Genomic DNA, 55,318 nt, shown 5'->3' with positions numbered 1-55,318 from the left:
ATCAGGTAGCGGGCGAGCTTGTCGAGCGTCCAGAAGGTCGGCCGCAACGGGTCGTCGAACTCGCGGACGAACGTCGGGTCCACGAACGCGGGGAACAGGTCCGTGCCGTCCCCGTGCGGGTCAAAGTCGTAGTCGTCGGCGGTGCAGTTGCCGGTCACCAGGGACAGGCCGGCCTCGCGGTGGTCGGGGTTGAACCGGGCCCGCAGCGGGACCTCGCGGTTGTAGACCTTCGAAGTCTCGTCGGCCTCGAAGGCGTCGCGGAGGACGATCGAGTGGATCGGCTCGTCCCAGAGCCGCACCGCGACGCCGACGGCGTCGAAGCCGACCGCCTGGCCGGCGGGCGTCACCTCGAGCTGGGGCGAGCGGGCGAAGCCGTCGAACAGGATCCAGGGCCGCTCGTCCTCCTCGACGAAGGCCAGGGCCACGACGCGCTCGCCGGGCCTGACGACGTACCGCGCGGCCCGCTCGGGGGCCTCGCCGCCGGCCGCGGCCGACTGGGCGAGCGTCAGGATGGTCTGGAACTGGATCGGCCAGCCGGCCGAGGCGTACCGGTCGTCGGTCAGGTAGCGGAACCGCGCGGCGGGGGGCTCGGCCCCCTCGCGGAACTGGATCGAGTCGCAGGCCACGTTGGGCAGGTAGTCGTAGCCGGCCGCGTCGGGGTCGTACCGGGCGACGGCGACCTGGCAGGCGCGGCCGTCCTTGCGGCCGACGCGGGGCGTCCACTCGGCGGATGCTGCCATATCGAATCCGCCTTATTTGATGTACCCGACGAGTTTCAGCTTCGCGATCAGCCCGTTGAGATACTGCATGTCGTTCTCGAAGGCGAGCCGAAGGTTCTCGACCGCCGCTCGGAGGCTGTTGAGGTCCGACGCCTGGGCGTAGGGCGTCCCCCCCTGGCCGTCCGCGATGCCGGTGAACGCCGAGGTCATCGGGCTCGCGGTGTACCCGGATCGCGACATGGTCTCGGTGGCGTAGGAGGTCGTGAACGGCCCCTGCTGGACGACCGGGGCCGCGCCGTAGAACCCCAGCTTCTGGCCCGTCGCGGTGCCGATCATCGTCCCCGAGCCGGTCCCGACCGCGATGTCCGCCCCGTCGTCGAGCGTGCCGCCCGCGAGCGGGAGCCACGCCGCGGTGCCCATCCCGGCGACCCGGAACGGCGTCCTGGCGTCCGAGACCGACGTGATCGTCGTCGCCCCCGAGACGACCACGGCCAGTCGGATCATCGCCGTCGACGGCCAGGCCGCCCCCTGGGTCAGCACGCCCGACGAGTTGAGCCACAGATAGCGCGTCGACGAGGCGGGGATGGCGACCCCCGTTTCGCCGGCGTAGGTGCCGAACGTGCCGTCCTGCTTCTCATAAACGCCGGGGGCGACGTCGACGGACAGCGTCGTCGAAGGGACCTCGTGCGACGTGACGTGGAGCGACGTCAGCGAGGTCAGAGCCTCGACGGCCTCGATGCCCGCGTTGACGATCAGGTGCCAGTCCCGTTCGTCGAAATCGGGGACGAACAGCTTCAGCTTGGGGGTCGGCGTCGCCATGCGAGAGTCCTCCTCCTACTCGACGACCGCGAGCCACCGGAGGGTCGCGATTCCCGTGTCGGGGTCGTAGTCGTACCACATGCGGGACCGCCGCGAGGGCTCGATCGGCGGCGGCGGGGGGGGCGCGGCGATCGCCACGGAGGTCGTCAGGGGCGGGCCCTCGTTGCCGGCCGCGTCGTAGCTCCGGACCGCGAAGGCCCACGTCCCCGAGGACAGCGGGCGGCTCGACCAGGCGTAGGAGGCCGACGACCGGCCCCAACCGCCGCGCCCCCAGCGGCCCCGGCCCCAGCCGTCGGTCGGGACGCCGCTCGGGTACGCCACCAGGTCGCCGATCGGCGTCCCGTAGTCGATCCCCGCGCCGGGGGAGGGCTCGCCGTAGACGCGGAAGCCCGCCACGTCGTCGGCGCCCGAGGGGTCCAGGTAGGTCCCGCCGAACCAATTCAGCACCGCCCGGTCGTCCGGCGAGCCGGCCAGCGAGCCCGACAGGTCGTCGGACTTCTCCGAGGGGAGGACGGCGCCCACGTCGATGCGGACCTTGCTCGTCGGCGCCGGGACCTCGACGCGCGTATCCCGAGTCCACCGGGCCAGCCGGCGGTCGACGTAGACCTGGTGCCAGGTCCCGGCCGGCGCGGTCGACGTCCAGCGGATCACCAGGTTCCCGCCGGATTCGTAGGGGGGCAGGAGCGCGACGGGCGAGGGGTCGAAGGGCACCGGTCAGCCTCCCAGCCCGCGGAAGACCGCCTTGTAGGCGATCGCCCAGCCGCCGACGGCGGCCGGCCCGAGATAGGCCGGCTTCACGCCCTGCTCCCAACGCTGGTAGGCACCGTCGAACACCACGTCCAGGTAGGTCGTGCCGAAGTTGTCGACGAGCGTCCGCGCGATCCCGTCGCGGTAGCCGAGCAGGATCGTCTCCCGCGCGATCGCGGCGTTCGGGGTCAGGTCGAACAGGACGCCCGAGACCAGCACCACGAACCCGCGCTGGCCGCCGTGCAGGGCCTGGACGCCGTCGACCCCGAAGAACGCGTTGATCTGGGCCGCCGTCGGGTCGAACGCCGGCGTGAACGACGTCGCGTAGCCGAACACGGCCTGGCCGTCCAGGGTCCCCATCAGCCCCCCTCGCTTTCGAGATGCTTCCGCAGCCCCTCGGCCATGATCTCCCGCACCGCCTCGCGGGCGTACGGGCCGATCTCGTAGGGGTGGATCGGGTTCGCGCCGGCGGTGAGGAAGCCCATCTTCTCGCGGTCGGTCACCGCCTTGTCGGCCTCGGAGATGTAGCCGGACGCGCCCGACCGCTCGGGGGGCCGGCCCGTCCCGTACTGCATCTCGACCTCGTCGGAGCCGACGCGGACGTCCCCCAGCAGCGATTCGAGGCTGAACGTCTGCCCGGTCCGGAATCCGTAGGCGGGATCGCCGACGCCGTACTTCTCGGCCTTGCGCCGGGCGTAGCCGGGCTCGTTGGAGGGGAACCCGCCGCCCGTCGGCTCCTCCTGCAGCTCGGCCGCGCTGGACGCGATGTCCTCCGCCACGGCGTGGGCCGCGTCCTCCCCCATCGATTGCTCGATCCCAGGCCGGGTGAAGTCGAAGGAGTCGATCAAGGCCTTGATGCGCGCGGCGAGCGAGTCGACGTTCGAATCCCCGGCCATCGCGGGCCTCCTACGGGTTCGCGGGCTGGACGGGCCGGCCGCCGAGCGCCGGGGCCGGCCTCGGCTGGTTGAGCTTCTCCGCCGCCTGGCCGAGCTTGTCGGCGGCCTGACCGAGCTTCGTCGCGATCGCGTCGACCGCCGACCCGCCGGCGATCTGGCCGAAGTTGACGCCCCGGCCCGCCAACTCCTGGGCGACGCGGTACTGCTCGTCCTCGGGCATGCTCCAGTAGCCGGACGCGGGGCCGGCGGGGCCGGGCGTGGGCACCCACGTCTGGTTCACGCCGACCCCCTGGGCCCCGGCCTGCTCAACGAGCATCCGCCGGACCTCTTCGCCGACGCGGCCCCGCTCGTTCCAGATGATGTTGCGGGGGGCGAGGAACGAACTGGTCTCGATGTCCTCGAAGCTCGACAAGTTCTCGTTGCCGGGGGTCGCGAGGAGGCGGGCGTAGGCCGTCTGGCGGAGGTTCCGCATGACCTCGCCCCGCCCCGCCCCGACCGACATGCGGGCGGCGTCGGCCGCGGCTCGGGCCTGCCGGCCCTGCAGGCCGGGGTCGGTCGCGAGCTTCCGGTTCACCTCGTCCTGGACCCCCTTGCCCGCGTTGGGGTCGTTGATCGTCGGGGCGAAGGTCTTGTCCCAGGTCCCGCTCCGGATCAGGTTGCCCGTCGTCATCAGGGCGTTGGTCGTCTCCTCGTTCCCGTAGCCGCGCGACTGGAGGTAGGTGATCGGGTTGAACTCCTCGCCCTTGGTCGCGGCGGCGGCCTGCGCGCGGTCGACGTCCGCCGTGATGAGCCGGGCGATGTCCATGAAGGGCATCGCGGGCGTCGCGCCGATCCCCTTGAGATAGTTGGCCGTCCCGATGGCGTCGTCGCCCTCGGCCACCGTGACCTTGCGGTTGCGGCCGAGCGAGCCGACGGTCGCGCGGATCAGCTGCTGGAACCGAGTCCCGGCCTCCTCGCCCTCGGAGATCGACAGGGCCGAGATCGCCCCCATCGCCTCGCGCGGGCTGGCGATCCCGTTGCCGACGTAGCCGGAGGCCTTGGCGTACTGCCTGGCGAGCGAGGCGAACCCCGGCCCGCCCGGCTGGGCCAGCTTCTGCATGGCGGCGAACTCGTCGACCACCGCGTTCGGGTCGAGCGTCCCGCCCGGCCCGGCCGGCATCTGGTTCAGGAGCTGGCCGGCGAGGTAGCCGAACGCCCCGGCGTCGCCGCCGATCGCGGCCTGGATCCGCCCGACGCCGACGCCCACCCCGCGGACCCCGGCCTGGTCGATCTTGCCGCCCCGTACGGCGGCCTCGCCGACGCCCAGGATCCCCTCCTGCAGGCCGACCGCGTCCGCCCGCGTCTGGCCCGTCTGGGCCTGGAACCGCAGCGTGTCGACCGCCTCGGCCGACGTGTCGCCGATCCGGTCCTTGAGCGCGGCCAGCTCCAGCAGCGTCTGCCGGAACTCCTGCATCAGGTCAGTCGAGCGGAAGACGTTCTCCCTGATGCGGGTGAACCCCGCGTCGATCTCGCCGAGCACGGCCGCCGCCGAGGTCAGGCCGACCATCTGGCCGGCGAACGACGTGACCGCCGACGTGAGCTTGGAGAAGGCCGCGCCCCGCTCGCGCTGCAGGTCCATCTCGGTCTTGTGGGCCCGCACCACGGCGTCGAAGCGCTGGAGGTTCTCGCGGCGGACGATCGCGGTCTTGGCCCGCTCGGCGACCTCGGCGTCGCTCAGGGCCCGGTCGCTCCAGCTCTTGCGGCGGCGTTCGTCCTCGCGCTCCTCGGCCGCCCGCTTGCGGGCCTCCTCGCGCTCGACGCGGGCGGCCTCGAGCGCCTGCTTCTTCCGCTCGTCGGCCGCCTCCTTCGCGAGCCGCTTCTGCCGCTCGGCGGCCTCCTTAGCCAGCTCGGCGTCGGTCTTGGTCGCGCGGGCGGCCTCGGCGATCCGCTGGGCGTTCTCGCGCTTGATGAACGCGGTCTTCGCCTTCTCGGCGACTTCCGCGTCGGAGAGCGTCCTGGCCATCCGCTGCCGCTCGGCCTGGTGGAACGCCTCGGACTCCTTGTCCGCGGGCGTGCGGTCCATCTTCAGGCGGATGATCAGGTCTTCGGCCATCGCTCACACTCCCAGGGCCGCGATCGTCGACTCGTGCACCAGCGCGTCGACCCACTTGGCGGGGTGGACCGCTCGTCCCGTCGCCACGAGCATGCCCGCGATGTCGATGACGTCCTCGATCGGATATTCGCCGTGGACGCCGTTGGCCGCGAGGGTCAGCCGCAGCCAACGGCTCAGGCTTTTGGGGCGTCGCCCACGATGATCCGGTCGATCGCCGCCCACATCGCGTTCGTGCCGCCGCCCGTGTCGAAGTACAGCAGGTCCGCGAGCTGGTCGTCCGTCAGGTCGTAATTCCGCAGCAGCAGCTTGGCCGCGAGCGTCATCCGCGCCACGACGTAGCGGTAGATCCCCTCGGGGGTGTCGTCGGCGTTGTCGAGGACGACCCGCAGGTCGGCCTGGTAGTCGTCGCCGTAGGGCGGCGTCTCCTTCACGCCGAAAGACCCGTCGGCGAGGCGGGCCGGCACGATGCGGAGGACGGCCTTGGGGAACGTCCATTCCCGGCCGTCCCCCAGCGCCGCCTTGTACCCCTCGGTGAACTCGGGCCGCCGCAGGGCGGCCTCGTCGAAGGTCGGCGTGCTCATCCGCGGGCCTCGGGGACCAGCGTCCCGAACATCACGCCGTCGCCCTGGTCCGCCCACTCGTAGCGGGGCCGGCCCGCCAGGTCGTGGCCGTGCGGGAACAACAGCGTGTCGCCGCCGGACCGGCTGGCGAACACGAACCCGCCCTGGTTGCGGCAGTGGGCCCGTTCGCCGGCCGCCCGGTCGACGAGCAGCAGCGCCTCGGCGCGGGCGACCACGCCGACCTGCGCCGACCGGGGGATCTTCGCCTCGCTCGGCTTGGCGCCGCGAGACCTGGCGAATCCGTTGCCGAACTGGACCGCGTCCGGTCTCGACCCGGTGGTGGTGGTGCCTTCCGACATGGGATCAGGCCCTCGTGAAGGACAGGGGGTTGGTGACGCCGTCGGGCGACACGCCCTTGAGCGACCCGGTCGCGGATCCGAACTGCGCGTGGGCGCCGCTCGTCTCGACCGAGATCAGGATGGAGTCCATCTCGTACACGATGTCGCCGCCGGTCTCGCCGAGGGCGTCCTTGTGGGTCGCCGTGAAGACGCCGGCCGCGTTGACGGGCAGGCCCATCAGCAGCCCTGCGTTCCCGCTCGTGACGGTCGCGGTCGGGCTGTTGTCGACGTTGACGACCACCTGTTCGTAGACGGCGGCGTCGCCCTTGAAGCCGATGTTCGTCGCGTTCATGCCGAACGCGATGTTGGTCACCCGGTCGATGGCCGTCGTCCCGAAGGCGACGTCCACCCAGTTGACCTGCAGGCCGGTCGCGGGCATTCGTTGGCTCCTTTCGATCGGATCAGGGGTCGACGTTGAGGCCTTCGTCGACGAGGTAGCGGTAGGTGAAGGTCGCCTCGATCCGCCGGCCGGGGGCCTTGGGCGGGCGCCAGGCCGTCCGGCCGAACTTCGAGAAGGCGGGCATCGCCAGCCCGCCGAGGTTGGAGCCGGTCAGGGCGTTGGCCGCGACGGCGTACAGCCGCTCGGCCTGGTCGTCGCAGTCGATCCCGTCCCGCTCGCGGGCCTCGAAGGCCAGCGTCAGCCGGCACTCGACGTAGTCGAACGGGCCGTCGCCGCCGGACCACGGGTCGAACGGCGTGGAGTCCAGGGGCTCGACGATCGCGACCCGCTTGTCCTCCGCGGACCGGCCGTCCTCGCGGGCGAAGGCCCCCGAGTAGACGGCGTCGTAGATGCCGGTGGCTTCGAGCGTCGCGACGATCCAGTTGCGGGCGTCACGCTCGCGCTGCAGGTTGCTCATGGCAGGTCGACCGCCGAGGCGGCTCCGCTGAGGCCGTCGATCGCGTCCGGCGGGGTCGCGTCGGACTTCGCCAGGACGTAGGCCGGGTTCGGCTCCTCGGCCGTCGCGTTGTAAGCCCGCACCGCCACGGCGTAGGTCGTCCCGTCGGACAGACCCGCCAGGTCCGCGCGGTAGGTCCCGGCGAGCCGCCCCCCCGTGGCCGGGACGGTCGCGGACGGCGCCCCGTAGTCGGGGGTCGGCGAGCCGACGTAGACCCGGAACCCGGCCGGCCGCGTCGGGCCGGCGGAGCCGGGGTGGGCCCACTCGACGCGGATCAGGCCGCCCGTCAGCGGGTAGGCCCTGAGGTTGAAGACCGGCCGGGGCCGGGCGGTCACGTCGACCCCCGCCCCGTCCAGCGCGATCTCCACGACGGCGTCGATGTTCTCCTCCTCCAGCCCGCTGATCGCCGAGGTGACGCGGACCCCGAAACGGTGGACGCCCGGCGCCTCGAGCGGCGGCGTGTCCCAACTCGTGGTCGTCGTCGTCCCCAGCGGCGTCGCGTAGTCGATCGGGCCGCCGTCGCCGTCGTTGCCGTAGATGGTGTAGGTGAGCGTCGCCAGGACGATCTGGACGCGCCAAGCCTCGGCCAGCCCCGCCAGGTCGAACGCCCCGACCGCCGCCACGCCGGCGACGACGTGGGTCCGGACCGTCCAGCCCGCCGCGTCGCCCGAGCCGATCGCGGCCCCGAGCGCCGCGTGGTCGCCCAGCTCCGCCGCCTCGCGTCCCCGCGCGGCCGCCGACGCCGTCCATGAGTCGCCGGCCCCCGACGCCTCCCAGGCCCCCGCCACCGCCGCGAGCCGGGAGCCGGTCGACCCGCCGTGCGAGTCCACCGAGCCGGCCGCGGCCGCGACCGCCCCGCGCTCCGAGGCCCCGCCGGAATCCGCCGAGAAAGCCTGCGTAAACGAGGTCGAGACGACCGAGGACCATCGCTCCGACCAGCCGGCCGACTCGCGCCCCGAGAGCCCCGCGGCGATCCGCTCCGGCCCCGGCCGGGTCGCGGAGCCGGGCGCCCCGAAGGAGACGGAGTCGATCCACGAGCCGGACGTCTGCGGGGTCGGGTGGAACCGGAAGGCCATCGCCAGCCGGCCGGGGCCGGGGATCGTCGCGTCGACCGCCGAGGCGACCTGCGCGCCGTCCACCTTCAGCGTCAGGACCGGCCCGACCGCCGAGAATTCGAGCGAGGCCGAGGGGAGCACCAGCGAGGGCTTCGCGGCCGTCGCCAGCGTCGTCTCGACCCCAGCGACCCGCTTCAGGATCGCCCAGAACGAGCCCGATTCGTTCAGCGAGCCCGCGAAGTAGCCGGTGTCCGCCGAGTCCGAGACCCGCAGGCCGATCCCCGCGAAGGCGTCGGCCTCCGAGGTCGCGCCGTCGTCGCCGGTCGTCCAGGCCGCGCGGCAGTCGGCCGCGGCCGGCGTCGCGAGGTAGAGGATCGGGTCGGGGACGCCCGTGCGGGGGACCGTCGCCGTTTCGAGCGAGACGGCCCCGCCGCCGGTCGAGTAGAGCGGGTGCCGGGTCCAGGCGCCGCCGCCGTCGGGCGTGTGGTCCTCCAGCGGCTGGTAATCGGAGCCGCCGTCGAAGTCGTCGTACAGGTCCAGGCCGCCCGAGTCGGGCCGGGCGCCGTCCGCGAACGCCCATACCGCCGCCGAGGCCGTCGCGGCGGCGATGCGGGCCCGCTCGCCGAGCCCTGCGGCGTCGGCCGAGACGACGAGCGAGGCCGAGGCCGTGACGACCGCCGACCACCGCTCCGCCCAGCCGTACGCGTCGACGAACGACGCCGAGGCCGAAACCCGCTCGGGGCCCAGCCGCCTCGCCGCGCCGTCGCCCGCGAACGATACGTCGTCGATCCACGAGCCCGCGCCGTCCGGCACCGAATAAGGCCGGAACAGGACCGCGAACCGGCCCGGCCCGACGATCGATCCGTCCGTCGCGGCCAGCGTCAGGACGCCGTCCACCTTCAGCGCGAGGTTCGGGCCGGCCGCCGAGAACTCCAGCGTCGTCGCGGTCAGGACCAGCGGGGGTTTCGGGGTCCAGGCCAGGATCGACTCGATCCCGCCGAGCCGCTTGACGATCGCCCAATCCGACGAGCCGATCGTCTCGTCGTTGTAGCCGACCGCGAAGTAGCCGTCGTCCGCCGAGTCGGAGACCCGCAGCCCGCAGCCGCACTGGGCGTCGGCGATGTAGACCACGTCGTCGTCGCCGGTCAGCCATGCGACCGCTCCGTCCTCGACCGTCTCCGAGGCCAGGTAGATCGCGGGCGAGGGGATCGTGTTGCCGCGGTGCAGGCGGTTGTATCCGTCCATCTGCAGCCGGCCCGACGCGTAGCTCGGGTGCTTGGCCCAGCTCCCCGTCCCGTTCGTCGGGGCGTGCGATTCCAGGTGGACGCCGAAGCCGTCCGTGAAGGCGTCGAACAGGCCGTTGAACCCGCCCGAGCTCGGCTGCCATCCGTCGCCGATCCCGAAGGCGTCCATCGACGCGACGGCGATCGTGGTCAAGGTCGAGAGCGCCGTCCGCTCGACCAAGCCCCAGCCGTCCCGGCCGTAGACGAGCACGCTCGTCGGGGTCGAGCTTCGAATCACGGGCAGCCCGAGCGAGCCCCGGTAGGCCCGGCCGAAGCTCGTCGACGGCGAGGCCGCGGCGTTCGCGACCGGCCGGCCTCGGAACCAATGGTCGAAGGCGAAGGCCGTCCCGAGCGGGGGCGCCGGGATCGTCGCGATCGACCAGCCCCAGCAGGCCCCGCCCGCGTCCGACGAGCCCGCCGAGGCCGACGCGATCAGCGAGGACGACGCGGCGACCGGGTCGTCCGCCAGGCCGAGCGTCGCGGACAGCTTCCGCCCGAAGCCCGCGCCCCAGCCGTCGGAAGCCGATAGCTCGACCAGCACCGGGACGCCCACGATCGGCACCCCGAGCGAGCCCCGGTACGCGCGGCCGAAGTCGGTCGACCGCGACGCCGTCGGCGTCGCCGCCGACCGGCCCCGGAACCAATGGTCGAAGGCGATCGTGGGCATGGGTCAGGCGATCCCGATCGTGTCGAAGTAGGCCTTGCCGTTCCCCGCCGCCGATCGCGAGACCAGCCTCAGGATCACCACGCCCTTGGCCGTCGGGGTGAAGCCGGAGAACGTCAGCGTCTCGTAGGCGTTCGGCGTCGAGCCCGCGCCCCCCGTCGTCGTCGCCGTGACCGTCTGGGCCGCCACGCCGATCTCGGGGTTGGCGAGGAGCATCGCCTGCGGCTTCGCCCCGTTCCCGTGGTTGCCGTCCCACCGGACCTTGACGCTGAGCACGGTCGCCGCCGCGTCGACGAGAACGGGCCGCTCCTGCGACGCAGGCCCGACCAGCTCCAGGCAGGCCGTCGAGCCCGAGTCCTGGTAGGTCGCGTTGCGGACGCCCGAGTCGTGCCGCTCCAGGGCTCCCGCGCAAGCGCTCAGCGAGCCCGAGCCTTCCGGCCTCGCGCGACCCGTTACGTCCTCCGAGGGGAAGCCCGAGGCGACGAAGCCCAGGGCCGGAGAGCCCGCCAGCGGCTCCAGGAACGTCCGGGGGAACCCGCCGGTCAGGCGGTGATCGCCCAGGTCCAGGGACGGACGGAGGCCCGTCTGCGAATTCGCCCCGACGTTCACGCCCGAGCGAGGCGTCCGGCAGTTGAAGAAATTCCGGTCTTCGGAGAGCTGACTGGTATCGGCCGCGCTCATCCCCAGATCGCACCGGAACAGCAGGCAGCCCTTGATCACGTTCGGGGCGGCGAGCGTGATCGAGATGCCGGCGTAAATCTGGATCGCGGTGTTGTAGGCGTTGAACGTGCAATTGTCGATCGTGAGCCCGGTCGCCAGCTTGCCCAGGCCGGTGTTGCTCGTCCGCGTCATCGTGACCGCCCGCCCGGTGGACGCGCCCGAATGGAAGATGCAGCTGCGGATCACCGCGTTGAGGTTGTATTCCGTCGCCACCTCGGCGACCTGGTAGGAGACCGTCGGCTGGTTCGTCGAAGGCCCGCCGAAGATGATGCACCGCTCGATCGTCGCGTTGAGCGCGCCCGTCACGCCGATGAAGAAAATCGTCGCCGTGCTCTGGAGGCCCGGCAGGAGGATGTTGTCCTGGATCGTCCAGTTCGTCCCGCCCGTCAGACGGATGCACGCGCCCGCCGAGCCGCTGGCCGATCCGCCCTCGAACTTGAAGCCCCGCACGGTGACGTAGCTTTTCGACGTGGCGTCCAGGCAGGGGCTCCCGATGCCCGTCGAGTCGTCCGACCAGGCGATCCATGAGACCAGGCCGGCGTCCGGCGGAGAGTGCCCGCCACCCAGGAAGCCGGCCCCGTCCGCATCGCCGATGATTTCCAACGGGGCCGAAGACGTCGGGCTGAGCCCGAGCGTCACCGACTCCCGGTACGTCCCACGCTCGACGAAGACGCGGGTCAGGCCCGAGCCGGGCAGGGTGATCGCGGGGGACGAGCCGACGGCCTTGCCGATCGTCTTCCACGGGTTCGCGGCGCTGCCGTCGCCCGTCGAGTCGTTCCCGCGACCGTCGCTCACATGAAATTCCGCCAAGGCCCCCCCCTCGCCTGGTTCGGGATCCGATCGCGATCAACCCCGCGCGGGATCAGGTGCGGTCGCCCAGCCCGAGCGCGACCTTGAACGTCCACGAGGCGGCCGAGGTCTTGGTCCCCAGCCCCGCCACCTTGCGGTTGATCAGCGTCCCGCCGCTCGCGGCGTTGGCGACGCCCCACTCGTTCCAGGCGAAGTTGCCCGCCCCGGTGCCGAACGTGGCCTGCGCCACGAGGACCCGGCTCTTGCTGGCCACGCCGCCAGACGTGTACGCCCCGTTGCCGGCCGACCCTTCGAGGGTGAACGCCGTCCCCGAGACCGAGACGACCCGCCACAGCCCGTTCGCCGCCGTGTTGCCGAGCACGCCCTGGATCAGGACGAAGTCGCCCTCCGCGTAGCTGTTGGTGCAGGTCACGACGATCGGCGTCGCGTTGGTCGCCGCCGTCACCGCCTGCCCGGTCGTCCCCGTCGAATGGGCCGGGAAGCCCGCGTCCACGACCTGCCGGACCTTGTTGGTCGACGCGATCAGGTCGGTCTGGCCGTCGGCCTCGGCGGTAATCTGCGTATAGCTGATCCCCGAGGCGGTCGCCCCGCCGTAGACCGGCGAGATCGTCCACGAGGTGCCGGACCCCGCCGTCACCTTGTAGACGCCGGCCGTCGAGTCGCCCGCGAACTGGAGGAACTTGCCGATCAGCCCCGACTGCGAGGTGCTGGCCGTGACGGTCGCCGAGCCGTTGGTGACGCTCGCCGTGCCGGTGAGGGCCGTCGGCCCGCCGTCGCCGACCGCGATGTGCGTCTGCGTCGAGTTGAGGTACGTCAGCGCCTGGCCGCTCGTGGTCGTGCCGTTGCCGAGGGCGTACTGCCAGAGGTTGGACGCGCCGCCGATCAGCAGCATGTTCCCGCGCACCGTCTTCCGCTCGATCGGCCGGCGCTCGCGGAAGAACCGCCGCTCCCCCTCGGCCTTGCCGTAGCGGGCGCGGTAGCCGTCCACGTCGTCGTCGTACACGTCGAGCCCCATCAGGCAGTTCCACCGCAGCCCGTCGATGCGCGACGAGTCGGGGACCGCGAGGGCCGGGGCGTGGGGGGTCGCGAGCCCGGCGCCCGCGAAGATCGGGGCCGGCTGAAAGTCGAAGGGCATGGGCGGACCTCGCGGGAAAGATGGGGTGGGTGGGGCCGGCCGTCAGCCGCGGACGATCCGCATGCCGAAAACGCCGGAGGTGGGGGCGTCGGAGCCGGTCGGGCCCCAGCGGACCTGCAGCCGCGCGGCGGCCGCGTCGAGCGAGGCCTTCAGCTCGCGGACCTTGAACGCGAAGTCGCCGTCCCCGGTCCGCGTCGAGAGCGTGTACTGCCGCAAGAGGACGGTGAGCATCGCCGCCTCCTGCAGCTCCCGCAGGTCGTAGACGGCCGTCGGCCCGCGCAGCGAGGAGGTCGGGTCGATGCCGAACCGGCGGTTCAGCTCGTCGCTGGCCTGCTCGATCTGGGGGGCCAGCGTCGTGACGGCGAAGCGGACGCCGGTCATCCCGGCGGCCGGGGCCGGCGGCTGGCCGAGGCCGGACGCCATGCCGATCCGCCTCAGGCCGACGACCGGGCCCGCGACGGAGTCGACGACGAAGTAGCCGCCCGAGCCCCTGATGGCGCCCCCTTCGAGGTGGATCAGCGAGCCGGGCGCGACGCCCTGGGCCTCGAAGTCGACCGTCGCCGAGCCGAGCGTCCAGGGGAGCCCCGCCGCGAACGCCCCGTCCGAGCCCGCCGCCGCAAGGCTGTCGGCCGGCGTCAGGATCCGCAGGTCGGTCGGGCAGCGGATCGCCAGGTCCTCGTCCGTGCAGTAGACGGTCGCCAGCGGATAGACGGGCTCGCTCAACGGTCGTCCTCCCTCTCGGGCCTGCGTCGCGACTCGTCCCAACGCCGCCGGATCAGCTCCAGCGCGAACGTCGCGGAGAGGGCCCGCCCCAGCGCCAGGATCCCCGACGCGACGGCCGGCAGCGGCTTGCGATCCCTCACGGCCTCGATCACCGCCGCGACGGCGGGCAGGTCGCCGGGCGTCACCGGATCGGGGGCCGGCGCCGCCGCGGGGGCGCCCGGCCTGGGCCCGATCACGATCCGCTCGGCCAGCCTGGCGGAAGCCGACGAGACCGCGAGCCCTCGCGGGACCCCCGCCTCCTCGATCGCCCTGACCAGCGAACGCCGATGGGCCGCCGCGATCCGCGAGGCCGGGGCGTCGACCGAGGCCATCGCCTGCTCGATCGCCGAGCCTCGGATCCCGGCCTTCACGAGGACCTCGCGGTTGAACCGGGCCCGCGCCACGACCTCGCGGAAGCGGCGGACCCGGCTGTTCGTCACCACGTCGGTCCAGGCCACCAAGCCCCGGTCGATCAGCGTCCAGTTCGACGCCCCCACCAGGGCCTTGAGCTGGACGGGCGGAAGCTCGCGGGCGATCTGGAGGAAGTCCGTGAACGGCTCGGCGGCCGTTCCGGGGGCGATCGCGACCTGCCAGCACCGGCAATTCCGGTGGATGGGGATCGGCCAGATGGGGCCGACGGCCGAATCGTACTGCGCACAGGCGCCGCAGGTCTTCAGCCAGTTGCAGCGGAACTGGAACCGAACCCGGCCCGTGTCGTTGAACCAGACCTCGCCGGGCCGGCCGAACAGGATCGTGGATCGCTTCATGTTCCCAGGATCGCCGCGACCTCGGGGGCCACCACGTCGAGCGCCATCACGTCGACCGCCGCCAGCGTGTGCGACCGCTGGTCCCCGTCGCCAATCGCCCCGATCACGGACTGCGTCAACGCGTGCCGCTTCGTCGACTCCCAGGCGTCGAGCGGGTCGAGCCGGGCCGATTCGTCGGCCGCCGTCGCCGCCGCCAGGTTGATTGCCCGGCCGAGGTCGGCGATCGCCCGCCGGACCGGATGATCGATCCAGTCGTGCAGCTCGTAGCCCTGCAGGAACTGCGATCGGGCCGTCGCGACCCCCTCGCGGGTCGGCTGGGGGTCGGACGACCTCCACAGGGACGAGTCGAGCCGGTCCCGCCAGATCGCGGTCGAGTCGCGGTAGGACGCCTCCCAGGCGTCGCGGATCAGGCCGGCGTTGCTGGTGGACCGAGGCCCGGCCAGCAGGGTCAGCAGCTCTTCCAGCCGAGCGACGGCCGCGAGGTAGGACCGCGAGCGCCGCACGAGGATCGCCGTGGCCCGGCCGTCCCGAGCCGCCTTCGCCGAGTCGGTCACCGCCTTCTGGGCGTGGGCCCGCGCGTCGTCGATCTTGGCCCCGACGACCTCGGAGGCGCGGCGGATCCAGGGGGCGATCCGACCCCGCATCCGGCGGTCGATCGCGGCCAGGTCGTCGGGCGGCTGGATGGGCATGGCCTACTTCTTCGCCTTGGGCTTCGGCTCGGGCTTGGGTTCGGGCTCGACGTCCGAGGCGAGCGGCGCCTCGTCCGCACGGGCGTTCTCGGCGGCGGCCAGGGCGGCCTTCGCCTCCGCCAGCTCCTGGGTGGTCGCCCGCAGGGCCGACTCCAGCTCGTCCTTCACCCGCTCGGCGTCGGCCTGGGCTCGGGCGTGCGAGAGTCCGTCGAGAGGCGACGCGTCCAGGCCGAGGGCGGCGACCCGTTCGCGGAGGGCGGCGGTCATGCCCTCGATGCCCGCGGACTCGGCCTCGATGATCTGGACGGCGCGCGTCGTCAGGTCGGCGATCGACTTCGTCATGTCCTCGGGGTCGGCCGCGAGCTGGTCGAGCGAGCTGACGGCCCGGCCGACCTGCTTCGCGGCCCACGACTTCTTCACCTGGCCCGCGAACTCGGCGGGCAGGCCCCGGCGCTCGAACGCGGCGTCGAGGTAGGGCGGCAGCCCTGGAAAGTTCTCGGGCATGTCCGGTCTCCGCTTCGCGGTTGGGGGAAAGGGGAAGGCGGGGCGGGCCGAAGCCCTGCCCCGCCGAAGAGGATCATTCCTCGGCGTAGCCGGTGATCCCGGTGACGATCGCGTGGTGCGACTCGTTCTCGAGCCCCACGGCCGCCTCGACGATGACGTCGCCCTCCCTCGCGTAGCCGCGGAGCCCGCGGGGCTGGTCGATCATGGGCTGCTTGATGCCCAGATAGGCCTCCATGATGTTGATCGCGATCGCCGTCCCCTTCCGCAGCATCGGCGCGGGGACGAAGATCAGCTGCGGCATCCAGCTGACCTTGAAGGCGTTGATCTCGACGTTCAGCTCGGTCGTCCCCACGTTGTACGGCAGGGTCGGGAACTTCCACGTCGCGAAGGCGGTCAGCCAGTCGGTGGACACGAAGCAGTGGGTGGCGTAGCCGTTCCCGTCGACCACCTTCTGGAAGATGTCGCGGACGAACGAGGACGGCTTGTAGGCCGCCGCGTCCGAGGGCCCATCGGCCCGGTTGGTGACGATCTGCTCGTTGATGCCGCCCATCATCGGCTTCGGCGTGTTGGCGGCCAGCGCCACCCGCTTGCCGTAGACGATGCCGCTCTCCAGGTCCCGCATCGTGCGGCGGAGGGCGTTGGCCCGGTCGCGGTCCAGCGCGTTGCCGTCGGCCGAGACGAAGTTGCGATTGGTGATCGCCGACCCGCCGACCGAGTAGGCGTGCTGGATGTTCTGGACCCACTGCTTGTACTTCTGCTGCCCGAGCTGGAGCGCGGGGATGTCGACGGCGGCGCCGTTCCGCGTGTTGGTGATCAGGTTGACCGCCGTGTTGTCGGCGATCGACGCCAGCGCCGTGGTGCCGGCGTAGCCGCGGGTCACGGTCAGGGTGTTGGTCCCCGCGTTGACCGCCGTCACCAGCAGGTACTCGGTCGAGACCTGGATGACGTCGTCGACGTCGAAGACCGAGGCGTCGTCGACCACGAACGCGGTGGTGGCGTTCGAGGCGATCGCCCCGTTGAGCTGATCCTTGCGGAGCAGCGGGAGGTCGCTGACGATCTCCCAGGACGGCCCGTCGATCGTCCGCGTGGGCAGGCGGGTCGAGAAAGGCATCAGGTTGATGTACTCGGCCCGCGCGACGGCGTACATGTCGACCGTCGTCGTGTCGAGATTGCCGAGGGCGGGGAAGGGTCCGCCGACGAGGCTGTTGGGCATTTGTCTCCCCTTATGGGATGGGTGCTGGAGATCGCCATCGAAGGCGGAACCGCTTCGGCCGACGCGAGGCGGATGGTGGGGCGGGGATGGGTCGGATCAGGTCAGTTGCGGCTGGCGTTCTCGCTGGGGGCCCAGAGTCCGTACCCGCCGCTCTGGGACGCACGCGCGGCCCGCTTGCGCTCGAAGTACTCCTTCGTGGCGTCCTGGACCTCGACGCCGCCGGGGACTTCCCCGCCGCCCGCCCCGGAACCGCCCCGGCCCTTGCGGGCGACGAGGTAGGAGTGCTCCTCGAGCAGCGCGGAGAGGACCTCCTTCGCGGGCTTGCCGTCCACGCCCTGGACGGTCAGCCGGCCGTCGTCGTCCTCGACCGACTGGATGGCCCCCTGCGCGAGCTTCAGGAAGGTCCCGGCCGCCTTCGCCTGCGTGGCCGCGTCGGGCCCCACGAACTGGACGCCCCGGATGGCCGCGTCGATGGCCGCGTCGCGCTCCTTCTCGGCCGCGATCTTCTTCGCGTTGTCGAGCTGCTTCGTGATGGCGTCGAGCTTCTGCTGGAGCTTGGCCGCCTCGTCGTTCTTGGCCTTCTCGGCGGCGGCGACCTTGCGGTCGGCCTCGGCCTTCTCCGCCTTGAGCCGGACCTTCTCCCGCTCGGTCTCGGACATGACCTGCTTCAGCTTGTCGTCGAAGCCGGAGACCTTGCTCTTGAGGGCCAGATAATCCTCGTACTCCTCGGCCGTGAAGAGCGAGGCGTCGTCCTTGTCGGCCTTGGCCTCCTCCGCGGCCGGCTTCGTCTCGCCGTCGGGCTTGGCCTCGGCGACGGGCTTCTTCTCGGACGGCGCTTCGGCGGGGGCATCGGCGGGCTTCTCGTTCGCGATCTCGTCAGCCATGGGTCACCCTCACTGGTACGGGGTCTTGAGCCCGCCCCGGCGGCGCGTCGAGGCCCGCCTCGGAGCGTTGCTCCATCTCGTTCTCGCGGTCCCCGACGAGCCGTTTGATCTCGGCGTCGAACGCGGCGTACTCCTCGTCCTCGCGCCCTGGGATGGCCGCTCGGATCAGCGTGGAGATCAGGGCGACCTCGGTCTTCGGCGCGGCCCCGACCTTCTCCAGGATGTCCTGGAGGTTGACGATCGACTTCGCCAGCTCCTCGGCCGTGAACAGGTCGAACGAGGTGGGGTAGGCGATCTTGACGTCGTCGTACGAATCGTCGGCCCCGTCGCTCAGGACGAGCCGGGCCATGCCGACCATCTCGTATTCGCACGACTGCAGGCGGCCGGAGACCTTCGCCAGGAAGTCGTTCGCCGTCGTCTGGTCCAGGCGCTTCGAGATGCCGGTCTGGGCGACGGTGGTCCCGTTGCTCCCCGCGGCCCCGGCCGGCTTCTGGAGGTAGGCGGACCGATCGGCCGCGTCCCGCAGGTCGGCCTTGTTGATGCGGAGCGAGTCGGCGCCTTCCTTGGGGAACTCGACGACGTCGAATCCCTCGTAGGTGGCCGTTCCGCCCTGGGCGTTCTTCTTCTTCGGCAGCAGCCAGTTGGGACCGACCGGCAGCGTCCCGTCGGCCTTGATGTAGTCCTCGGGGCACTGCAGAAGGGGATGGGCCTGGGTCGTGTCCGAGAGGATCAGCTCGCTGTCGCGGTTGTAGAACTCGCGCATCAGCGAGGCGGCCGTCTTGTAGACGCTGGTCCCGACGTTCCGGCATCGAGGCTTCCGCCCCATCATCAGCCGGACGATCGGCACGCGGCCGAAGTCGTGCGTCTCCGGCCCCTGGATCAATTCCCCCCTGGCGTCGTAGAGCGTCCAGTCCTCGGCGGTCCAGTGGCGGAACCTCGCGGCCCCGTCCTCGTACTCCCTGACCACGGCCTCGGCGTAGCGGCCCCTGGCGTCGAGCCGCCACCAGCGCAGGTTGGTCGGCAGGATGTAGGTGGCGACCACGCCCCGAGTCCCGGCCGCCTTCTCGTCGGCGTTGGAGGCGATCGGCTCGCCGTCCGGATCCTTCGGATGGTCGAAGAGCACGTCCAGGCAGCCGAGCACGGTGACGAGCGGAGCGATCACGTCCCGCATCCACTCGTCGATCGACGTGCCCATCCCGTCCACGTCGTCGAACCACGCCTGGACGTCTTCGGGGGCTTCGCGCCGGACCTCCCTGGCGTAGATCTTCGACAGGTGCGTGTCGACGGCCGATTCGACCCAATCGGGGACCGGCGTGCGGGCCCGCCGCATTTCGAAGTCGTCGGACCAGTAGTCGAGCTGGCCGGGGTAGCGTGCTCCGCCGGGCTGGACGATCGGGGAGGGATCGGGCAATTCCCGTTTGTGCCGGATCAGGTTGTAAAGCGGGAACCCGCCGATGCTGCCGTACGTCGCGTTGCGGTATCTCTCCCCGCCTTCCCACGAGTCGTAAAGCCACCGCCACTCGACCTGATGCTCCGCCCATTCGGGATGGACCCGGTCGATGATCCTCGCGGCGGGGTCCGTCGAATCGGCCATGTCTCGTCCTCTTTAGCGCAAGCGGCGGGCGTCGACCCGCGGCAGGAGCGGCTCGGGCTTCCGGCCTTCGGGGAACTTGTCGCACAGGCCCCCGCGCAGCGCGTCGATCAGGTCTTCGTAGGGGTGCTGGGGGTCGACGGGCTTGTCGACCCACTGCCTCTGGCGTTGGGCCCGCTTGTAGTTGGCGAACGCGTTGATCAGGGCCTGGCAGCGGGGGTGGATCAGCAGTTCGGGCGGATCGATGCTGATGAACGATTCGAGCAGCGAGAGCGAGTCCAAAATGGAGCGGGTCGGCCAGGGGTGGACCCCGAGGCCCGCCCGCTCGTATTCGCCGAACACCGTCGGCCCGATCGACGTGGCGGACCGGCCGGCGGGGTCGGTCGAGATCGAATCGACGCGACCGCCGCAGAAGCGGTCCGAGGCCTCGATCACGTCGAGCGCGACGCCGTAGGCCCCCCTGCCCTTGCTGTAGTAATCCGCGAAGACGACGATGCCCGGCGGCCGGACCTGGAACCACACCGCGGCCGACTCGTTGCCGCTGTCGAGGCCGACGTAGACCGGATGGTCGGGGTCGTACTCCGCGAGGCTCGGGTCCCCGTTGGCGACGTGCTTGTCGGGGTCGAAACCGTCGAACCAGGCCCCTTCGCCCGCCGCCCAGAGGCCGTAGCGGAGCCTCTTCTTCCGCGAGCCGGTCAACCTGTCGAGCGTTGCGACGTACGAGAGGCCCGCCGGAGTCCAGCCGATCCCGTCGTGCATCGCCGGGTTGGCTTCGAACGTCGTGTCCCACAGCTTCGTCAGGCCCGCATCGGCTCGCTTCCTGAGCCAGTGGCTCGGATCGCCGGGATTGGTGTCCCCGATCAGGTACCCGAGGCGAGTCGGCCTGCCGGGACGGCCGAGCCGGGTCTGCAGCGTCTCCCACGCCTCTTCGGTCGTCTCGATCGCCTCGTTGACGTAGATGACGTCCCAGGCGGACGACAGGGCCTTGGTCGGCTTGTCGAGGCCCGCGACCGCGATCTCCGAGCCGTTGGGGTAGATGTAGCTCTGCCGGGTCCGGCGACTCGCCCCCTGGGCCAGGCGTGACATCACGTCTCGGACCAGGACCTCCTGCTCGAAGGTGACGAGGACGGACTGCGCGAGGCTGGCGCGGACCTCTCGGCAGATCAGGATGCGGAGGCCGGGGTACTTCCTCGCGAGCTTGTGGAGCACTACGAGGATGGAATAGGTTTTGCCGGTCCCGGCCGGCCCGCACACCAAGAGGTCACGAGAGAGCGTCCCCCGGATCAACCCCAGCCCCAGCCGAGTGTCGACCCGCAAGCTCGTCTGCGAGTCCAGGGATCTCGAGTCCGGAATCGTCGCCCCCGTCATCGATGGCCTCGGGCGGCTTGTCACGCCACCTGTCCGGCCTGCGGTTCTTCAGCCAGAAGATCGCGGCGGCGGTGTCGGGCGGGTAGTGCTGGACGTAGTCGGCCTTCACGATCTTGCCGTTATGGTTGAACAGCTTCACAGCCTTGTGCGAGTAGCCCATCGCCCGCTTGAAGAGCCGATCGGCGACCGCCGCGTCCGAAGCGATCTTGCCGTCTTTTAGGGACTGCAAGAATTCGGGATGCTGCTTCTTCCAGTTGCTGATCGTCCTCTCGGAGACGTCGAAGAAGTCCGCGAGTTCCTTGTCGGTCGCGCCGAGGCGGGCGAGTTTCTCAGCCTGAGCGGCCATCTCGGGTCGGTACGCCGAAGGTTGGCCTCGGGGCTTCTTGGGGGCTTCCTTCGGCATGAGACCACCGTCGGGTTTCCGGCTGACTGGCAGTCCGGCAGGTGAGTGTAAGCCGCCCCGCCCCGACGGCTGCCCGAGCGGGGGCGGCGAGCGCGACGGCTTGGCGGCAAGAGTCCGCGGCCGTCATCGCAGTAGCAGGGGCAGGATTCGAACCTGCGGTTTCCAGGTTATGAGCCTGGCGAGATGGGCCACTTCTCTACCCTGCCATTTGTGGCGGATTTGCGGGTTCGTCAGTTCCCTCCGCCCGTGTAGTGGGTGCATCGCCCGTAGGCCAGGCACTGGAACCGGATGCCCTCGATCACGCGCCGCTGGGCCATGCGCCGGGACTGTCGCCTGATCCATCGCTCCCCGAGCGTGAATCCCCAGAAGAGCGAGCTGACGCCGATCGGGATGGCGAGCATTGTCCAGTCCATCGGCCTGCCTCTCGTGGGTGGGGTTCGGAGAGTGTCGCCGTTCGCGGCCGGGCGTTGCGAAGGACGGATGCCGCGGCGGCGCGGGTTACAGACCTCGGAGGATCGGCCAGACGATCGAACTGAACATCCACGGGCCAGCGAACCATCCCATGCCGAACAGCCCTAGGAAGCCCAGCACCATCAGCCAGGCGACGGCGCGGGCCGGGTAGCTCGCGGGAGCGATCAGAAGCCGGGGCACGACGTGGAGGTAGATCATGTTCGCCGCGAACAGCAGCAGCCCGAAGGCCAGCGGCAGCCCGAGCACCAGGGCGGCCAGAGTCAGCGTGATTTCGGCGGCGTCGTTCAAGACTCAGGCTCCGGAGTGAGGGGGGCGAGATCGCCCGAGACGGGGGTGTCGAAGTCGGTTCGCGGCTCGATGCCGATCTCGCTCTCGATGTTCCTGACGCGGGTCTTGACGGCATGGGCGGCGCTGGCCGCCGTGACCGCCGTCCCCTTGACGCGATCGAGTTCGGCTTTCGCCGTATCGAGGCTGCCCTGGAGGACTCCAACCTTGCGCGTCAGCTCCAGGATCTCCGCCTGCATCGACAGCCGCTCGCTCGCGCGGGTCTTGCTGATGCCCTGGTAGACGCTCACGATCGCGGCCCCGATCGCCATGAAGAGGCCGAAGTACCAGCCGCCCGCCACCGGGGTCTCGACGGCGCTGGCGAGCAGGGCGTGGCCCTGCTGGACGGTCGAGCCGATGAACGTGCACACGCCGGTGATGGCCGCGCCCATGACGGCGAGGATCTGGGCGAACGGCAGGTGGAACAGGCGGTGCGGCATGCGAAGGCCCTTCATGGGTTTCGCCCTCGGCGGAGGGGATGCGGCGGCGGTCAGATCAGGCCGATGAGCAGCTTGAACAGCGTCTTCACGATCGGACGCCAGACGGCCCCGGCCGCTTCGGGGTCGTGATCGCCGTACGCGGGCGTCCCGGTCAACCGGTCGGGCCGCGACAGCCCGTCGAGCGATTCGGCCAGCTGGCCCATCGTCAGCTCGGGGACGCTCGGGTCGTTCTTCAGCGCGAGCAGACCGTCGACGAACCGGCCGGCCTTCGGGTCCCCCTCGGCGTAGGCCCGGTCGACCTCGGCGGCGACGATCGGCCCGTCCAGGGCCTCGCCGCCCGCGCCGAAGATCGGATCCTGTTCGGCGTCGGGGAAGACCTGCTTCCCGCCGTAGCCGACGAGGATCCAGATCGGCAGGGCGTGGGCCCTCGACAGCCGACGGGTCGCGATCGCCAGGGCGACGGCCCGGCCCTCGGCGTAGGGCAGCTCGGTCGGGAACGTGTACGGCGGGGCGCAGGGCATGGTCGGTCCTCTCAGGCGACGAGCGTCGCCGGGATCGGCGGGTTGTACTGGGGGAGGCGCGCGTGCGGGGCCTGGATCGCGTAGATGGAGTTGGCCCCGGCCGAGAAGTGCTCCTCGACGACGGTGCCGTAGCCCTGGTCGCCGTAGTCCTTCCGCCACGAGTTCTTGAAGTCGAGGCCCCACCGCCCCTTGTAGGGGCCGGCCTTGATCTTGCGGACGCCGACGCCGTGGACCGCGTGGCCCCCGCGGGGGATCCCGAAGCCGCACACCCCGCCCGCGTCCAGCACGGTGAACCGCGTCCCGATCGTGATCCCGAAGCTGATCGCGAACCCTCGGCTGCAGGCGTCGAGCGCCTCGAGGAAGGTCCGGCAGAGGAAGCTCTTGGCGACGACGAAGTTCTTCGCGACGTCCCGCACGGCCTGGGGGATCTTCGCCATCTGGTAGGTGTATCGCGGGATCGAGCCCCTCGGCGGAAGCCCGTTCGTCGCGAGCGACTTGATCATCTCCTCGAGGTACGCGCCGCGGTCCCAGCCGCCGTTCACGCAGGCGTAGGCGAAGTCGGGGTCGAACGACGTGGGCGGCAGCCCGGCCATCGACCAGGCCTGTTCGTAGGCCGACGCCCCCGCGTAGCCGACGCAGGCCCCGAGGCCGTCCTGGTCGTCGACCTCGCCGCAGTGCTCGCGCCAGTCGACCTCGCGAAGCTCCCAGGTCTGCCCCGCGATGAAGTCGGACCACGTCGGGCTCGCCGACGTCATCCCCTCGGGGGGCGGCAGGCAGCCGAGGACTCGTAGCTCCTGGCCGTCGTCGATCGCGGGCAGCTCCACCCCGTCGACGACCTTCGAGTACAGCTTGTCGCTCGGGGTCATTTGAGCCTCTTGGCCGTGTCGATCAGGGTCTGGACCATGGTCCGCGCGCCCGTCTCCCCCTCGGCGACGATCGAGCCCGACCAGCCTTCGAGGGCGGCGCCGGGCTCGTCCAGGAAGACGAAGGCGGGGGGCTTGAGCTTGGCGGCCGTCAGGTGGGGCGAGTAGGCCGCGTAGCCCGGCGTCCCCACCTCGTAATTCCGGACCTTCAGCCCGGTCTCGGCCTGGATCCGCTTGGCCGCGTTGTAGACGTCCGCCAGCTGCGGCGATCGATCGGCCGTCTCCGGCCAGAACATCATCAGCCAGGCGGCCGGCCTCGCGGGCTTCGGCGGGGGCTGAGGAGCCGGGGGGTTCGGCTCGGGCGTCGGGGTCGGCTGGGGGACGGGGACCGGCGTCGGCGCGGGGGTCGGGACCGGTCCGGCGCCCAGCGTGATGACGACCTGCTTGGCGTCGTAGCTGATCGTCGCCGGGCCGGTGATCGCGAAGCCCTGGTACTGGCCGGCGGCCACGTTCACCGTGACCGTCTGGGCGGAAAGCGCCGGCGCTGCGGCCAGCAGGAGCATCGCCGCGAACGCGCGGAGCTTCATCGGTTCGGACCCCGAGGTGTGGGTGGTCAAGCGGGGCGGACGCCGCGGCCGTCGAGCTGGTTGGCCGCGTTCCTCATCAGCACGAGGTTCGCGTCGTGGGCGTCCGCGTAGTGCTCGGCGAGGGCCTGCCAGGCGTCGCGGTCCAGGTCGACCTCGTGCATGAGCGCGACGGTCGTGGCCACGAGCTTTTCGAACGCGTCGCACGAGGCGATCAGCCGGGAGACGCGGGCCTCCAGCTCTTCGACCCGCCGGACGGCCTCGTCGCGCGCCATGCGGGCGGCGGCCGTCTCGCAATCGGATTTGTCCCGCTCGGCCCTCAGGCCCTGGCAGGTCTTCCGGTGCATCGCGTCGAGGCTGTCGACGAGCTGGCGGTGGTAGGCCGCGTCGACGACGGGGCGGGTCAGGCGGATCCGGAGATTCAGCGGCAGCGGCATCATGCCCCCTGCGCCAGTGCGGCGCGACGCTTCCTGCGGGTCCCCGGCTCGACGTCGGCCGGCGGTTCGGGATCGGGCGGCAGCGGCCGGACGTCCCTCGGCAACGCCGGATGGCCGTCCTTGCCGCCCTGGTGGCAGACCATGCAGATGAAGACCGACCCCGCGGGGACGGGCCCATGGCCGGTCCCGTCGCACTCGGGGCATTCGGCGAAGAACGCGCCGGCCATGTCGACGAAAGAGCCCGCGCCGCCGCAGAGCTTGCAGTGGTGCGGGCACTTCGAGTGCGGCGTGAACGGCAGCCCGTTCATCGGGAACAGCGGCTCGACGTGCGTCCAGGGCTCGGGCTCGGGCTTGTCGAGCAGGGCCTGCGTCGGGTCGACCGACTCGTCGGCGTCACAGTAATCCGCCCACCTCGCTCTTCTCATACCGCTCCCGGATCCTCGGCGGGATCGAATTGAGCCTGCGGACGACGGTCGAGTGGCTGACGTTCATCACGATCCCGATGGCTCGCGTCGGGATCCGCTTGACGTGGAGCCGGAGCATCACCAGGTCGCGGACCCGCTCCAGCGATTCGCGCGAGGTATCCAAGCCGCCCTCACCTCTGACGCCCTCGCCGTACACCGTCCCTTTGGCGAACATGGGGTCCCTCGCAGGCCCGGCGGATTGGTGCGACGAACATTCCAAGTCGTCGCTACTTGTTGGTAGTCTGACATATCGATGAATCGGGCGCGGTGCATTTACGGGTTCGCCGCGAAATCACCCCTTCGCGCCCCGATCCCGCGTGTTAACCTTCCTCCAGACGGCCGGCGTTGCGGAGCGCCCGCCGCCATCGGGACCCGGTCGGCGCCGCGAAGGGGTCCAACCCAAAGCACGTTGGGACGTTGCTTGCGGCGGGGTCGGGCGGGAAACGACGAAACGGGCCGCCTCGGGTCATACCGGGGCGGCCCGTTCTCGTTTCGAAGGTCGGTCTGCCAAGCGCTCAACGCGTGGCCTTCGGCGGAGACTTCCCCCCGTCGCGTTCGCGCGTCGACGCCGCGATCCGGCTTTCAATCCGCGAGGGCGTCTCCGCGGCACCTTCGGCCGCGGCGGCCTCGTAGGCGGCCTTGTACAGTTGGAACCGCAGCTCCGCGCCCGGCGGTCTCGCCCGGCGCGCTTCCTCGTCTGGCGACATGGTCGCTCCTTTTCGAATGGATCGCGTTCCTGGTCAGTAGTCAGCCGATCTCGGCGGCGATGGCGGCGGCGCGGTCGGCGTCGCGCTCCGCGTAGATCTGGGTCACGTCGGCCGAGGCGTGGCCGAGCAGCACCTGCGCGGCCTCCAGCCCGAACCGGCGGCGGACGTCGGTCGCGTAGGCGTGCCGGAGCTGGTTGGGGTGCCAGGCGGTGACGCCGGCCTGGCCGCACGCGCGGGCCACGGCGTTGCGGTAGGAGTCCTTGTTGTAACGCTCGGCGTAGACGCGTCGCTTCGCCGGGTCCGACCTGTCGACCTGGGACGGCTGGACCTTGGAAGTCCTCGCGGCCCTACGCGAGGCCGCACGCTCCGCCATCCACCGGCGGGGGGAGAAGATGTAGCCCCCCGAGGCCTCGGCCAGGAACGGCCGGACGATCGCCTGCGCCTGAGGCCCGAGCGGGATGGATCGGCCGCGGCCGTGGTGCTCGGTCTTATGCCGCTCGGGGTGGTAGGTCCACGTCCGGCGGTCCAGATCCTCGATGTCGCATGCTCGCAGGATGCAGGCCTCCCCCGGCCTCATCCCGGTCAGGAGCTGCAGCCGGACCATCGCCGCGATGGGCCGCGGCAGGAACGGCAGCGTCCGGTCGACATCCTCGACCGCGACGGGCCGGACGGGCTCGGTCTCGCGGGCCTCGGTCCTCCCGCGCTTCAGGCCGTCGACGGACCGGCACGCGGTCCACGCCGAATCGGGCGCGAGCCCTTCCGAGACCGCCCAGCGGAACATCTGGGTGACGATCCGCGCCCGGCGGTTGCACCCGACTCGGGAGAGGCCGGACGCAACGAAGCGGGCCCGCACCGCCCGATAGTCGGCCGCCGTGAACTCGCGGGCCGTCTTCTCGCCGCACTCGGCTGCGAGGATCCTCGAGACCGAGAGCACGAGCCCGACCTGCGAGGTCGGCTCGCCGCCCTTGCGGTAATACGCCTCGGCGTGGGCGAGATAGGCCCGGCCGACCTCGGCGACGGTCGGGCCGGAGGGACGGGGCTCGGGAGGGCCCGAAGGGTCCGCCAACCAGGCAGCGATCGTCGCGCGGTAGCGGGCCCGCGAGTCGTCCGAGCCGTGGCGCCCGAGGTAGACGACCCGGCCCTTCGCGCCGGGGACGGGGAGGGTGACGTAGGCCTGGCCGGTCGGCTTGTGCAGGCAGTACGAGGGGACGCGCGAACGCGGCATCCTGGGGGCTCCTTCTGTATGACTACAGAATCGGGAGCCCCGATCGACCTAGCGAGTCATCTCGTCAAGACGCGAGCCCGAGCCGCAACCCGTTCGGATTCCCAGGTTTGCCACCGCGACGCCGGACACGGCGAGGGCTCCGGACGGATGGAGACCCTCCTACGTGTAAGGCAGGCACTCTAACCGCTGAGTTAATCGCCCTTCGGCTGGCATTCTAATCAAAGACCCGGCCGGCGCGAGCGCGGTTCGCGAAAAGGCGAGGGGGTCAGGGCGTGGGAGCGGGGGCGTCGCCCAGGGAACGGGGGCCGTCTGGGGGCGTGGGATCGGGCTGCGGGGGGGGCTCGCCGGGGATCGGCGCGGGCTCGGCGAGGCGGGGGAGGACGCGGCGGGCCTCGACGACGCGCCAGGAGGTGTCGATGCCTTCCAGGCGGAACCGGGCGAGCGAGAGCCGCATCGGGGTCGGCGGGTCGCCGGGGGAGCCCAACTCGTCGACGACCTCGGCGTCGACCTCGGCCCGCTCGTAGATGAACGGGCCGTCGGCCTTGAGCGTGAAGAACGGGCGCTTCAGCAAGGCGTCCCAGGTTTTGGGGGATTCGGCCACGTCCAGGGCCAGGTTGCGGGGCGCATCGGGCAGCGGGGGCCTGGCGTCCTCGATCAGCATCTTGTAGGTCGGCAGGATTTTCTTCGGAGCCAGGGCCCCCTCGGCGAGTTGCTGGAAGACCTGGCCCAGGCCCTCGGCGGCGTCGAAGATATCCTCGGGGTCGCCGCTGGCCATCTTGTCGTAGAGGCCCGACTTCTCGGCGTCGGACTTCGCCTCGTGGAGCGCGTCGAGGGTCTCCGCGGCCGGGCCCAGGGGGTTGCGGGGCGTGAACCGACCGATCGCCGGGTCGTAGCTGTACTCCCCCTCGATCCGCCGGTGGAGCGCCGCGATCGGCGCGAACGAGCCGCGCAGGGAGCGGTCCCCGGCCCTGTCACGAGAGGGGTCGAGGAAGCCGCGGATCGCCGGCGGCTCCTCGACGACCGCGAGCCGCTTCTGGACCTCCTCGTCGTGATCCACGAGCGCCTGGAGGTACGACTCGGCGACGCGCTCGACCGGGTCGTTCGTCCGCTTGCGGAACCTCGGCCAGGCGACCAGGGCCGCCGCGACGCCCGCCAGCAGGAGGAGCAGGAGGCCGAGGAGGAGGAGCTTGCGGCGGGACGACTTCCGCTCCCTCGCCTCGGGCGAGGGCCGGAAGACCGAGGTCGCCTCGTCGGCGTCGTCGTCCTCGCGGACGGCCGCCGGGGCGGGCCGGGGCTCGGGCTTCGCGGCCGGGGGCTTGTGGCGGGCCCCGCATTTGGGGCAGGCGATGGGCTCGCCCGGCGGCCCGTCGGGGGCGAGGAACGCCGTCTGGCACTTCGTGCAACGGACGCGGACGCTCATGGTCGGTCGCCTTCGCGGGAGGAAGTTCGGGGCGGATTCGGGGGGGCCTCGCCGGCCGTGGCGCACCGGCCGCAGACGTCGCGGCCGCCGGCGACGGCCCGGCCGCAGAGGCGGCAGAGGCCCGCGCGGCGGCGGAGTTCGGGGAGCGCGGCGCGGAGCGGGGCGGCTTCGGGCTCGTCGCCGAGGCTGTCCAAGGCGCGAGCGACCCAGCGAGCCAGCTCCCAGTCGACGTCCTGCTCCCGCACACGACGCTCCACCAGCGACTTGACCCAGCCGGCCAGGTCGCGGTCGAGCGAACGGAGGGCCTCGCCGCGGAGGTGCCTCGTCAGCTCGTCGCGGAGCTCCAGCGCGCGGTCGACGTCTTCCTCGGCCCTCGCCGCGTCCAGCTCGGCCCGGAGGGCCTCGTCGCGGCCCGTCTTCAGGCGGCGGGGCGGCGGCGCGTCGGCGGGAGCCGGCGGGCGACCCGGCTCGGGCTCCCGGCCCGCGGCGAGCCGGCCGAGCGCGGGGATGACGTGCATCTCCATCAGGTCGACCGTCCGCCAGGAGGCCTCGGCCAGGTCGGCCAGCAGGTCCAGGAGGCCGGCGAAGACCTTGAGGAGCGTCCCCAGGACCCACCCCGCCAGGCCGAAGCCGACGACCGTGGCGAGGGCGATCAACGCGGCGATCCGACGTTCGGTCCAGGTGAACTGGGCGTCCGACAGCAGGCCCTGCGCCTGGGCGAGGAAGTACGCCAGCCCCAGCGAAGCCACGCCGAACTGCACCACCGGCGCCAGCCTGGCCAGCGCCCGGCCTCCCAGGCGTATCGAGGTGTAGCGGGGGGTCGGTTTCATGAGAGCCTCGGGACCTCCCGCGAAGCCTGGGGACGCCATGGCCCAGTATAGCCGTCATGAGGCGGAAAGACGAAGGAGTCGCGCGGGGGGGCCTTCCGCTTGTCACGAGGCTTCCCCACGTAGTAACCTGTCGGCCTCGAAGCGGCCGTCACATCATTTCATGTCGGTCCGTCATGTCAGGTGAGGTTTCCTTCCGACGCACTGGAGCATGGCATGGCAGACATCGATCCCACCGAAATCACCGAGCAGATGCGGACGTTTCACGCGGAGGACGTGGCCGAGCAGGCGGCGTGGATGCTCCACAGCCGGATGTGGCGGACGATCTCGGCCCGCTTCTACAACCTGCACAGCATCGACTTGCGCAAGCACGTCAAGTCGATCGTCAAGGTGAAGGAGACGATCAACGCCGGCTTCGACTTCGTGGCGGTCGACGCCGCGAAATTCGCCGACGCGCTGCAGCACGGGGGGTTTCAACCGGACTCCCGCGAGCGGATCCTGGGCATCCTGCCGTCGGTGGGCAGCGTCGCGGCGCTGGCGACGCACGGGCAGGGCTTCCGGGAGAACTCCGAGCCGAGTCTGCATTGCGCGGTCGCGGACGATTACTGCAACGTCCACCTGGATAATATCGGCATCCGCCTGGGCAACTACAACGCCAACGCGCCGCAGCACATCGCGGACGAGCTGATCTGGCAGGACAAGATCCTTCCGGCGATGCTGAAGATCGGCATCTCGCCGCACTTCGTCGACCTCCTGCGACGCGTCCACCCCGTCGTGCCCAACCTCCGGCAGGTGACGGCGGTGACGAAGGAATGGCAGCCGCGCGTCGGGGTCGAACTCGACATCGCCCGAGTTCGCAGCAAGGACGCATCGAAGCAAGTGCGAGTCTACATCGACTTCTCGCACGCCTGCAGCAACTCGACGTGCAAGATCTTCAACAACGTGCAAGGCAGGACATACGATGACAAGAGCATGATCTTCACGATCGAGGTCACTGGTCTGTGAAGCTCATCACGACTCATGACGGACTCCGACGCCCCTGGGAGGAACTCGGCGCCGCTCCCCGAGATCCTCGACCTGCGACTACTCCCCGACGGTAGGCGTCGCCGGCGGCAGATCCGGCAAGTCCGTCGGCGCCTTGATCCGCAAGTCGATCGCACGGATAGTGCTTCCTTCGCTCGAGATCCGCTCGTCGACGAATGTCTCAACCTGATGGAAGTAGAATTGCGAACAATGAAGCCCTGGGAAATCGGCCATCGTCTCGCGCGGCCGCCCCCCCGTTCGTCACGCCGGCCTCCCCCCGGAGTAACCGAGATCGGACGCGGCGGCCGGCCCTTCGAGGCCCGCCCCGAGGGACGTGGGACGACGGGAGGGAGAACTCGGATGTTGATGTTTCGGACTCTCTGGAGCGTGCATCCCAGCAATTACGGCGACGACGCCCCCTGCCGGGACAAGAAGGGGAACTCGGCCTTCGAGAACCAGTGCGCCATCCGGATGGGCGTGGCCCTGGCCGACGCGGGCATGGACCTGTCGAGCTTCCGGGGGGCGCGGTGCTGGCACGGCCACCGGCACGTCCTGCGGGTGGAGGAACTGATCAAGTGGCTGAAGACGAGGACCGCCGACGTCGGCACGGCCCGCAGCTTCAAGCCCGGCGCCGACGCCCGCGCCGCGGTCGCGGGCGTCACCGGGATCGTCGCCTGCCGGAACTTCTGGGGCCGGGGCAACCAGGGCGACCACATCGACGTCTGGGACGGCGCCCAGATGGCCCACGGCGATCCCGGCTACATGGACCGCTCCGAGGAGGTCGTCTTCTGGACGATCGCCTGAGGCGCATCGGGGTTCGACCTCGCGTCCTCTGATCCGCCCCGAAAGGCGTCGGCTTCACGATCCGGCCGACATGATGGGCCGTTAGACGCTTTCCTTCGGCCTGCGGCGTCACGCTTGTGCCGAAGGTTCACGTTGACGCGCGGGAAAAGAATCGAGCCTCCGCGCCCTCGCCTGCCGATACTCCCCTTGATCGGCGTACGACGGCCCTTTGCCGACGCGGGTCCGTCCGCGCGCCCCATTTCTCCTCCCCTTACTTCCGAGGGACGCTCCATGACTGCGCCGCGATCGTTCATCCGCGTGGGATCGTGCTGGGTTCTCGGCCTGGCCGTCGCCGGGCTCTTCGTAGGGTGCGACTCCGGCCCCCCGCCGTCGGGGACGAGGGTGTATTCGAGCCCCGAGGAGATCGGGACGAAGAACGCGGAACTCAAGGACGCCATGAAGGGCGGGGCCTACGGCTCGGCCGGCAAGAAGGCGGCGGGCTCGGTCGCCCCCTGATCCGGCGCCCTCGGCCGGTCGGCCAGGGCCGCGAACGCTCGGAAAATCGCGACAACCCCCGGAATCACGGTCAACGCGCGGCGTCCTCATCGCTCTTGTTCCTTACGCCGCGCGTTCGATCGCGGGGACGCCCGAAGGGTGATCCCGCCGGCTGCCTCGTCCCTTCCCATCTCCCTGTCAGTGCGAGGACTACGAAGTGCGATCTCGTCGAGCTTTTACGCTGATCGAGCTGTTGGTGGTGATCGCGATCATCGCCGTCCTGATCGCCCTGCTGCTGCCCGCCGTCCAATCGGCGCGCGAGGCTGCGCGGCGTTCGCAATGCATCAATAATTTGAAGCAGATCGGCCTCGCGGCCCATAACTATCACAGCTCGGTGGGGAGCTTCCCCCTGGCGGGCGCGAAGAACGCGTTCGGGGGCCCGGGCGACTTCCACCCCTGGACGGGCTGGAGCGCGCAGGCCATGCTGCTGAGCTACATGGAGCAGGGCCCGCTGTTCAACGCGGCCAACTTCAACTGGTCGCCGACCAACGGCGGCGCGGGCTGGGCGCTGAACACGACCGTCGCGGACGCGATCGTCGGCGCGTTCCTCTGCCCGTCGGACGGCTTCGCGGGCAAGGCGAATATCAACAGCTACTACGCCTCGTACGGCACGACCGTCGAGCAGGGTGGCTTCGAGTCGCAGCAGCCCTCGCAGAGCAGCGGCCTGTACTGCCAGTACACGGTGTACACGGTGGCCGACTGCACCGACGGCTCGTCGAACACCGTCGCCTTCGGCGAGGCCCTCGCCGGCGACAACGCGGGGAGCACCAGCGCCTACCGCGGCAACATGGGCCTGGGCGCGAGCGGCCCGCAGGTGGCCGGCTACCTGCGCGACGCCTCGTCGAACCCCACCGCCGTCATCGCCGACCTCCAGACCTGCTCGCTCGCCTTCCGCAACACGACGAGCGGCGGGATCTCGAGCAGCCGGGGCTACCGCTGGGCCTACTCGGCCACCGGCTATTCCATGTTCAACGTCCTGCAGACGCCGAACGAGCTGAGGTTCAACGGCTGCCGGTTCGGCTGCAGCGGCGGCTGCGACCCCAGCTACGGCTACTCGTACGGGACCTCCAGCAACCACTCCGGCGGCGTGAACGTGGCGATGGGCGACGGCTCCGTCCGGTTCATCAAGGACTCGATCAACCGCCAGACCTGGTGGGCCCTCGGCACCCGGGCCGGCGGCGAGGTCGTCAGCTCCGACAGCTACTGAGCCCGCGGCCCGGGGCCGGCCCGCGCCGGCCCCGGGCGTTCCGACGACGGTCGCGATGCGATAGGATGGGGCCTCGACCCCTCCCCCGCCCCACGACCCGAGGACGCCCATGACGCCGGGACGACGCGAGCTGCATTTCCAGCACTTCGACGAGATTTCCGCCGACCTCGATCGGCTCCTGAAAGGCCACGACTCCGTCGGCGGCTGGTCGCTCGGCCAGATCCTGGACCACCTGGCCACCGTCACGCGACGGACGCTGGAGGCTCCGGCCGACTCCCCCCAGGCGAAGGACCTCTCGCTCCGCGTCTCCGACGCCCAGCGCGACCAGGTCTTCGCCACCGGCAAGCTCCCCGAGGGCATCCCCCTCCCCGGCACGCTGGGGGCACCCGAGGACTGCGACCCGAGCGAGGCGGCCGACCGCCTGCGCGCGGCGCTGGCCGATTTCGAGGCCTCCCCCGGCCCCGCCGCCCCCCACCGCCTCTTCGGGCCGCTCTCCAAGGATCAGTGGCGGCGGCTGATCGGCATCCACTGCGCCCACCACCTCAGCTTCGCGATCCCTCGCGACGGGAGCGACTCCTGATGCGTCTCGCGCTCTGCCTCACGACCCTCGCCGCCGCCCTGTCCCCGACCCTCGCCGCGCGCGGCGAGGACGCGCGGCCGAACATCGTCTGGATCCTCGTCGACGACATGTCGGCCCAGTTCTCCTGCTACGGCGAGACGCTGATCCGGACGCCGAACGTCGACCGGCTGGCGCGCGAAGGGGCCCGGTTCGCGAAGACGTTCGTCACCGCCCCGGTCTGCTCGCCCTGCCGGTCGGCCCTGATCACCGGGATGTACCAGACCAGCATCGGGGCCCAGAACCACCGCAGCGGCCGGGGAACCGAGAAGATCCTCCTCCCGGACGGCGTCGAGCCGATCCCCGCCCTGCTCCGCCGCCAGGGCTATTACACGGCCATCGGCTCCGCCCAGGGGTCGAAGCTCGGCAAGACCGACTACAACTTCGAGTGGGACCCGGCCATGTACGACGGGGCCGATTGGTCGGGACGCAAGCCCGGCCAGCCGTTCTTCATGCAGGTCCAGCTCCACGGCGGTAAGTTGCGCGAGAACGCGAACTGGCGGAACAACGCCCGCAAGCGACACGTCCCGACGGACGCCGACGCGGTGACGCTGCCGCCCTATTACCCCCGCGATCCCGTCATCCTGGAAGACTGGGCCGCCTACCTCGACGCGGTCCGCCAGACCGACCGCGAGGTGGGCGACGTGCTGAACAGGCTGGAGCGCGAGGGGATCCTGGATCAGACGGTGGTCATGTTCATGACCGACCACGGCATCAGCCACGCGCGCGGCAAGCAGTTCCTCTACGACGAGGGGATTCACGTCCCGCTGGTGGTCCGAGGCCCCGGCATCCCGGCGGGGACGGTCCGCGACGATCTCGTCTCGCACATCGACCTGGCCGCGACCTCGCTCGCCCTGGCCCGGGCCCCGATCCCGGCTTCCATGCAGGCGCACGACCTGTTCGCGAAGGACTACCGGCCCCGCGACGCCGTCTTCAGCGCCCGCGACCGATGCGACGAGACGGTCGACCACATCCGGAGCGTCCGCACGGACCGCTTCAAGTACATCCGCAACTTCCTCCCCGAACGTCCGATGCTCCAGCCGAACCGCTACAAGGACGCGAAGCCGATCCTCCGGCGCCTCCGCGAGCTGCACGCCCAGGGGAAGCTCGACGAACTCCAGGAGCGCCTGCTCTTCTCCCCCACCCGCCCGAAGGAGGAGCTGTACGACCTCCAGGCCGACCCCCACGAACTCCGCAACCTGGCCGACGACCCCGCCCATCGCGACACGCTGGAAGCCCTCCGCAAGCGCCTGGACGACTGGATCGTCGAGACGAACGACCGCGGCGCGCAGCCCGAATCGGCGGCCATGTTCGACAGCGACATGAAGGTCTATCTCGACTCCCAATCCGCCGCGGAGGTCGCGATCCTCCAGCAGAACATCGCGACGATGAAGACCTGGGCCGCCGAGGGGAAGTGAGCCGAGACGCTTGGGCGGCCCATCGCCCGATCCGACTCACTCGGCGGATGGGAACGAAGTGAAGAGGTGAATACGCGAGGCGGCGACCGTCGGCCGTCCCGGGCGGGGGATGTGGACTCCCCGCCCGGGACGGGGCCGCGGTCAGTGGCCGTCGGCGTCGGCCCCGGCCTCGTCGCCGGCGAAGGTTTCCTCCTCCAGTGCGGCGTCGGGCTTGGGCGGGCCCGGGTCGAACCAGGGGTAGATGGCGGGGATCACGACGAGCTTCAGCAGCGTGCTCGTCAGGATGCCGCCGATGACGACGGTCGCCAGCGGGCGCTGGACCTCGGCGCCGGAGCCGTGGGAGAAGGCCATCGGCACGAAGCCGAGGCTCGCCACCATGCCGGTCATAAGGATCGGCCGGAGGCGGGACATCGAGGCGCTCCGGACGGCGTCGGGTGTCGGCTCGCCGGCTTCGATGAGCTGGCGGATGGCCGAGACCAGCACCAGGCCGTCGAGCACCGCCACGCCCGACAGGGCGATGAAGCCGACCCCGGCCGAGATGCTGAAATTCAGGTCCCGCACCCAGAGCGCCATCACCCCGCCAATGGCCCCCAGCGGCACCGACAGGAAGATCAACAGCCCCAGGCCGATCGATTGGAAGGTCGCGTAGAGCAGCAGGAAGATGCCCAGGAGGGCGACCGGCAGGACGATCGTGAGCCGCCGGGTCGCCGACTGGAGGTTCTCGAAGGTGCCGCCCCATTCGAGCGTGTAGGAGCGCGGCAGGGCAACCTCGGCCTCGACCTTCTCCTGGGCCTCGCCGACGAAGCTCGCCAGGTCGCGGCCGCGGACGTTGGCCTGGATCATCACCCGGCGCTGGCGGTCCTTGCGCCAGATCTCGTACACGCCGTCGACGGTCTCCACGTCGGCGACGTCCTGGAGCGGGATCAGGCGGTTCTGCGAGTCGCGGATCCGGAGCTGGCCGATCGCCTGGGGGTCCTTGCGCATCTCGGGGGCGACGCGGACGACCAGGTCGAACCGGCGCTGGCCCTCGACCACCTGGCCGACGATCTTGCCGCCGAGCGCCGTGCCGACGTCGAGCACGTCGGAGGCGTCGATGCCGTATCGGGCGATCCGGTCGCGGTCGATGGTGATCTTCAGGAACGGCAGGCCGCCGAGCACCTGGGCCTTCACGTCGGTGGCGCCGGGCACCTTCTGGAGCACGGCGGCGATGGCGTCGGCCTTCTCCTGGAGGACTTCCAGGTCGTCGCCGAACAGGCTGATGCCGACGTCGGCGCGGACGCCGGCCAGCAGGTCGTTGAACCGGAGCTGGATCGGCTGCGTGAAGCTGAGGAACGTGCCGGGGAGCACGTCGGCCGCGATCTCGTTGATCCGGTCGATCAGCTCCTCCTTCGAGTGGACCGACCTCCAGTCGTCGGACGGCTTGAGCAGCACGAAGACGTCGGTCAGGTTCACGCCCGCCGGGTCGATGCCGATCTCGGGCCGGCCGGTGCGACTGACGACCGTGCGGATCACGTCCGGCAGCTGCTCGTGCAGGGCCGCTTCGAATCGGGTGGTCCCCTCCAGGCCCTCGGTCAGCGAGGCGTCGGGCGGGCGGATGAGCACGACGACCAGGTCCCCTTCGTCCAGCTGCGGGATGAACTCGCCGCCGAGCTGCATCGCGAACGGGATGGTCGCCGCCAGGCCCAGGGCCGCGGCCGTCGCCACGAAGCCCGGCCGCCGCACCACCCAGGCCAGCGTCGGGGCGTACAGCCGCTTGGCGATCCGGATCGGCAGCGTGTCGCGCTCCGAGGTCCCCGGCTTGAGGAAGAACGAGGCCAGGACGGGCGTCGCCGTCAGGCTGAGGATCAGCGAGCCGATCAGCGCGAAGACCACCGTCAGGGCCATCGGCCGGAACATCTTCCCCTCGACCCCTTCCAGGGCCAGGATCGGCAGGTGGACCATCGTGATGATCGCCACGCCGAAGACGACCGGCTTGCGGACCTCCAAGGTCGCGCGGCGCACGACGTCGACCGACCTCTCGCGGGGGCCGGCGTGCGACAGCCGGCTGACGCAGTTCTCGATCACGATGACGGCGCTGTCGACGATCAGGCCGAAGTCCAGCGCGCCCAGGCTCATCAGGCTGCCGGCGATCCCCGAGGCCAGCATCAGGTTGCCGGCGAAGAGCATCGACAGCGGGATGGCCGACGCCACGATCAGCCCCGCCTTGAGGTTCCCCAGCAGGACCAAGAGCACCGCGATGACCAGAACCCCGCCCTCGGTCAGGTTTTGCATCACGGTCGCGATCGTCCGCTCGATCAGCGCGGCGCGGTCGTAGAAGGGCTCGATCACCACGCCGGGGGGGAGGGTCTTCTGGATCTCGGCGATCTTGGCCTTGATGCGCTCGACGACCACGCGGGAGTTCTGGCCGGAGAGCATCAGCACGGTGGCCGTGGCGGCCTCGCCGCGGCCGTCGCGGGTGACGGCCCCGGTGCGGATCATCGGCGCGAACCGGGCCTCGCCGATGTCGCGGACCCGGATCGGGGTCCCGGCCCGGCTGGAGTCGATGACGACGTTGTTCAGCGCCTCCAGGTCGCCGATCAGGCCGACCATGCGGATGACCCGCTGCTGCCCGCTGCGCTCGATGTAGCCGCCTCCCGAGTTGGCGTTGTTGCGGCGGACGGCGTCGAAGACCTTGTCCATCGAGATGTTCCGGGCCGTCATCCGGGCCGGGTCGACCGTGACCTCGTAGGTCTTCAGCTCGCCGCCGAATGGGTTGATCTCGACGACGCCGGGCACCGTCTTCAGGGGCCGGGCCACGTCCCAGTCGAGGATCGTCCGCAGCTCCATGAGCGTGCGCGGCTTCTCGGCGTCGGGGGCATTCCGCACCTCGAACTGGAAGATCTCGCCCAGGCCGGTTGCGACCGGGCCGATCTCGGGGCGGCCGAAGTCGGGGGGGATGTCGGCGGTGATCTGCGAGAGCCGCTCGCCCACCTGCTGGCGGGCCCAGTAGATGTCCGTCCCCTCCTCGAACACGATCGTCACGCCCGAGATGCCCAGCTGGGAGAACGAGCGGACCTCCTGGACGTAGGGGATGCCGTTCATCTCGTTCTCGACCGGCACGGTGATGAACTGCTCCACCTCCTCCGGCCCCAGGGCCGGGGCGTTGGTCAGGGCCATCACCTGGACGTTGGTGATGTCGGGCACGGCGTCGATGGGCAGGTTCAAGAGCGAATTCGCCCCCACGGCCACCAGGCCGAACAGGGCCAGGACGACCAGCGAGCGGTTGCGCAAGGACCAGATGATCAGTTGATCAAACATGATTGGGAAGAGTCTCCGGCGGTTCGGACGTCCGACGTCGGGATGGATCCTGAGAGGATGGGGACGGCCTGCGGGGCGGCCGCGACGGACGCGCGGGGGCGTGCGCGTGGACCACTCCTCTCGTGGCGAGAGGGGGCGGCCGAAGTTCGGATCGGGGAAAGTCCGCGAGGGGGGAGGACGAGGCGCGCGGACTCACCCGGGATGCCCGGGCAGGCGTCTCAGAATCGGAGCCGGCAGAGGAGGCTCAGCGGGGAGCCTTTGGGCCGCGCGGGGGATGCGGCGAAGGGCGAGTCGGGGGGCGGGGGCGAATCGAGGGGCAGGAGGTCGAGCGCCGCGAAGGAGGCGGAGGCGGAGGATCGCCCCTTGCCGTCCATCGCCTCGCCGGGGTCGTCCTCGTCGTCCCCCTCGGGCTCGTCGGGGAATTCCTCGACCTCGTCGTCGAGCGGCGTCGCGACGGTCCGCGCCGGGCCGACGGCCCAGGGGTTCGTCGCCGCCTCGATCGTCGGCAGCCCCGGCGCGCGCACGAGGGCCGAGACGGACGGGCCGTCCTGGCCGACGAGCGTGAGGCCGAGCAGGCAGACGAGCGGGGCGATCATGAAAGGGTACTCAGAATCACGCGAGTATACGACTCCACGTGATTATAGCCGGCCTGGCCCCCGGGCGTTGAGGAGATTTTCGAGAAACCCGGCGGCGCGTCGCGTCGAAGCCGGCCGAAGGATCGGCTATCGTGGCTTTCTCGCGGCCGCCGACATGCGTCAAGGGGAGCCTCGCAACGATGCGCAAGGAAGAGAACGAAGGGCAAGGGACGTCGGTGATCCTCAACCTGGGGGACGCCCTCCAGAAGGTCCCGAAGTCCCACCGATTCCTGGTCACCCCCGCCATCCGCGAGGCGTTCCCGGACCCCGTCGCCTACTTCGGGCGGATCGCCGACCGCTGCCCGTTCCCGAACATGAAGGCCTGGCTGGAGGCCCTGACGGCGGGAGGCCTCTGGGACCTGGCGCTCCATCAAGGGACGCCCCGGGAGTACACCGACGCGGGCTTTCGCTGGTGGCCCGAAGGGGTGGCCTGCGCCGAGATCACGCCCCCCTCCGGCGAGGTCCCGACGCACCTGCCCGAAACGCTCCGGGCGTATTACTCGCTCGTGGACAAGGTCGGTTGGATGCCCTTCGGCTGCGCGGGGGGCCTCGACGGCGCCCGGGACCATGCGTCCATCGAACACTTCCATCTTCCCCAATACGACCTGGACGTCGACCCGTCGCGGGTGCACGCTTTCGGCTCCAGCACGGGGGGCGATATGCTGATCTACACCGACGACGACCGGGGTGGCTGGCTCTGCCACGAGAACGGCCGCGTCCACCTGCTCGGGACCGTCGCGGAGACGATCGAGTGGGTGTACGCCGAGCTGCTGGCCGATCGCTCGCCGGATTTCGACTACGGCTGGCTCTGACCCTCGGAAGGCCGCATGCCGAAGCTCACCACGACGCAGTTCGTCCTCGGGGCCGCGGGGATCGGCGTGATGGCGGCGGTCGTCACGTCCGAGCCGCTCGCCCTCCTCTGCTTGCTCGCCGGCGGCTTCTTGTCGATCTGGGGGATGATCGGCCTCCGCGGCGTCGGACGGGCGGCCCCGGCGGCGGTCCTGACCGCGGTCGTCCTCGGGGCCCACTACGCCCCCGTCAAGACGATCGAACGGCGGAAGGCCGTGCGGATCGCCTTGCCGAAGACTTCGATGACGGTCGCCGAGCTGCGCGACCCGGGCGGACACGGCCTGCATCGGCCTTCGCCCGTCGACGACGGTTATTTCCACTACTTCTTCGGAGACTGCCCCGAGGATCTGGACGGTCGCGTCGTCCGCTTCCCCGCTTCGGAGCTGACCGTCGGCCGATTCATCCGGGAGATCGAGGACCAGACGCCGCTGCGGCACTGGTTTCACAGCTGCGGCAACGCCGGCTGGTCGATCCTCACGGGTCGCAACGCCGCCATGGGGCTCTCGTTCTCCGTCCCGACGCCGACGCCCGCCCCGGGAACTTCGTCATGACCCCGACCGCGACGACGGCCTTCCGGACGGCCCTGGGCGCGGCGGTCGCCGCCTTGACGGTCGTCACACCCATCGAAATCCTGATCGTGCCGCTGGTCGTCTGGGTGCTCCTGGCCCGACGCTGGGGGAGGGCGGGGGTCGCCGGATGGGGACCTCCCTGGGGGGTCTCGATCTTGATCGTCCTGGCCGCCGCGTACGCCCCGGTGAAATCGACCGACCGGCTCATGGACAGGCGCATGACGGTCCCGAAGATCGCGATGACGCTCGCCGAGTTGAGCGACCCTTTCGAGCACGGTCTGGATCGTCCCAGCCTCGGATACCGCCTGGCGCCGCCTGAGGGCCAGGACGGGCGGGTGGTTCGCTTCGGCTCGCTCAACCTCACCGTCCGCGAGTTCGTCGAGGCGATCGAGACGCAGACGCCGCTGCGGCATCGGATCTTCGGATGCGGGAACGGCTGGACGATCCTCTGGGGCCTCGACTGGATCACCGCCGTCGTGTTCCACGAGGAGCGATAGCCGCCGCGATTACGGTACAATGGCGACCTGAGGCCCGGGGGAGCGTCGGGTCCGCGTCCGCTGGTCCGGGTCGAAATCCAATCATGGCGTTACTGAGCATCCGCGGGGTGGGGCTGTCGTTCGGCGGCCCGAAGTTGCTGGACGGGGTGGACCTGACGATCGAGCCCGGGGAGCGGATCTGCCTCCTGGGCCGCAACGGCGAGGGGAAGAGCACGCTGCTGAAGCTCGTCAGCGGCGAACTCGCGCCCGACGAGGGCTCGATCCTCCGCCAACAAGGGCTGCGCGTGGCGCGGCTGCTCCAGGACGTGCCGGCCGGGCACGGAGGGACCGTGGCCGACGAGGTGGCCGAGGGCCTGGCCCACGACGACCACGGCTTCGGCGGCGACGACCACCGCGTGCAGTCGGTCGTCTCGCGCGTGGGGCTCGACCCGGACGCGAAGTTCTCGGAGCTTTCCTCGGGCATGAAGCGGCGCGTGCTGCTGGCCCAGGCGATCGTCGCCGAGCCCGACGTCCTGCTCCTCGACGAGCCGACCAACCACCTGGACATCGAGTCCATCGGCTGGCTCGAAGGCTTCCTCCTGCGTTATCCCGGCACGATCGTCTTCGTCACCCACGACCGCGTGTTCCTGCAGAAGCTGGCGACGCGGATCGTCGAGCTGGACCGCGGCCGCCTGATGGACTGGGCCTGCGACTACGCCACGTTCCTCGTCCGCCGCGACCAGCTCCTCGCCGCCGAGACCCGCGAGCGCGACCTCTTCGACAAGAAGCTGGCCGAGGAGGAGAAGTGGATCCGCAAGGGCATCGAGGCCCGCCGCACCCGCAACGAGGGGCGGGTCCGGGCGCTCCAGGCCATGCGCCGGGCCCACCAGCAGCGCCGCGACCGCCAGGGGACGGCGCGCATCCAGGCGCAGGAGGCCGAGAAGTCCGGGATGCTCGTCATCGAGGCCGAGGACGTCGAGTTCGGCTACGGCGAGCGTTCGATCGTGCGCGGCCTCTCGACCACGATCGTCCGGGGCGACAAGGTGGGCGTGATCGGCCCCAACGGCGCCGGCAAGACCACCCTGCTCCGCCTGCTGCTGGGCCAGCTCCCCCCCCGCTCCGGGACGGTCCGCCAGGGGACGAACCTCGAAATCTCGTACTTCGAGCAGCTGAAGTCGTCGCTGGACGACGAGAAGACCGTCCAGAAGAACATCACCGACTACGACACGATCACGATCGACGGCCGCGAGAAGCACATCCTGGGCTACCTGCAGGACTTCCTGTTCACCCCCGATCGGGCGCGGACGCTGGTGAAGTACCTCTCCGGCGGCGAGCGCAGCCGGCTGCTCCTGGCGAAGCTGTTCACCCGCCCCTCGAACGTCCTGGTGCTCGACGAGCCGACGAACGACCTGGACCTGGAGACGCTCGAACTCCTGGAATCGCTCCTGGTGGAGTACCAGGGGACGGTCCTGCTCGTCAGCCACGACCGGGCGTTCCTGAACGACGTCTCCACCAGCGTGATCACCGTCGACCCCGACGGGACGGTCAAGGAATACGAGGGCGGCTACGACGACTACCTCCGCCAGCGCGACGCCGCCCGGCCCGCCGAGACCGCGCCCGCGCCGGCGGCGTCCGGGGCCGCGTCCCCGAAGTCGGCCGCCCCGAAGCCCCAGAAGCTCACGAACCTGGAGCGCAAGGAGCTGCAAGGGCTCCCCGTGAAGATCGAGAAGCTGGAGGCCGACCTCGCCGCCCTCCACGAGGCCATGGCCGACCCGGCCTTCTACAAGAAGGACCGCGACGACATCGCCCGCGCCAACGCCAAGCTCCAGGCCGTCGAGGCGGAACTCGCCGCCGCGTACGCGAGGTGGGAGGCCCTGGACGCGATCGGGGGGTGACGCGGGGGCGGGCCCATTTTTTGGCGACGGAGGTGTAAGGCCGACGGCGTCGCGTCCGTATCGCTTCGGGGCCGCGGAGCGTGAAGCGGCGACGTGGGACCGAGCGGATTAGGGAAGATGCGATGCCGAAAGACTGGCGCCGCGTGGCGATGCGGCTCATGGCGTTCGTGTTCGCGCCGCTGCTGGTGCTCGGGGTCCCCCTGACGCAGGAGTTGGCGTCGTCGGGGTCGGCGACGCGGGCCTTCGCGGACCGCTACAGCCTCGCCGCGATGTCGCTCGTGCTGACCGCGCTGACGGCCTCCTACCTGCGATTCATCCCGATGCTCGCCCGCTATCTCCTGGCCCACCTCGGGCAGGCCCTCGTCCTCTTCCTGACGGTGCTGATGATCTGGGGGCTGCTGGGCGTCGGCCTGGGGATCCCGAACCTGATCTGGAACGAGTCCCCTTCCACCCGCTTCCTCTCCGCGCTGGGGGCGACGCTCCTTCTGGCGATGCTCGGCGTGAACGCGTATTACCTGGAGTTCGGCGTGGCGGCGGCGGGGTCGAACCGGGACCTCGCGGCGATGGTGGGCTTCCTGCAACGCTACGGCTGCAGGTACGGCCACAAGTCCTGGCTGAACCTGCCCCTCAACCAGGTCGGGAGGCGGAAGCTGGGCCTCTTCCTGCGGTTCGCGAGGCTCCCCTTCCTGGTGCTGATCAGCCTGCCGGCGCTCTTCCCGCGGACCTTCGCCTACGTCCCCTGGGGCGTGAACGCCGCGCAGGACTGGCCGCTGAGCCTGCCGATCCAGGGGAACGTCCGGAACGACTGGGGCTGCTACGCCGTCGGCCTCACGGCCTGGGTGCTCGGGGTGCTCTCGGGCGTCCTCCTCGTCAAGCTGCTCCTGCGCCTGAGCTCCATCGTGAGCGGCCTCGCGGGCGCGACCGGCGCATGGACTTCGGGAGGGTTCCGCCAATATCTGCTGGTCGTCTTCGCGAGCTACCTGTTCCTGGGGCTGAGCTCGGCGGAGAGCGACCCGCCGCGTTACGTGGCGGGCTTCCTCCTGTTCGCGGCCAGCGTCCCGGCGCTGGCCGCGTCGCGGAGGGCCTTGAGTCAGCTCAAGCTGGCCGACGGCCTGGCGGCGCTCGCGGTGGCCCTGCTCGTCTGCCTCTGCGGCCTGCTGACGATCCGAAACTCGTTCGCCTTCCCCGCCTTCGCGATCTTCGCCCTGCTCGGCCTGCTGGCGACGGCGCAGGTGGTCTACGAGCTGCACGACCCGAGGCCGGTCTACTACCTGTTCGGCTCGCTGCTGGCGATCCTGATCTTCCTCTTCCCGCTCCAGCTCCGGGAGGGCGAGCCGATCACGCCGCAGGAGGTGCTGATGCTGGCGGCGCTCTATTCGGTCGCGGCCTTCGGGATGATCGAGCGGGTCGCGCCCGGGGCCGAGCCCTGGAAGCCCTGGGCGGCGGCCGTGTCGTCCTTGGCCGCGGGATGCGCCCTGGCCTGGCGGATCGAGGCGCCCGAGGCCCCGGCGCTGGCGCTCGCCGGGCTCTTCTTCCTGACCGGCTGCCTCGCCCTGCAGCTCGGCGTCGCCGCCGCGGCCGGCCCCGGCCCCCTCCAGATCCCGCGCCGGGTCCTGGTCACCGCCTCGCTACTGTTCTGGATTTTGCTGGCGAACTACGAGCCGTTCAAGGAGCAGTTCGAGGGCCTCGACTACCGGAGCTTCGCCTCCCGCGACCGCCTCTCGAAGGTCATCAGCCGGGTCTACCCGTACGACATCCTCGAGCTGGCGAGCGATCGGGACCGCCTGGGGACGCCCACCGGTCTGCTGGACAATCGGACCGTCCTGGAGGCCTGGGAGCGCCGCCTGGAGGATTGTCGATGCGAGGGCGAGGGGATCTCGAAGCCGAAGCTGGTCCTGATCTGCGTCTCCGGCGGGGCGATCCGCTCGGCCTACTGGGCGGCGACGGTCCTCGACCGGCTGGGCAAGCATCCCGGCCTGGAGAACTTCCACGACCACGTCCGCCTGATCACGGGGGCCTCGGGGGGCATGGTCGCCATGGCCTACTACGAGTCCGCCGTCCTCGGCAAGGGCCCGAGGGGTGCCCCGCTCGATTTCCAGCTCGACCAGGACCGCATCCCCCCCAAGAGCCTGGACAGGGTCGCGTCGTTCATCGCGCTGCAGGCCCCCTGGCGGATGCTCCTCCCCCGGCTCCCCGGCTGGGCGGCCGACGACCGCGGGCTCGTCCTGGAGCGCGAGTGGCGCCAGATCCACAGCCTCACCTTCTCCCAGCTCCGCGACGCGGAATCGCAGGGGAAGGTCCCGTCGCTGATCTTCTCGCCCATGATCGTCGACGACGGCCGCCGGCTCCTGATCTCGAACCTCGACCTGAAGGGCCATCAGGAGTTCGCCCCGGATCCCGGGGAGGCCCCGGACGAGCTCCGGCGGCGCGTGCTCGACGAGTGGCCGATCCCCGTCGCCCGGCAGAACGACCTGGACAACGACAACGACGGGACCTCCCGCAACTCGTTCTCGATCTCGGCCCTGGAGCTGTTCAAGCTCGACCCGAAGGTGATGCCCGACCTCACCCTGGCGGCCGCGGCCCGCATGAGCGCGACCTTCCCGTTCGTCTCGCCGGCCGTCAACCTCCCGACGAACCCGCCCCTGCGCGTCGTCGACGCCGGCTACTACGACAACTACGGGGTGCACCTGGCCAACGCCTGGCTGCTCCAGAATCGCGAGTGGATCCGGCGGCACACGTCGGGCGTCCTGGTGCTCCAGATCCGCGACGCGGTGAGCAAGCGCGACCGGGTGGGGGTCCCCTCGGAGGCCAAGGGCTTCTTCGACAAGCTCTTCCAGGGCGCCGGCCTGTTCGGCAGCGTCAGCGACGCGATCCTCCGGGCCCGCTACTCCACCACCACCTTCCGCAACGACCAGGAGTCGATCGCCGTCAACGAGGTGTTCCGCAGGATGGGCGCCGGCCCCAGCTTCGTCGCCACCGCCGTCTTCGAGAACTCCGCCTACCTCAGCACGGGGTCCGCCGCCACCGGCGACTTCGACGAGCAGGCGCGTCGGCGCTGGCCGGGCCTCGCCGACCCCTCCACGGCGGCCGGCGCGAGCGACGTCCCGATGTCCTGGTACCTCACGACCGACGAGCGACGCGCCATCGACGACGCCATCCCCGACCCGCTCCCCAACCCGTCCGAGAAGCCCCAGGACGCGCTGGGGCGCCGGGCGTACACGCTGATGCTCCGCAATTACGCGAAGGACCGAGCTTTCTTCGAAAAGGCGCTGAAGCCCCGACGCGGCGACGAGCCGAAGGCCACCGCCCTGACCTACGGGCTGCGGTTCGCCGACCTCCTCAATCCCGCCGACGAGCGGACGCTCCCGGCCGACCCGGATGCGATCGACGAGCTGGCCTCGCGGCTCCACGGCCGCTTCGCCGACCTCGGGGCGATCCTCGAACGCTTCTCGCCGACGCCCCACGAGCCCGCCGCGGGGAAGCAGGCGGCGATGAACCGGGGCGCCGAGGACGCACGCCTCGCGGGGCGCGTGCCGGAGCTGTTCCGGGACCCGAACGCGCGGAAGCTCGTGAGCGACCTCTTCGACGCCCCCAGGAGGCCCCGGGTGGACCAGTTGGGACCCGTCGTCGCCCGGGCGATCGACGACGAGCTCACGCCGATCGACGAGACGACCGTGCTGATGCTCGCCCACACCGAGTGGATCAACCACCAGGCGGGCTTCAACCTCAGCGGACCGGGCCCGGACGACGAGACGGACGCCGAGACCCGGAAGGCGTACTACACCCGGGAATTCGAGCGCGTGATGAACTATCATCGCCTGGAAGCGGTGCGGCATTGGTGGAAGCAGGACCACTCGGTCCCCGAGCCGTCGCCGCCGAGATGGCCCTCGGGGGACTAGGACCAACCTGGTCGCGGATCGCCCCCCCGTCGGTGCGCCGAGGTTGAAACGGAGCATTCACGGATGGAGACCGCGAAGATCGCCCAGGTCCTGGACGACATGGGGACGATCCTGGAAGTCCAGGGGGAGAACCCCTTCCGCTGCCGCGCGTATCACAACGCGGCGCAGGCGCTGCGCGGGCTGCCGGGGGACCTGACCGAGATGATCGCCGACGGCAGCCTCGCCGAGGTGCCGGGGATCGGCGAGACGCTCCACGCCAAGGTCGTCCAGCTCGCCACCACGGGGAGCCTCCCCGCCTACGAGAAGCTCCGGGCCCAGACCCCGCCGGGGCTGCTGGCCCTCTTGCGGGTGCCGGGGGTCGGCCCCAAGAAGATCAAGGCCCTGCACGAGGCCCTGGACGTCAAGAGCCTGGCCGACCTCCGCGCCGCCGGGGAATCGGGCCGGATCGCCAAGGTCAAGGGCTTCGGCGCCAAGACCGAGGCCAACATCCTCGAAGGGATCGGCTTCCTGGAGACGACCGGCGGGCGGATCCTCCGGCACGAGGCCCTCGCCCTGGTCGCGCCGATCCTCGAATTCGTCCGGGGACGCCCCGGCGTGACCCGCGCCGAGGCCTGCGGCAGCCTCCGCCGCCGGGCCGAGACGGTCGGCGACCTCGACGTGCTGTTCGCCGCGGACGAGCCCGGCCCGGTCCTCGACGCCTTCGTGAAGCTCCCGCAGGTCGCCAAGGTCCTCGGCCACGGCCCCACCAAGGCCAGCGTGCTCCTCCCCGGCTTCCGGACCGACCAGTTCGTCCAGTGCGACCTGCGCGGGGTGGCCGACGACCAGTTCGCGTTCGCCCTCCACTACTTCACCGGCTCCAAGGCCCACAACATCGCCATGCGGAAACGGGCCCTGGCGCGGGGGCTCTCGCTCAACGAATACGCCCTGAGCGCCGCGAAGGACGGGGCGAAGGGGGTGGCCTGCCGCGACGAGCCCGAGCTGTTCCGCGCCCTCGACCTGGACTACGTCCCCCCCGAGCTTCGCGAGGACGCCGGCGAGTTCGACGCGGCCGAGTCCGGCTCGCTCCCCCGCCTGATCGAGCCCGGGGACCTGACCGGGACCTTCCACTGCCACTCCGACTGGAGCGACGGCGACGCCACCCTCGAAGAGATGGCCGAGGGCGCCCGCGCGATGGGGCTCCAGTACCTCGGCATCGGCGACCACTCGCGGTCGCTGGCCATGGCGCGCGGCCTGACCATCGAGCGCGTCCGCGAGCAGTGGGCGAGGATCGACGCCCTCAACGCCGGCTTCGGCGACGACTTCCGGCTGTTCAAGGGGACCGAGTGCGACATCCTCGGCGACGGCTCGCTCGATTTCCCGGACGACGTCCTCGCCGGCTTCGACTACGTCGTGGCGAGCGTCCACTCGCGGTTCAAGATGTCCAGGGCCGAGATGACCGCGCGGATCATCCGGGCGATCGCCAACCCCCACGTCACCATGCTCGGCCACGCCACCGGCCGGCTGCTGCTCTCGCGGGCGTCCTACGAGGTCGACCTCGACGCCGTCATCGACGCGGCGGCCGAGCATCGGACGATGATCGAGATCAACGCCAGCCCCTACCGCCTGGATCTCGACGCCGTCCACTGCCGCCGGGCCCGCAAGAAAGGGGTGACGATCGTGATCAACCCGGACGCCCACTCCGTCGCCGGCCTGGGCGACCTCCGCTACGGCGTGGACGTCGCCCGACGCGCCTGGCTCACCAAGGAGGACGTCTTCAACACCGCCCCGCTCCCCCAGATCGCCGAGCGTCTCGCCAGCCTCCGGGAGGGGGCCCGATGATGAGGATCGGCGCTGCCCTGAGCAATTCCGCGACACGCCCGACACGCATGAGGGGAATCTCGCGTAAACTTGCTGTCAAGGCGTCCGTTCCTATAATGTATCGGTGAATCAGCCAGGAAGGTGGTCGGAATCCCCGCCGGAAATGGGAGCCCGGAACGAGTCCGCGGGTTCTCCTCGAACGCCGAGCCGGGAGGGGGGATTCATCGCGACGGAGGCCCGAAGTCCCTTTGTCGAGTCGTCCGAGCGCGTTCGGCGCCCGATTCGCGGAAGGGGAGGCGATCGCCGACGCTTCGGCACTCCGGCACCGATCTCATCCGCTTTCATCCCTTGGTTGCGAGGACGTTCCCATGGCCGCGACGACACCCCTTCGGGATACGCGAAAGAGATATTACAGCATTGAGGAGGCCAACCGGGCCCTCCCGCTGGTCCGGGCCATCGTGTCCGACATCGTCCGCCAGAACGGCGTGGTCGAGGAGCTGCAGCAGCGGCTCGCCCGCGTCAGCCGCGAGCGCAAGCGGAACTCCGAGGACCTCTACTCCGAGGAGATGACCCAGTTCCAGAACGAGCTGGAGGCCGAGGAGGAACGGCTCAACACGTTCCACGACGAGCTGCGCCGGCTGGGCGTGGAGCTGCGGAATCTCGACGGCCTGTGCGACTTCCCCAGCCTGATGGACGGCCGCGAGGTCTACCTCTGCTGGCGGCTGGGCGAGGCCCAGGTCGCCCACTGGCACGAGCTGGACGCCGGGTTCGCCGGCCGGCAGCGGATCGCCGACCCGCCCCCCGCCGCGACCGGCCCCACGGCCTGAGCCCGTCCGCCCACCCCCCGGAACACACCCCCGCCCCGCGCGGCCGACCCCGGCCTCGCGGGGCGGCTCCTTGAAGTTCGCGGCCCGACGAGGACAATAGGGGTCCAGCCGCGGCGCCGCCGCGGGCCGATCAACCCCAGGACCCCCCTCTCGTGCATCGCGTCGTGACCATCGACGGCCCCGCCGGGGCCGGCAAGAGCACGGTCGCCCGGCTGCTGGCCGGGCGCCTGGGTTGGCGGTTCCTGGACACCGGGGCCATGTACCGGGTCGTCACCCTGGCGGCCCTGCGGGCGGGGACCGACCTGGAGGACCCCGACGCCCTGGACCGCCTGGCCGCCGGCCTCGACGCCGCCTTCCCCCCCGGCCGGGTCCTGCTCGCCGGCGAGGACGTCTCGCAGGCCGTCCGGGACGTGGCCGTGACCCGGGCCACTCGGTTCATCGCCGACTGCGCGGCCGTCCGCGGCCGCCTCGTCGCCTGGCAGCGCGCCGTCGCCGACCGGGACGACGTGGTGACCGAGGGCCGCGACCAGGGGACGATCGTCTTCCCGGACGCCTTCCGCAAGTTCTTCGTGACCGCCTCCGACCTGGAGCGGGCCCGCCGTCGCCACGAGGAACTCCGGGCGAAGGGGGCCGACTCCGACCTGGAAGCCGTGCTCGCCGACCAGCGGGCCCGCGACGCCCGCGACGCCTCGCGGGCCATCGCCCCGATGAGGCCGGCCGCCGACGCCGAGACCATCGACACGACCGGGATGACCATCGATGAGGTGGTCGCCCTCTTGCACCGGAAAGTCCTCCCCTCGCCATGAACGCCGACGCCACGCCCCCCCCGGACGACGACGCCACGCCCCCCCCGAGCGGCCCCGACGCCGCCCCCCCGGGCCGGGACCGGAGCCGAGGCCGGGTCCGGGCGGGTCGCGAGTCCCCCCAGGGGGATCGGTCCCGGCTCGCCCTGATCTGGTACCGGCTGGTGAGGGCGCTGGCGGCCACCTGGCTGGCCGCGTTCGGCGGCTGGCGGTCGACCGGCTGGCGGAACATGCCCGAGACCGGCGGCGTCGTCCTGGTCTCCAACCACCTCAGCTATCTCGACGTCTTCATCCTGGGCGTCGGCGTGCGCAGGCCGTTGAACTACGTGGCGCGTTCGACCCTGTTCCTGCCGGTGCTCGGCCCCCTGATCCGCTCGATCGGCGGCTTCCCGATCCAGCGCGAGGGGATGGGGGCCTCGGGCATGAAGGAGACGCTCAAGCGGCTGCGGTCCGGCGGCGTGGTCACCCTCTTCCCCGAAGGGACCCGGAGCCCGGACGGCGAGTTGAAGGAGCTGAAGCCGGGCATCGCCCTGCTCGTCGCCCGCGCGGCCGTGCCCGTCGTCCCCGCGGGGCTCGCCGGGACCTTCCGCGCCTGGCCGCGAGGCCGGATCTTCCCCCGGCCCTATCCGTTGCGCGTCCACTACGGCCCCCCGATCCTCCCCGAAGACCTGGTGGGCCTGGAGCCCCGGGCCGTCACCGCCCTGATCCGCGACCGGATCGCCGAGTGCATCGAGGAGGCCCGGCGGGGCCTGGCGCGCGACCTGGGGGCCTGAAGCTGCGGATTCCTGCTGCGGCCGCCCCGGCGCGTGGTTTAGAATCCACGGGCGTCGTCGCGCCGCCTCGCGCCTCCCGCGAGGCCGGCCCGACCTGCACCGGATCCCTCCCCCAGCCAAACGGGTGCGCCTCCATGACCTCGGAAGATTCGACACGGGGACCGATCGCGATGAACCGGCGGGCCGCCCTGGCGGGCGTCGCGGCCTCTTCCCTGCTGGGCTTCTCGCCCCGGCGGGCCGCCGCCGAGCAATCCGCGACCGAAGGCCCGTTCCTGCTCGGCCTGAACACGGCCACGATCCGGGGCCAGAAGCTGGGGATCGTCGAGATCGTCGACCTCGCCGCGAAGGCCGGCTACGGCGGGCTGGAGCCCTGGCTGGACGAGATCAACCGCTACAAGGACGGCGGCGGCTCGCTCGAAGACCTGGGCAAGCGGCTGCGCGACTCGGGGATCTCGGTCGAGAGCGCCATCGACTTCTTCGAATGGGGCGTCGACGACCCCGAACGCCGCCGCAAGGGCCTCGAAGCCGCGAAGCGTTCGCTGGACACCCTCCAGAAGATCGGCGCCAAGCGCGTCGCCGCCCCCGCCGCCGGCGCGACCGACGCCGCGGTCGAACTGCCCCGGCTGGCCGAGCGCTACCGGGCGCTCCTGGAGCTGAGCGAGGGCTTCGGCGTCGTCCCCGAGGTCGAGGTCTGGGGCTTCTCGAAGACCCTCGGCAACCTGGCCGAGGCGGTTTACGTCGCCATCGCCGCCGGGCACCCCGACGCCTGCATCCTGCCCGACGTCTACCACCTCCACCGCGGGGGCTCGTCGTTCGAGGGGCTCAAGCTCCTGGGGCCCGCGGCCGTCCCCGTGCTGCACATGAACGACTACCCGGCCGTGCCCGACCCGTCGAAGCTGAACGACTCGGACCGCGTCTACCCCGGCGACGGCGTCGCGCCGATCCGCCCGATCCTGGAATCGCTCGCCGAGCGGGGGTTCCGCGTCATGCTCTCGCTGGAAGTGTTCAACCGAGAGTACTGGGCGCAGGACCCGGCCGTCGTGGCGGCGACCGGCGTGCGGAAGATGAAGGCCCTCATCGAGGGGATCTCGGCCCCGCCCCGGGCCGGGTCCTAAAGCCGTGTTCCACCCGATCCTCAACCAAGCCCACGCGTGGGTCGAGCGGGTCCTCAAGCCGGGCGACCTGGCGGTCGACGCCACCGTCGGCAACGGCCGGGACACCGCCATCCTGGCCGGTCGGGTCGGGCCCAGGGGCCTGGTGATCGGCTTCGACCTCCAGCAGGAGGCCCTCGACGCCGCCGCCGCGAAGCTGACCTCGCCTGGGGCCGCCGACCGCGTCATCCTGGTGCGCACCGGCCACGAGCGCCTGGCCGAGGTCCTCGCCGAGCGCGCGCCGGGCCGACGCCCCCGCGCGGTGATGTTCAACCTCGGCTACTGGCCGGGGGGCGACCACAACGTCGCCACCCGGCCGGCGACCACCCTCCCCGCCCTCTCAGCCGCCCTCGACCTGACGACCCCCGGCGGCATGATCACCATCATCTGCTACCCCGGCCACCCCGGCGGCGAGGAGGAGCAGGACGCCGTCCTCTCCTGGACCCACGCCATCCCCACCCCCCGCGCGACCGTCGTCCGCTACCAGTTCTGGAACTCGGTCGCGTCCCCCTGCCTCCTCGCCCTCGCCCCGAAATGAGCCGCCGTGGCCTTCCTGGAGAAGCGCCAGGACGGCTTCAACTTTAATCTCTATAAACCCGATAGAATTTACATGAATCAGCCTTGACCAGTCGGGGCTCCGGAGCCAGAATGGCCCCGGTGACGCGACGCTTTCCCGTCGCAGCACCCCCGCCCGAGCCGACTCGACCACGAGAGGCGAACCCCCTTTCGTCCGCAGGCGACCGACCAGACGCATGGAGGCCCTGCCCGGGAATCGAGTCGAATCATGAGGATTTCCACGTCTCTCGATCGCGCCGAGGCGCGGTCGACGCCCGCCGTCTCCGTCCGCCGGGGCTTCACGCTGATCGAGCTGCTGGTGGTGATCGCCATCATCGCCGTCCTGATCGCGCTGCTCTTGCCGGCCGTCCAGAGCGCCCGCGAGGCCGCCCGCCGCGCACAGTGCACCAACAACCTGAAGCAGATCGGGCTCGGCCTGCACAACTACCACAGCGTGTTCGAGTCGTTCCCGCCCGGGGCGTTGTTCGGCCGACGCGCCGACCTGACGCTGGGGAACAACCGGGACTTCTCGGCCCTCGTGCGGCTCCTGGGGTTCACGGAGCAGCCGGCCCTGTACAACGCCGCCAACTTCGCGCTGGCGTGCTTCAACGACGACGCCTACGGCAACCACGCCAACTCGACCACGACGACCACGCGGCTGGCCCTGACCCTCTGCCCGTCGGCGACGCCGCCGTCGTGGAACCACCAGGGGTCCGGGGCCCTGTTCAACTCGCTGCGGGCCCCGGGCGGCAACTACTTCGCCTCGGTCGGGGCGACGATGGAGTTCGCCGGCCAGCAGAGCGGCGGCCCGCCGAACGGCGTCTTCGAGTACGTCGGCGAGCTGGGCCGGAGCCACGGGATCCATAAGATCACCGACGGCACGAGCAACACCATCGCCTTCGGCGAGTGGCGGACCGGCAGCGGCAACCCCAACGTCACCACCATCCCCAGCGACATCATCTTCATCGGCGCCTTCCCCGCCGGCACTCAGCGCAACGACGGGTCGCTGGGGTCGCCGCTCCTCCAACGTTCCGCCTTCCTGGCCTGGGCCTCCCAGTGCGCCGCGGCCGCCAAGGACCGCAACGGCTACTACGGCAAGAGCACCACGCTCGGCCAGAACTGGTCGCTGGGGCTGGTGGGCTACTCGATGGGCAACATCCTGCTCGGCCCCAATCCCCGGTTCCCCAACTGCTCGACCCACGCCAGCGGCACCCTCCAGACCCCGGGCGTCTGGGGCCTCAGCAGCCTCCACCCCGGCGGCGCGAACATCCTCCTGGCCGACGGCTCGGTCCGGTTCCTGAAGGATTCGGTGGCGCTGGAGACCGTCTGGGCCCTCGGCACCCGGGCCGGCGGCGAGATCATCTCATCCGACGCTTACTGAGCCCCGACGCCCCCACCCATTCGACCCTCGATCATCCTGGAGCCAGATAACCGTGCTTCGCCTGAACACCCTTCGCGCGTCGTCCTCGCTCCGCGCCTCGACGGTCCTGCTCGCCCTGGTCGCCGCCGGATGCGGCGCCCAGGAGGGCCCGCCGCGCGAGCCCGTCGCGGGCGTCGTCACCCTCGACGGCCAGCCCCTGGAGAAGGGGCTCATCACCTTCACCCCCGAGGCCGGCGGCGAGCTGGTCGTCAGCGGCCTGATCGTCGACGGGGCCTTCAATCTCCCCCGCGATGAAGGGCCCGGCCTCGGCCCCCACCGCGTCGACGTCTGGTCGAAAAAGGCCACCGGGAAGGCCGTCAAGAACCCCGACGATCCCGAGAACCCGAACGAGGAGCGGGTCGAGATCGTCCCGCCGCGCTACAACCTCAGGTCCGAGCTGAAAGCCGACGTGGTGCAGGGGGGTGAGAACCGCTTCACCTACGAACTGACCGGCTCGAAGGCCGCCCCCAAGAAGATCGCGTCGAGCCGGCGGTGATCGCCGCTCAATCCCGACGCCTCGCCTCGGGCTCCCCCTCGCGCAGCTCGAAGACCCCGCCGGCGGGGAGGTCGGCGAACTCCTGTTCGAGGCCCGAGGGCCAGCGGACGCGGATCGACTCCGCCCGCTCCGCCCCGCCCAGGCCGAACCAAAGGCGCGGGTCGTGCGCGGAGAGGTAGCCCGTGCCGCTGGAGAGGATCCGGACCTGCTCTTTCCCGCCGACGCGGCAGGCGACGCGGGCGCCGACGGGAGTCGAGCCCGAACGGCCGCGGAGGCGGAGCCCCACCGAACGGCCGCCGGGCGTGGTGTTCTTCAGAACCACCGCCGGCGCGTCCCGATGGACGACGACCAGGTCGACGCGGCCGTCGCCGTCCAGGTCGCCCGCGGCCAGGCCCCGGGCCACCACGCGCCGCGACAGATAGGGGACGGTCGACGGGTCGATCGGCTCGAACCGCCCCCCTTCCCCGCCGTGGAAGGCCTGAGGGAGCTGGGCCATCGGGGTGTTGATCCAGGGCTGGTCGTCGACGTGGCCGTTGGCCATGAAGAGGTCGGGCCGGCCGTCGTCGTCGAAGTCGGGCGCCGCGACGCCGAAGCCCGTGGCGATCGGCCCCGAAGCGTGCAGGTTCGCCCCCAGCGTCGCGTCGACGAACAGGCCCTTCCCGAGGTTGCGGAACAGGCTGTCGGGCTCGTTCAGGAAGTTGGCGACGAACAGGTCGGTCAGGCCGTCGCCGTCGAGGTCGTCGGCCACCACGCCCATGCTCGCGGTCGCCCGCCCCGCCCCGTTCAGGGCGACGCCCGCCTCCAGGGCCGACTCCTCGAACCTCAGACCGCCCCGGTTGAGGAACAGGAAGTCGGGCGAGAGGTCGTTGGCGACGAACACGTCGAGCCGGCCGTCGCCGTCGAGGTCCGCGACCGCCATGCCCAGCCCGCGACCGCCGGGCGCGGCGTCCACCCCCGACTCCCGGCTGACGTCGGTGAACGTGCCGTCGCCGTCGTTGCGGAACAGCAGGTCGGGC

At 71.0% G+C, this 55,318-nt stretch carries 58 protein-coding genes and 1 tRNA gene (2 of these 59 running past the window's edge); 19 read left to right on the top strand and 40 right to left on the bottom strand.

The genetic code is table 11. The annotated features are described in order from the left end of the window. The 37 genes from G6O68_RS23950 to G6O68_RS23770 all read right to left on the bottom strand — a co-directional run. A protein-coding gene (locus tag G6O68_RS23950) for a hypothetical protein (RefSeq protein WP_165251182.1) crosses the window boundary here: on the bottom strand, positions 1 to 740 show its start. Its footprint begins 1,534 nt before the window's first position; 740 of the gene's 2,274 nt are visible here — the first part of the coding sequence; it begins with the start codon at positions 738 to 740; its stop codon lies beyond the left edge, outside the window. A 12-nt stretch (positions 741 to 752) separates the two neighbouring features. Then, entirely contained in the window at positions 753 to 1,538 is a 786-nt protein-coding gene (locus G6O68_RS23945) for a hypothetical protein (protein WP_165251181.1), read from the bottom strand. 15 nt (positions 1,539 to 1,553) lie between these two features. After that, the gene (locus G6O68_RS23940) at positions 1,554 to 2,249 is read right to left on the bottom strand and encodes a hypothetical protein (protein WP_165251180.1); all 696 of its coding nucleotides are present in this window, start codon (positions 2,247 to 2,249) and stop codon (positions 1,554 to 1,556) included. A 3-nt stretch (positions 2,250 to 2,252) separates the two neighbouring features. Further along, positions 2,253 to 2,645 carry a hypothetical protein gene (locus G6O68_RS23935; RefSeq protein WP_165251179.1) on the bottom strand — a complete coding sequence of 131 codons (393 nt, stop codon included), beginning with the start codon at positions 2,643 to 2,645 and terminating at the stop codon, positions 2,253 to 2,255. Beyond that, positions 2,645 to 3,181 (bottom strand): hypothetical protein, encoded by a 537-nt coding sequence (locus G6O68_RS23930; RefSeq protein ID WP_165251178.1) that lies wholly within the window; start codon positions 3,179 to 3,181, stop codon positions 2,645 to 2,647. The genes G6O68_RS23935 and G6O68_RS23930 overlap by 1 nt, the downstream gene beginning before the upstream one ends. Positions 3,182 to 3,191: 10 nt before the next feature. After that, a complete protein-coding gene (locus tag G6O68_RS23925) occupies positions 3,192 to 5,273 on the bottom strand; it encodes a hypothetical protein (RefSeq protein WP_165251177.1) in 2,082 nt (693 codons plus the stop codon). A gap of 3 nt (positions 5,274 to 5,276) precedes the next feature. After that, a complete protein-coding gene (locus G6O68_RS23920) occupies positions 5,277 to 5,495 on the bottom strand; it encodes a hypothetical protein (RefSeq protein ID WP_165251176.1) in 219 nt (72 codons plus the stop codon). Beyond that, complete coding sequence (locus G6O68_RS23915; RefSeq protein WP_165251175.1) at positions 5,447 to 5,854, bottom strand: hypothetical protein; 408 nt, start codon at positions 5,852 to 5,854, stop codon at positions 5,447 to 5,449. Before G6O68_RS23915 ends, G6O68_RS23920 begins: the two co-directional genes overlap by 49 nt. Then, positions 5,851 to 6,192 (bottom strand): hypothetical protein, encoded by a 342-nt coding sequence (locus G6O68_RS23910; RefSeq protein WP_165251174.1) that lies wholly within the window; start codon positions 6,190 to 6,192, stop codon positions 5,851 to 5,853. The genes G6O68_RS23915 and G6O68_RS23910 overlap by 4 nt, the downstream gene beginning before the upstream one ends. Positions 6,193 to 6,196: 4 nt before the next feature. Beyond that, positions 6,197 to 6,610, bottom strand: coding sequence for a hypothetical protein (locus G6O68_RS23905; protein ID WP_165251173.1), 414 nt, complete (start codon positions 6,608 to 6,610; stop codon positions 6,197 to 6,199). A gap of 22 nt (positions 6,611 to 6,632) precedes the next feature. Further along, positions 6,633 to 7,088: a hypothetical protein gene (locus G6O68_RS23900; protein WP_165251172.1), complete on the bottom strand. Its 456-nt coding sequence runs from the start codon at positions 7,086 to 7,088 to the stop codon at positions 6,633 to 6,635. Next, positions 7,085 to 10,132 (bottom strand): fibronectin type III domain-containing protein, encoded by a 3,048-nt coding sequence (locus G6O68_RS23895; RefSeq protein WP_165251171.1) that lies wholly within the window; start codon positions 10,130 to 10,132, stop codon positions 7,085 to 7,087. Before G6O68_RS23895 ends, G6O68_RS23900 begins: the two co-directional genes overlap by 4 nt. A gap of 3 nt (positions 10,133 to 10,135) precedes the next feature. Continuing rightward, positions 10,136 to 11,644 carry a right-handed parallel beta-helix repeat-containing protein gene (locus tag G6O68_RS23890; protein WP_165251170.1) on the bottom strand — a complete coding sequence of 503 codons (1,509 nt, stop codon included), beginning with the start codon at positions 11,642 to 11,644 and terminating at the stop codon, positions 10,136 to 10,138. Positions 11,645 to 11,711: 67 nt separating this feature from the next. Further along, positions 11,712 to 12,794, bottom strand: coding sequence for a hypothetical protein (locus G6O68_RS23885; RefSeq protein WP_165251169.1), 1,083 nt, complete (start codon positions 12,792 to 12,794; stop codon positions 11,712 to 11,714). Between the two features lie 42 nt (positions 12,795 to 12,836). Beyond that, the gene (locus G6O68_RS23880) at positions 12,837 to 13,517 is read right to left on the bottom strand and encodes a hypothetical protein (RefSeq protein WP_165251168.1); all 681 of its coding nucleotides are present in this window, start codon (positions 13,515 to 13,517) and stop codon (positions 12,837 to 12,839) included. Beyond that, on the bottom strand, positions 13,514 to 14,323 hold the full coding sequence (locus tag G6O68_RS23875; RefSeq protein ID WP_165251167.1) for a hypothetical protein: 810 nt from the start codon (positions 14,321 to 14,323) through the stop codon (positions 13,514 to 13,516). The genes G6O68_RS23880 and G6O68_RS23875 overlap by 4 nt, the downstream gene beginning before the upstream one ends. Further along, a complete protein-coding gene (locus G6O68_RS23870) occupies positions 14,320 to 15,012 on the bottom strand; it encodes a hypothetical protein (RefSeq protein WP_165251166.1) in 693 nt (230 codons plus the stop codon). Before G6O68_RS23870 ends, G6O68_RS23875 begins: the two co-directional genes overlap by 4 nt. Positions 15,013 to 15,015: 3 nt before the next feature. Continuing rightward, positions 15,016 to 15,516, bottom strand: coding sequence for a hypothetical protein (locus G6O68_RS23865; RefSeq protein ID WP_165251165.1), 501 nt, complete (start codon positions 15,514 to 15,516; stop codon positions 15,016 to 15,018). Positions 15,517 to 15,589: 73 nt separating this feature from the next. Next, complete coding sequence (locus tag G6O68_RS23860) at positions 15,590 to 16,729, bottom strand: SU10 major capsid protein (RefSeq protein ID WP_165251164.1); 1,140 nt, start codon at positions 16,727 to 16,729, stop codon at positions 15,590 to 15,592. Between the two features lie 101 nt (positions 16,730 to 16,830). Continuing rightward, positions 16,831 to 17,613 (bottom strand): hypothetical protein, encoded by a 783-nt coding sequence (locus G6O68_RS23855; protein ID WP_165251163.1) that lies wholly within the window; start codon positions 17,611 to 17,613, stop codon positions 16,831 to 16,833. After that, positions 17,606 to 19,207: a hypothetical protein gene (locus G6O68_RS23850; RefSeq protein ID WP_165251162.1), complete on the bottom strand. Its 1,602-nt coding sequence runs from the start codon at positions 19,205 to 19,207 to the stop codon at positions 17,606 to 17,608. Before G6O68_RS23850 ends, G6O68_RS23855 begins: the two co-directional genes overlap by 8 nt. A 12-nt stretch (positions 19,208 to 19,219) precedes the next feature. After that, complete coding sequence (locus G6O68_RS23845; protein ID WP_165251161.1) at positions 19,220 to 20,521, bottom strand: phage terminase large subunit; 1,302 nt, start codon at positions 20,519 to 20,521, stop codon at positions 19,220 to 19,222. After that, positions 20,466 to 20,975, bottom strand: a complete 510-nt coding sequence (locus tag G6O68_RS23840) for a helix-turn-helix domain-containing protein (protein WP_165251160.1) — start codon at positions 20,973 to 20,975, stop codon at positions 20,466 to 20,468. Before G6O68_RS23840 ends, G6O68_RS23845 begins: the two co-directional genes overlap by 56 nt. A gap of 132 nt (positions 20,976 to 21,107) precedes the next feature. Next, a tRNA-Met gene (locus G6O68_RS23835) sits at positions 21,108 to 21,181 on the bottom strand. Positions 21,182 to 21,205: 24 nt separating this feature from the next. Continuing rightward, positions 21,206 to 21,388: a hypothetical protein gene (locus G6O68_RS23830; protein ID WP_165251159.1), complete on the bottom strand. Its 183-nt coding sequence runs from the start codon at positions 21,386 to 21,388 to the stop codon at positions 21,206 to 21,208. An 85-nt stretch (positions 21,389 to 21,473) separates the two neighbouring features. Beyond that, entirely contained in the window at positions 21,474 to 21,734 is a 261-nt protein-coding gene (locus tag G6O68_RS23825; RefSeq protein WP_165251158.1) for a hypothetical protein, read from the bottom strand. Further along, positions 21,731 to 22,210: a hypothetical protein gene (locus tag G6O68_RS23820; protein WP_165251157.1), complete on the bottom strand. Its 480-nt coding sequence runs from the start codon at positions 22,208 to 22,210 to the stop codon at positions 21,731 to 21,733. Before G6O68_RS23820 ends, G6O68_RS23825 begins: the two co-directional genes overlap by 4 nt. Before the next feature lie 50 nt (positions 22,211 to 22,260). Beyond that, positions 22,261 to 22,731 (bottom strand): hypothetical protein, encoded by a 471-nt coding sequence (locus G6O68_RS23815; protein WP_165251156.1) that lies wholly within the window; start codon positions 22,729 to 22,731, stop codon positions 22,261 to 22,263. A gap of 11 nt (positions 22,732 to 22,742) precedes the next feature. Then, positions 22,743 to 23,597 (bottom strand): C1 family peptidase, encoded by an 855-nt coding sequence (locus G6O68_RS23810; RefSeq protein ID WP_165251155.1) that lies wholly within the window; start codon positions 23,595 to 23,597, stop codon positions 22,743 to 22,745. Next, a complete protein-coding gene (locus G6O68_RS32470; protein ID WP_206108194.1) occupies positions 23,594 to 24,181 on the bottom strand; it encodes a hypothetical protein in 588 nt (195 codons plus the stop codon). The genes G6O68_RS23810 and G6O68_RS32470 overlap by 4 nt, the downstream gene beginning before the upstream one ends. A gap of 26 nt (positions 24,182 to 24,207) precedes the next feature. After that, entirely contained in the window at positions 24,208 to 24,618 is a 411-nt protein-coding gene (locus G6O68_RS23800; protein ID WP_165251154.1) for a hypothetical protein, read from the bottom strand. Next, positions 24,615 to 25,040 carry a hypothetical protein gene (locus G6O68_RS23795; RefSeq protein ID WP_165251153.1) on the bottom strand — a complete coding sequence of 142 codons (426 nt, stop codon included), beginning with the start codon at positions 25,038 to 25,040 and terminating at the stop codon, positions 24,615 to 24,617. Before G6O68_RS23795 ends, G6O68_RS23800 begins: the two co-directional genes overlap by 4 nt. Beyond that, positions 25,009 to 25,203, bottom strand: a complete 195-nt coding sequence (locus G6O68_RS23790) for a hypothetical protein (protein WP_165251152.1) — start codon at positions 25,201 to 25,203, stop codon at positions 25,009 to 25,011. Before G6O68_RS23790 ends, G6O68_RS23795 begins: the two co-directional genes overlap by 32 nt. 391 nt (positions 25,204 to 25,594) lie before the next feature. Then, positions 25,595 to 25,786, bottom strand: coding sequence for a hypothetical protein (locus tag G6O68_RS23785; RefSeq protein WP_165251151.1), 192 nt, complete (start codon positions 25,784 to 25,786; stop codon positions 25,595 to 25,597). Positions 25,787 to 25,826: 40 nt separating this feature from the next. Beyond that, the gene (locus G6O68_RS23780; protein WP_165251150.1) at positions 25,827 to 27,011 is read right to left on the bottom strand and encodes a tyrosine-type recombinase/integrase; all 1,185 of its coding nucleotides are present in this window, start codon (positions 27,009 to 27,011) and stop codon (positions 25,827 to 25,829) included. A gap of 265 nt (positions 27,012 to 27,276) precedes the next feature. Then, positions 27,277 to 28,431 (bottom strand): hypothetical protein, encoded by a 1,155-nt coding sequence (locus G6O68_RS23775; protein ID WP_165251149.1) that lies wholly within the window; start codon positions 28,429 to 28,431, stop codon positions 27,277 to 27,279. Continuing rightward, a complete protein-coding gene (locus G6O68_RS23770; RefSeq protein ID WP_165251148.1) occupies positions 28,428 to 29,261 on the bottom strand; it encodes a hypothetical protein in 834 nt (277 codons plus the stop codon). Before G6O68_RS23770 ends, G6O68_RS23775 begins: the two co-directional genes overlap by 4 nt. A gap of 213 nt (positions 29,262 to 29,474) precedes the next feature. On the opposite strand from G6O68_RS23770, the gene G6O68_RS23765 reads away from it, so the two are divergent. From G6O68_RS23765 to G6O68_RS23740, 6 genes are all read left to right on the top strand, one after another. Continuing rightward, the gene (locus tag G6O68_RS23765) at positions 29,475 to 30,263 is read left to right on the top strand and encodes a hypothetical protein (RefSeq protein WP_165251147.1); all 789 of its coding nucleotides are present in this window, start codon (positions 29,475 to 29,477) and stop codon (positions 30,261 to 30,263) included. 378 nt (positions 30,264 to 30,641) lie between these two features. Next, positions 30,642 to 31,085: a type VI secretion system amidase effector protein Tae4 gene (locus G6O68_RS23760; RefSeq protein ID WP_165251146.1), complete on the top strand. Its 444-nt coding sequence runs from the start codon at positions 30,642 to 30,644 to the stop codon at positions 31,083 to 31,085. Positions 31,086 to 31,355: 270 nt separating this feature from the next. Continuing rightward, on the top strand, positions 31,356 to 31,580 hold the full coding sequence (locus G6O68_RS23755; protein WP_165251145.1) for a hypothetical protein: 225 nt from the start codon (positions 31,356 to 31,358) through the stop codon (positions 31,578 to 31,580). 196 nt (positions 31,581 to 31,776) lie between these two features. Next, on the top strand, positions 31,777 to 32,826 hold the full coding sequence (locus G6O68_RS23750) for a DUF1559 domain-containing protein (RefSeq protein WP_165251144.1): 1,050 nt from the start codon (positions 31,777 to 31,779) through the stop codon (positions 32,824 to 32,826). A 109-nt stretch (positions 32,827 to 32,935) separates the two neighbouring features. After that, the gene (locus G6O68_RS23745) at positions 32,936 to 33,406 is read left to right on the top strand and encodes a DUF1569 domain-containing protein (protein ID WP_165251143.1); all 471 of its coding nucleotides are present in this window, start codon (positions 32,936 to 32,938) and stop codon (positions 33,404 to 33,406) included. Further along, the gene (locus G6O68_RS23740) at positions 33,406 to 34,860 is read left to right on the top strand and encodes a sulfatase family protein (protein ID WP_165251142.1); all 1,455 of its coding nucleotides are present in this window, start codon (positions 33,406 to 33,408) and stop codon (positions 34,858 to 34,860) included. The genes G6O68_RS23745 and G6O68_RS23740 overlap by 1 nt, the downstream gene beginning before the upstream one ends. A gap of 141 nt (positions 34,861 to 35,001) precedes the next feature. On the opposite strand, the gene G6O68_RS23735 is transcribed toward G6O68_RS23740, so the two are convergent. Continuing rightward, a complete protein-coding gene (locus G6O68_RS23735) occupies positions 35,002 to 38,157 on the bottom strand; it encodes an efflux RND transporter permease subunit (protein WP_165251141.1) in 3,156 nt (1,051 codons plus the stop codon). A 218-nt stretch (positions 38,158 to 38,375) separates the two neighbouring features. Continuing rightward, positions 38,376 to 38,753 (bottom strand): hypothetical protein, encoded by a 378-nt coding sequence (locus G6O68_RS23730; protein WP_165251140.1) that lies wholly within the window; start codon positions 38,751 to 38,753, stop codon positions 38,376 to 38,378. A gap of 179 nt (positions 38,754 to 38,932) precedes the next feature. Between G6O68_RS23730 and G6O68_RS23725 the strand changes: the two genes are divergently transcribed. From G6O68_RS23725 to G6O68_RS23665, 13 genes are all read left to right on the top strand, one after another. Then, positions 38,933 to 39,604, top strand: coding sequence for a hypothetical protein (locus G6O68_RS23725; protein WP_240911482.1), 672 nt, complete (start codon positions 38,933 to 38,935; stop codon positions 39,602 to 39,604). Positions 39,605 to 39,619: 15 nt separating this feature from the next. After that, positions 39,620 to 40,192, top strand: coding sequence for a hypothetical protein (locus G6O68_RS23720; RefSeq protein ID WP_165251139.1), 573 nt, complete (start codon positions 39,620 to 39,622; stop codon positions 40,190 to 40,192). After that, positions 40,189 to 40,707, top strand: coding sequence for a hypothetical protein (locus G6O68_RS23715; RefSeq protein WP_165251138.1), 519 nt, complete (start codon positions 40,189 to 40,191; stop codon positions 40,705 to 40,707). Before G6O68_RS23720 ends, G6O68_RS23715 begins: the two co-directional genes overlap by 4 nt. Positions 40,708 to 40,790: 83 nt before the next feature. Continuing rightward, positions 40,791 to 42,581: an ATP-binding cassette domain-containing protein gene (locus G6O68_RS23710; RefSeq protein WP_165251137.1), complete on the top strand. Its 1,791-nt coding sequence runs from the start codon at positions 40,791 to 40,793 to the stop codon at positions 42,579 to 42,581. A gap of 122 nt (positions 42,582 to 42,703) precedes the next feature. After that, positions 42,704 to 46,480, top strand: a complete 3,777-nt coding sequence (locus tag G6O68_RS23705) for a patatin-like phospholipase family protein (protein WP_165251136.1) — start codon at positions 42,704 to 42,706, stop codon at positions 46,478 to 46,480. A 63-nt stretch (positions 46,481 to 46,543) separates the two neighbouring features. Beyond that, complete coding sequence (polX, locus tag G6O68_RS23700; protein ID WP_165251135.1) at positions 46,544 to 48,298, top strand: DNA polymerase/3'-5' exonuclease PolX; 1,755 nt, start codon at positions 46,544 to 46,546, stop codon at positions 48,296 to 48,298. Between the two features lie 347 nt (positions 48,299 to 48,645). Further along, complete coding sequence (locus G6O68_RS23695; protein WP_165251134.1) at positions 48,646 to 49,104, top strand: DUF2203 domain-containing protein; 459 nt, start codon at positions 48,646 to 48,648, stop codon at positions 49,102 to 49,104. A 152-nt stretch (positions 49,105 to 49,256) separates the two neighbouring features. Next, positions 49,257 to 49,910 (top strand): (d)CMP kinase, encoded by a 654-nt coding sequence (gene cmk, locus G6O68_RS23690; protein ID WP_165251133.1) that lies wholly within the window; start codon positions 49,257 to 49,259, stop codon positions 49,908 to 49,910. Beyond that, a complete protein-coding gene (locus G6O68_RS23685) occupies positions 49,907 to 50,680 on the top strand; it encodes a lysophospholipid acyltransferase family protein (RefSeq protein WP_165251132.1) in 774 nt (257 codons plus the stop codon). Before cmk ends, G6O68_RS23685 begins: the two co-directional genes overlap by 4 nt. 170 nt (positions 50,681 to 50,850) lie before the next feature. Next, positions 50,851 to 51,795 (top strand): sugar phosphate isomerase/epimerase family protein, encoded by a 945-nt coding sequence (locus G6O68_RS23680; protein WP_165251131.1) that lies wholly within the window; start codon positions 50,851 to 50,853, stop codon positions 51,793 to 51,795. Between the two features lie 4 nt (positions 51,796 to 51,799). Beyond that, complete coding sequence (locus G6O68_RS23675; protein WP_165251130.1) at positions 51,800 to 52,369, top strand: tRNA (mnm(5)s(2)U34)-methyltransferase; 570 nt, start codon at positions 51,800 to 51,802, stop codon at positions 52,367 to 52,369. Positions 52,370 to 52,615: 246 nt separating this feature from the next. Continuing rightward, positions 52,616 to 53,767, top strand: a complete 1,152-nt coding sequence (locus tag G6O68_RS23670; protein WP_165251129.1) for a DUF1559 domain-containing protein — start codon at positions 52,616 to 52,618, stop codon at positions 53,765 to 53,767. Positions 53,768 to 53,819: 52 nt separating this feature from the next. Next, a complete protein-coding gene (locus G6O68_RS23665; protein WP_240911481.1) occupies positions 53,820 to 54,302 on the top strand; it encodes a hypothetical protein in 483 nt (160 codons plus the stop codon). A 7-nt stretch (positions 54,303 to 54,309) separates the two neighbouring features. Here G6O68_RS23665 and G6O68_RS23660 read toward each other — a convergent pair whose 3' ends face one another. Beyond that, positions 54,310 to 55,318: the 3' portion of an FG-GAP-like repeat-containing protein gene (locus G6O68_RS23660; RefSeq protein ID WP_165251128.1), read on the bottom strand. 1,913 nt of this gene lie beyond the right edge of the window; 1,009 of the gene's 2,922 nt are visible here — the last part of the coding sequence; the start codon falls outside the window, past its right edge; it ends in the stop codon at positions 54,310 to 54,312.

This window comes from Paludisphaera soli (assembly GCF_011064595.1).
GTDB lineage: Bacteria > Planctomycetota > Planctomycetia > Isosphaerales > Isosphaeraceae > Paludisphaera > Paludisphaera soli.
Note: the sequence above shows the minus strand (reverse complement) of the source record. Positions and strands in the feature narration are given on the sequence as shown.

Excerpts from the sequence above, each read along its gene's own strand:
- G6O68_RS23945 (WP_165251181.1), bottom strand. The coding sequence starts at position 1,538 with ATGGCGACGCCGACCCCCAAGCTGAAGCTGTTCGTCCCCGATTTCGAC.
- G6O68_RS23935 (WP_165251179.1), bottom strand. The coding sequence starts at position 2,645 with ATGGGGACCCTGGACGGCCAGGCCGTGTTCGGCTACGCGACGTCGTTC.
- G6O68_RS23930 (WP_165251178.1), bottom strand. The coding sequence starts at position 3,181 with ATGGCCGGGGATTCGAACGTCGACTCGCTCGCCGCGCGCATCAAGGCC.
- G6O68_RS23925 (WP_165251177.1), bottom strand. The coding sequence starts at position 5,273 with ATGGCCGAAGACCTGATCATCCGCCTGAAGATGGACCGCACGCCCGCG.
- G6O68_RS23915 (WP_165251175.1), bottom strand. The coding sequence starts at position 5,854 with ATGAGCACGCCGACCTTCGACGAGGCCGCCCTGCGGCGGCCCGAGTTC.
- G6O68_RS23910 (WP_165251174.1), bottom strand. The coding sequence starts at position 6,192 with ATGTCGGAAGGCACCACCACCACCGGGTCGAGACCGGACGCGGTCCAG.
- G6O68_RS23905 (WP_165251173.1), bottom strand. The coding sequence starts at position 6,610 with ATGCCCGCGACCGGCCTGCAGGTCAACTGGGTGGACGTCGCCTTCGGG.
- G6O68_RS23900 (WP_165251172.1), bottom strand. The coding sequence starts at position 7,088 with ATGAGCAACCTGCAGCGCGAGCGTGACGCCCGCAACTGGATCGTCGCG.
- G6O68_RS23895 (WP_165251171.1), bottom strand. The coding sequence starts at position 10,132 with ATGCCCACGATCGCCTTCGACCATTGGTTCCGGGGCCGGTCGGCGGCG.
- G6O68_RS23885 (WP_165251169.1), bottom strand. The coding sequence starts at position 12,794 with ATGCCCTTCGACTTTCAGCCGGCCCCGATCTTCGCGGGCGCCGGGCTC.
- G6O68_RS23875 (WP_165251167.1), bottom strand. The coding sequence starts at position 14,323 with ATGAAGCGATCCACGATCCTGTTCGGCCGGCCCGGCGAGGTCTGGTTC.
- G6O68_RS23870 (WP_165251166.1), bottom strand. The coding sequence starts at position 15,012 with ATGCCCATCCAGCCGCCCGACGACCTGGCCGCGATCGACCGCCGGATG.
- G6O68_RS23865 (WP_165251165.1), bottom strand. The coding sequence starts at position 15,516 with ATGCCCGAGAACTTTCCAGGGCTGCCGCCCTACCTCGACGCCGCGTTC.
- G6O68_RS23860 (WP_165251164.1), bottom strand. The coding sequence starts at position 16,729 with ATGCCCAACAGCCTCGTCGGCGGACCCTTCCCCGCCCTCGGCAATCTC.
- G6O68_RS23855 (WP_165251163.1), bottom strand. The coding sequence starts at position 17,613 with ATGGCTGACGAGATCGCGAACGAGAAGCCCGCCGATGCCCCCGCCGAA.
- G6O68_RS23850 (WP_165251162.1), bottom strand. The coding sequence starts at position 19,207 with ATGGCCGATTCGACGGACCCCGCCGCGAGGATCATCGACCGGGTCCAT.
- G6O68_RS23840 (WP_165251160.1), bottom strand. The coding sequence starts at position 20,975 with ATGCCGAAGGAAGCCCCCAAGAAGCCCCGAGGCCAACCTTCGGCGTAC.
- G6O68_RS23830 (WP_165251159.1), bottom strand. The coding sequence starts at position 21,388 with ATGGACTGGACAATGCTCGCCATCCCGATCGGCGTCAGCTCGCTCTTC.
- G6O68_RS23820 (WP_165251157.1), bottom strand. The coding sequence starts at position 22,210 with ATGCCGCACCGCCTGTTCCACCTGCCGTTCGCCCAGATCCTCGCCGTC.
- G6O68_RS23815 (WP_165251156.1), bottom strand. The coding sequence starts at position 22,731 with ATGCCCTGCGCCCCGCCGTACACGTTCCCGACCGAGCTGCCCTACGCC.
- G6O68_RS23810 (WP_165251155.1), bottom strand. The coding sequence starts at position 23,597 with ATGACCCCGAGCGACAAGCTGTACTCGAAGGTCGTCGACGGGGTGGAG.
- G6O68_RS32470 (WP_206108194.1), bottom strand. The coding sequence starts at position 24,181 with ATGAAGCTCCGCGCGTTCGCGGCGATGCTCCTGCTGGCCGCAGCGCCG.
- G6O68_RS23800 (WP_165251154.1), bottom strand. The coding sequence starts at position 24,618 with ATGATGCCGCTGCCGCTGAATCTCCGGATCCGCCTGACCCGCCCCGTC.
- G6O68_RS23795 (WP_165251153.1), bottom strand. The coding sequence starts at position 25,040 with ATGAGAAGAGCGAGGTGGGCGGATTACTGTGACGCCGACGAGTCGGTC.
- G6O68_RS23785 (WP_165251151.1), bottom strand. The coding sequence starts at position 25,786 with ATGTCGCCAGACGAGGAAGCGCGCCGGGCGAGACCGCCGGGCGCGGAG.
- G6O68_RS23780 (WP_165251150.1), bottom strand. The coding sequence starts at position 27,011 with ATGCCGCGTTCGCGCGTCCCCTCGTACTGCCTGCACAAGCCGACCGGC.
- G6O68_RS23775 (WP_165251149.1), bottom strand. The coding sequence starts at position 28,431 with ATGAGCGTCCGCGTCCGTTGCACGAAGTGCCAGACGGCGTTCCTCGCC.
- G6O68_RS23770 (WP_165251148.1), bottom strand. The coding sequence starts at position 29,261 with ATGAAACCGACCCCCCGCTACACCTCGATACGCCTGGGAGGCCGGGCG.
- G6O68_RS23765 (WP_165251147.1), top strand. The coding sequence starts at position 29,475 with ATGGCAGACATCGATCCCACCGAAATCACCGAGCAGATGCGGACGTTT.
- G6O68_RS23760 (WP_165251146.1), top strand. The coding sequence starts at position 30,642 with ATGTTGATGTTTCGGACTCTCTGGAGCGTGCATCCCAGCAATTACGGC.
- G6O68_RS23755 (WP_165251145.1), top strand. The coding sequence starts at position 31,356 with ATGACTGCGCCGCGATCGTTCATCCGCGTGGGATCGTGCTGGGTTCTC.
- G6O68_RS23745 (WP_165251143.1), top strand. The coding sequence starts at position 32,936 with ATGACGCCGGGACGACGCGAGCTGCATTTCCAGCACTTCGACGAGATT.
- G6O68_RS23740 (WP_165251142.1), top strand. The coding sequence starts at position 33,406 with ATGCGTCTCGCGCTCTGCCTCACGACCCTCGCCGCCGCCCTGTCCCCG.
- G6O68_RS23735 (WP_165251141.1), bottom strand. The coding sequence starts at position 38,157 with ATGTTTGATCAACTGATCATCTGGTCCTTGCGCAACCGCTCGCTGGTC.
- G6O68_RS23730 (WP_165251140.1), bottom strand. The coding sequence starts at position 38,753 with ATGATCGCCCCGCTCGTCTGCCTGCTCGGCCTCACGCTCGTCGGCCAG.
- G6O68_RS23725 (WP_240911482.1), top strand. The coding sequence starts at position 38,933 with ATGCGCAAGGAAGAGAACGAAGGGCAAGGGACGTCGGTGATCCTCAAC.
- G6O68_RS23720 (WP_165251139.1), top strand. The coding sequence starts at position 39,620 with ATGCCGAAGCTCACCACGACGCAGTTCGTCCTCGGGGCCGCGGGGATC.
- G6O68_RS23715 (WP_165251138.1), top strand. The coding sequence starts at position 40,189 with ATGACCCCGACCGCGACGACGGCCTTCCGGACGGCCCTGGGCGCGGCG.
- G6O68_RS23710 (WP_165251137.1), top strand. The coding sequence starts at position 40,791 with ATGGCGTTACTGAGCATCCGCGGGGTGGGGCTGTCGTTCGGCGGCCCG.
- G6O68_RS23705 (WP_165251136.1), top strand. The coding sequence starts at position 42,704 with ATGCCGAAAGACTGGCGCCGCGTGGCGATGCGGCTCATGGCGTTCGTG.
- polX (WP_165251135.1), top strand. The coding sequence starts at position 46,544 with ATGGAGACCGCGAAGATCGCCCAGGTCCTGGACGACATGGGGACGATC.
- G6O68_RS23695 (WP_165251134.1), top strand. The coding sequence starts at position 48,646 with ATGGCCGCGACGACACCCCTTCGGGATACGCGAAAGAGATATTACAGC.
- G6O68_RS23685 (WP_165251132.1), top strand. The coding sequence starts at position 49,907 with ATGAACGCCGACGCCACGCCCCCCCCGGACGACGACGCCACGCCCCCC.
- G6O68_RS23680 (WP_165251131.1), top strand. The coding sequence starts at position 50,851 with ATGAACCGGCGGGCCGCCCTGGCGGGCGTCGCGGCCTCTTCCCTGCTG.
- G6O68_RS23670 (WP_165251129.1), top strand. The coding sequence starts at position 52,616 with ATGAGGATTTCCACGTCTCTCGATCGCGCCGAGGCGCGGTCGACGCCC.